This window comes from Nonomuraea sp. NPDC004186 (genome assembly GCF_053603495.1).
Genome location: NZ_JBSGFQ010000111.1, coordinates 1 through 42,149, shown reverse-complemented (window position 1 = coordinate 42,149; position 42,149 = coordinate 1). Strand labels below are relative to the sequence as shown.

Genomic DNA, 42,149 nt, shown 5'->3' with positions numbered 1-42,149 from the left:
CGCGGGGGGGCCTTCGCCGGCGGGCTCGCGGCGGGCGCCGCCGCGGCCGCCCTCCCCGCCCCCGCCCCGGCGCCGCCGGCCGGGCCCCAGCCGTTCTTCGCGGAGGCCACCCTGTGGGACTCCGCCGTGGATCCGCTGGCCAGCTACCACGTGTACGGCCTGGCCGTCCTGCCCGACGACACGATCCTGGCCTGCACGGAAGGCCGGCACAAAGTGTGCGACGCCGGACCGCACGACCTGCTCGTCCGCCGCAGCACCGACGGGGGGAAGACCTGGCACCCGTCGCAGACGGTGGCGGCGTCCGTCGACGGCGAGTCCTGGTCCAACCCCACCTTCGTGGTGGACCGGGTGACCGGCGAGGTGTTCCTCTTCCACGGGCTCTGCGTGCAGTTACCCGAGAACACGAGCTGCTCCGCCGACTCCAGCACGGTGTACGTCATCTCCAGCAAGGACGGCGGCGTCACCTGGAGCGAACCGCGCAGCCTGGCCGGGCTCTTCGACCACTTCCCGTACAACTGGGCGATGCACGGTCCGGGGCCCGGCCACGGCATCCAGCTCGACTCCGGCCGGCTGCTGCTCACCGTGTCCCACCGCACCATCATCACCGGCGTCCCCACCGCCGATCGCCACTACGGCGCCTCCACCGTCTACAGCGACGACCACGGCGCCACGTGGCAGTCCGGCGGCGAGGTGCCGATGGGCGACGGCTACCCCGTCGTGGGCGAGGCCAGGCTGGTGCAGCGTGCGGACGGCACGGTGGTGATGAACAGCCGGCCCGGTTCGGGCAACGACTGGCCACGGGACATCGCGGTCAGCACGGACGGCGGCCTGACCTGGTCGCCGCCCAGGATGGACTTCAGCCCCGCGCTCTTCAACGGCGTCGACACCGGCCTCATCCGCTACACCGGCGGGCCGGGCAGCGAGGACGTCAACCGCGTGCTGTTCAGCCGGCCCGACTCGCCGATGCGCTGGAACATGACGGTCGCGGTGAGCTACGACGAGGGCCACTCCTTCAGGTACAGCCGCTCGGTCAACCCGGGCCGGGGATATTACTCGGACCTGGCGTCCCTGTCCGACGGCACGATCATCCTCCTCTACGGCTGCGACGGCGACCTCGACGGCTCTCCGCGGCGCGTGGCCGCCGCCCGGTTCAACCTGGAGTGGCTGACGCAGGGCCGGGACAGCCTGGTCACCGTTCCGAAGCTGGCCGAGAGGACGTACGACCTGGGCCGTCCGGCGGCGCGGGCCAAGCTTTCGGGCGGGACGGTGACCGTGGTGGAGGAGGCCACCGCGCGCGGCGGCGCCCGCGCCGTCTTCACTCCCGGCGCGATCGGGGACCACATCGAGTACCCCTTGATCGTCGCCCCGGGCGGGCGGCCGGAACTGTGGCTGCGCTACTTCCGCTCCGGCGACGGGGGCCTCGTGACGGTGACCGTGGACGGGAAGGCGCCGCGCACCTCCACGCTGGATCTGACGTCGTTCCGCGGCGACGGCTACGACGTCGCCTACCTGGGCCGGATGGCGTTGCTGCCCGGCCCGCACACCATCCGCTTCACGCTGGCCGGCGCCGGCCGGGGTGGCGGCACGGCCATCTCGCTCGACCAGCTGAGCCTCGTCCGGGGCTCCGCCGCGCCGGACGTCCGCGAGGAGGTCACCGTCGACAACGGCGGGCTCGGATTCGAGACCACCGGCACCTGGCCGAGCAGCAGGGGCGTCAGCGGATACTACGGCTTCAACTACCTGACGCACGCCCGCGGCACCGGCGCCAACACCGCGCGGTGGCGACCGGCGCTCCCGGGCGAGGATCGCTACGAGGTGCTCGTCTCCTACGCGGCCGACCCCAATCGGGCGACCAACGCCCCCTACGTCGTCCACCATGCCGGTGGCACCACTGCGGTGGCCGTCAACCAGCAGGTGCGCGGCGTGCCCGACCCGCGCATGGGCGAATGGACGTCTTTGGGCACCTTCTCCTTCCGGGCCGGCCTCGAGGGATATGTCGAGCTCAGCGACGCGGCCAACGGCGTGGTCATCGCCGACGCCGTCCGGTTCCGCCGGCAGGCGCCCGCATGACGGCCGTACCGAGCCCCGCCGCCGCGGTGGCGCTGCGCCCGCTGCCGCTCTCGGGCAGCCGCGTGGCGGGCGGGTTCTGGGCCCGGCGGCTGGACGCCAACCGGACCGCGATCCCGCTCGGGCACGAACGGCTGGCCGACGCGGGCAGCATCGGCAATCTCCGGATCGCCGCCGGCGAGGCCACCGGTGACGCCCAGGGCGCGAGCTTCCGCGACTCCGACGTCTACAAATGGCTGGAGGCGGTCGCCTGGGAGCACGCCCGCAGCCCCGACGACGCGCTGCTGGACCACCTGCGCACGCTCGGCCGCACGATCGCGACGGCGCAACGCGAGGACGGATACCTCAACTCCGCCATCCAGGTCCGCGGCGAGGAGCGGTACGCGCGGCTGTGGATGAGCCACGAGCACTACTGCGCCGGCCACCTGATGCAGGCGGCCGTGGCCGCGGCCCGGGCGACCGGCGAGACGGAGCTGCTGCGGGTCGCCACCCGGCTGGCCGACCATCTGACCGGCACGTTCGGCCCCGGCCTGCGCGAGGAGCTGGACGGCCACCCCGTGGTGGAGATGGCGCTCGTCGAGCTGTACCGGCAGACGGGCGAACGACGGTACCTGGACCTGGCCCGCCACTTCGTCGAGGCCCGCGGGCACGGTCGTGCCGTCAAACCGGGCTTCGACCCCTCGCACTACGGCGACCCCGCCCACTACTCCGACCGGCTGCCCGTGCGCGAGGCGGAGACGGTGGAGGGGCACGCCGTGCGCGCCGTCTACTTCGCGGCGGGCGCCACCGACGTCGCCATCGAGACCGGCGACACCGAGCTGCTGGCCGTGATGCGCCGGCAGTACGACGCGATGCGCCGCCGCAAGCAGCACGTCACCGGCGCCGTCGGCGCGCGCTGGGACGGGGAGGCGTTCGGCGAGGCGTACGAGCTGCCGCCCGACCGGGCGTACGCGGAGACCTGCGCCGGGATCGGGGCGATGCAGTGGGCGTGGCGGCTGCTGCTGGCCACCGGCGAGTCCGCCTACGCCGACCAGATCGAGCTGCTGCTGTACAACGCCCTGCTGCCTGCGGTGTCGCTGACCGAGGCGGACTACTTCTACGTCAACACGCTGCACCGGCGGACCGGCGCCCGGGGCGACGTGCAGCGGTCACCGGCGCACGGCCGCCGTCCCTGGTTCAACTGCGCCTGCTGCCCGCCCAACGTGATGCGTACGCTGGCCGCCCTGCCGACGTATCTGGCGACCGGCACGGAGGACGGCCTCCAGGTGCACCTGTACGCCCGGAGCTCGCTGGCCTCGGGTGGGCTCGCCGTGGACGTCGGCACCGAGTATCCGTGGGACGGCCTGGTCACGGTGACCGTGCGCGAGGCGCCGCCGCGCGAGATGGAGCTGGCGCTGCGCGTACCGGACTGGGCCGAGGGCTCCACCGTGGACGGCAAGCCGGTGGAGCCCGGCGGCTACGCCCGCGTCCGCCGGGTGTTCCGGCCCGGCGATCGGGTGGTGCTGCGGATGCCCATGCCCGCCCGGTTCATGGTGTCCGACGATCGCATGGACGCCACGCGGGGGTGCGTCGCCGTCACCCGCGGGCCGCTGGTCTACGCGATCGAGCAGCCCGACCAGCCGTCCGGCGTCGTCCTGGAGGACCTCCGCATCGACACCGCCACGCCGCCGCGGCCCGAACACCGGCCGGACCTCCTCGGCGGCGTGACCGTGCTCCGAGCCGGCGGCGCGCTGGCAGGAGGGCCCGCCGAGTCCCCGTACCGGCCCCATGGGCAGCCGGCCCCTGAGGCGCGGCCCACGGAGCTCACGCTGATCCCCTATTACGCCTGGGCCAACCGCGGCCCGCACGCCATGCGGGTGTGGATCCCCCTATGAAGGAAAAAATGCCGCATTACGCCCATGTCCAGGCCTCGCTCGCCCGGGGCTGGAACACCTGGGACACGCGCAGCGTGCTCACCCACGTCCTCCTTCCCGACGCCCTGGGCCTGTCCCTCGGCCTGAAGGAGTACTACCGGGGCACGTCGCTGCGCGCCGCCCAGATCGGCCGCCGCACCGAGGGCGCGGAGACGGTCACCCTGGGCCGGCACGCCTACGACGGCGGCTACACCGAGACGACCGTGACGTGGGCGGGCGTCACGATCCGGGTGCAGACCGCACACGCGGGCGACGACCTGGTCGTGCTGGTGACGCCCACCGCCAACCAGCACAAGAGCGCGCTGCTGACCGCAGGCGTCGCCTACCTGTGGAACCGGCCCGGCTCCGTCTCCCGCGAGGGCGACCGGATCACCGCCCAAGGGCCCGGCGGGACGGTCGCGGTCTTCTGCACGGCCCCGCACGTCGACGACCCCTACACCGACGTCGACGGGCCGTACCTGGCGATGGAGCTGACCGGCGCCGTCGGGATCAGCACCGGCCGCGCCCGCGACCTGCCGGAGATCGCGCGGATCGTCGCCCGCGCCTCGGCCGCGATCGGGGGGGCCGGCACCGACCCCCTGGCGCAGCACCGCGAGATCGTCAGGGACGCCATCTCCTGGAACACCATCTACGAGCCCGCACGCTCCCGCGTGATCACGACCGTCAGCCGGCTCTGGAACGTCGGCAAGCGCGGCGGCTACGCCCTGTTCTGCTGGGACGCGTTCTTCAACGCGCTGCTGGCGGCCGTGTCGAGCAAGGAGCTCGCCTACGTCAACACCGTCGAGATGCTGCGGGCCCTGACGCCGGAGGGCTTCGTGCCCAACGTCGAGCAGGGCACCGGCCGCACGACCCACGACGGGTCCCAGCCGCCGGTGGGCTCGCTGGTGGTCCGGGAGCTCTATCGCAGGTTCCGCGACCGGTGGTTCCTGGAGGAGTGCTTCGAGCCGCTGCTGTCCTGGAACCGCTGGTGGTGGCGGGTGCGCCGGGACGGTGACCTGCTGTGCGCCGGCTCGACGTACTTCGACCCCGAGTTCCCCTCGCCGCAGGACATCCCCCGCATCCACCAGCATTTCGGCGCGACCTGCGAGACCGGCTGGGACAACCACCCGGTCTTCGAGGACGTGCCCTTCGACCAGGCCAAGAGCCTGCTCGCCGCCCACGACGTGGGCCTGAACAGCCTGTACGCGGCCGACTGCGAGGCGCTGGCCGACATCGCCGACGTCCTCGGCGACCGGGAGGCCGCGGCGGAGCTGCGCGAGCGGCACGCGGCCGTCATGGCGGCGATGGAGTCCCTGTGGAACGAGCCGAGCGGCGTCTACCGCAGCAGGCGCACCGACACCGGGCTGCCGACCGAGCGGCTGTCCACGATGAGCTTCTACCCCCTGCTGGCCGGCGTCGGCGCGGGGGAACGGACCCGGCGCATGGTGTCCGGGCTCCTGATGACCGACGACGGCTTCGGCGGCGAATGGCTGCTGCCCACCTCCCCCCGCGGCGAGCCGGTCGACGTCGGCGAGGGCAGCTACTGGGCGGGACGGGCGTGGCCGCCGGTGAACTTCCTCGTCTACCTGGGACTGCTGCGCGCCGGGGAACGGCCCGCGGCCGCGTGGCTCGCCGAAGGCAGCTCCCGGCTCGTGCTGAAGGAATGGAACGAGCACCGCCACGTGCACGAGAACTACTCCAGCGTGCACGGCGGCGCGTGCGACAAGCCCAACAGCGAGCCGTTCCAGACCTGGGGCGCGCTGCTGAGCCTCATCGTCCTCATGGAACGCGGCGAGGTCGACTTCTTCGAGAAAGGTGATGTGATTTGAGCGGCGCCGAGGCGGACGTCCTGGTGGTCGGGGGCGGGATGGGCGGGGTCGCCGCGGCGCTGGCGGCGCTGCGGCGCGGCCGGACCGTCGTGCTCACCGAGGAGACCGACTGGCTGGGCGGGCAGCTCACCAGCCAGGGCGTGCCGCCGGACGAGCATCCGTGGATCGAGCAGTTCGGCGCGACCCGCTCCTACCGCAGGTTACGCACCGCCATCCGCGACCACTACCGCACCTGGTACCCGCTGACCCGCGAGTCCCGGGAGGCGCCCGACCTCAACCCGGGGCGCGGCACGGTCAGCAGGCTCTGCTGCGAGCCCCGGGTGGCCGCCGCGGTGCTGGCCGACATGGTCGGCCCGTACCTCGCCGCCGGGCGGCTGACGATCCGCTACCTGCACCGGCCGGTGGCCGCCGACGTGGAGGGCGACCGGGTGACCGGGGTGACCTTCGCGGGCCCGGACGGCGAGCCGTTCCACGTGCGCGCGGCGTACGTGCTCGACGCCACCGAGCTGGGCGACCTGCTGCCCCTGGCGGGGATCGAGCACGTCACCGGCTTCGAGTCGGCCGCGGAGACCGGCGAGCCCAGCGCACCCGCGCAGGCGCAGCCGGCCAACATGCAGGCGTTCTCCTGGGTCTTCGCCGTCGAGCACCGCGCCGGCGAGGACCACACCGTCGACCGGCCCAAGGACTACTCCTTCTGGCGCGACTACCGGCCGCCGTTCTGGCCGGACCGGCTGCTCAGCCTCGTCGCGCCCGACCCGCGCACGCTGGAGCCGAAGCCGCGCAGGTTCGTGCCGCACGCCTCGTCGGGCCCGGTCGTCGCCGACCAGAGCCGCGACCCGGGAGACACGGATCTGTGGGTGTTCCGGCGCATCCTGTGCCGCGAGGTGTTCGAGCCCGGCTTCGCGGTCAGCGACGTCGTCGTGGTCAACTGGCCGCAGATCGACTACCTCCCCGGGCCGCTGATCGGCGTCACCGAGGACGAGCGGGCCCGGCATCTCCAGGGCGCCAGGGACCAGGCGCTCAGCATGCTCCACTGGCTGCAGACCGAGGCGCCCCGGCCCGACGGCGGCACCGGCTGGCCGGGGCTGCGGCTGCGCCCCGACGTCATGGGCACCACCGACGGCCTGGCCAAGAGCCCCTACATCCGCGAGTCGCGGCGCATCCGCGCCCGCCGCACGGTCGTGGAGCACGACCTGTCGCTGGCGGTGCGCGGCGAGCACGGCGCGGTCGCCTACCACGACACCGTGGGCGTCGGGATGTACCGCATCGACCTGCACCCCTCCACCGGCGGCGACAACTACATCGACGTGGCGAGCTGCCCGTTCCAGATCCCCCTGGGCGCGCTGCTGCCCGTCCGCGTGCGCAACGTGCTGGCCGCCGGGAAGAACCTCGGCACCACCCACATCACCAACGGCTGCTACCGCCTGCATCCGGTGGAGTGGAACGCCGGCGAGGCGGCCGGCGCGCTGGCGGCGCACTGCCTGGGCAACCGGCTCGAACCGGCGCAGGTCCACGAGGATCCCGCGGCGCTCGAACGGTTCCAGGCCGAGCTGGTCGCCGACGGTTTCGAGCTGGCCTGGCCGCAGGTGCGGGGATACTGACCACTTCCGGACTTTTGGCCTTACGTAGGCGTTCATGGCTCAGTTAGTGTGAGCCGGTGTGATCATGAGGTGTTCACTTCCCGCTCGTGGCTCGCCGCCGCGATCATCGGCGCGGTGCTCAGCACGGCCGTCGCCGTCCCGGCAGCCGCAGCCCACTCCCCCGCCAAGGTCACCGATCCGGTACGCCATGTCGATCCGCTGATCGGATCGGCCAACGGCGGCAACACCTATCCCGGCGCCGTCCTGCCGTTCGGGATGATCTCGTGGAGCCCGACCAACACGGCGGGCGACCAGACCAACGCCGCGGGCGCCAACGGCTACTCCTACAACACGCCCCGCGTGCGGGGCTTCGCGCTCACTCATGTCAACGGCGCGGGCTGCCATCCGGGGGCCGCCGGGGACGTCCCGATCATGCCGTTCGCCGGCCAGATCACCTCGTCGCCGACCGCGGACACGACCGACGCGATCTACGCGAGCACGTTCAGCCACGACAAGGAGAGCGCGCGGCCCGGCCGGTACGCGGTCACGCTGGACTCCGGCGTCAGGACCGACCTCGCGGTCACGACCCGCGCGGGCGTGGGCGAGTTCAGCTTCCCGGAGGGCTCGCCGGCCAGCCTGCTGTTCCGGGTGTCCAACTCGCTCAACGGCAGCGAGGACGCCGAGATCACGATCGACCCCGCCACCCGTACGGTCACCGGCTCGGTGCTGACCGGCGCGTTCTGCGGCCGCCGGGCCAACGGCGGCGTCAACAACCGCAAGAGCTACTACCGGCTGCACTTCGCCGCCTCGTTCGACCGCGCCTTCGCCGCCACCGGCACCTGGGTGAACGGCGACCTGCGTCCCGGCACCACGACGGCGAGCGGCGGCGAGGGCTACGCCACGGGCGCCGACCGCGCGGGCCGCGGCTCCGGCGGGTACGTCACCTTCGACGGCGCCGACGTCCGCATGAAGGTCGGCATCTCCTACACCAGCCTGGCGGCGGCCAGGCAGAACCTGGCCGAGGAGATCTCCGGGCGGGACGACGTCGCGTCCGTGGCCGCCCGGGCCACCCGCGCCTGGAACGAGCGGCTGCGCTCGGTCGAGGTGGCCGGCGGCTCGGCGGACCTGCTGACCACGTTCTACACGGCGATGTACCACGCCTACCTGCAGCCCAACGTGACCAGCGACGTCGCGGGCACCTACCTCGGCGGCGACCGGCAGGTGCACCGGCTGGCCCGGGGCCAGGGCGTCCAGTACGGCAACTTCTCCGGCTGGGACCAGTACCGCGCGCACACCCCGCTCCTGGCCCTGCTCGAACCGCGGGTCGCCGGGGACTACGCCCAGTCCCTGTACAACCTGGCGCGGCAGAACGGCGGCGTCTGGGACCGCTGGGTGCACGTCAACGGCCCCACCCACGTGATGACCGGCGACCCGTCGGCCCCCGCGCTCGCCGGCTTCTACGCGCTCGGCGTGCGCAACTTCGACGTGCGCGGGGCCTTCGACTCCCTGCTCGCGCAGGCGACCGTGCCGCACCCGTCCGGCCTGTCGGACAAGGGGTGCCCGGGGCAGTGCGAGGGCCAGCGCCCGAACCTGGCCGAGTACCTGCGGCTCGGCTACGCGCCCCAGGACACCTGCCACTGCTGGGGCGGCGCGGCGGAGACGCTGGAGGACGCGACCGCCGACTTCGCGCTCGCGGACTGGGCGGGCCGGCTCGGCCGCACCGCCGAGCGCGACCTGCTGATGCCGCGGGCGAGCTGGTGGCGCAACACGTTCAACCCGTCGGCCGGGCCGGAGGGCGGCTACCAGCAGGCGCGCAAGGCCGACGGGAGCTGGCTGTGGCCGTTCTCGGCGACCTCCGACGCCGGTTTCGCGCAGGGCACCAGCGCCACCTACACCTGGATGGTCCAGCACGACGTCTCGGGGCTGGCCGCCGCCATGGGCGGCCGGGAGCAGGCGGCCAAGCGGCTCGACACGTTCTTCCACCGCGCCGACGGCTCGTGGGCGACCGGCGGCGACGGCTTCCGCTACGACCCGACGAACGAGCCCGGCATCCACGTCCCGTGGCTCTACAACGCGCTGGGGCAACCGTGGAAGACCCAGGAGACGGTACGCGCGATGGCGTCCCTCGTCTACAAGACCGGCCCCGGCGGCCTGCCCGGCAACGACGACCTAGGCACCATGTCCGCCTGGTACGTCTTCGCCGCGCTCGGCATGTACCCCCAGACGCCGAGCCGGGCCGAGATGCTGCTGTCCAGCCCCATGTTCCCGAAGGCGTGGATCAAGCGCGGCAACGGCCGGACGATCACCGTGAGCGCCCCGCAGGCCGCCCCCGAGGCCGTCTACGTCCAGGACGTGAAGGTCGACGGCAAGGCGTACACCCGCTCCTGGCTGCCCGAGTCCCTGCTCGACAAGGGTGGTGACGTCGTGGTGAACGTCGGCGCCACTCCCGGCGCCTCGTGGGCGACCGCACCCGGGGACCTCCCCGTGGACCGCGTCCCCGCCGCCGAGGCCCCGATCCCGAACCTGCCCGCCGCGTGCGAGCCGTCCGGCTCCTCCTGCGCCCAGAGACTCCAGTACGACGTGGACGGCGTGGCCACCACGGACGCCAAGCCCCAGGGCAACCTGGACGGCAAGGGCTGGAGCTTCCCGGCCGAGCAACTGCCCGAACCGGGCCTGCGTACCGTGTCGGGCGGCGCCTACCTGATCCCGGAGACCAAGGGAACGGCGGGCAACTTCCACAGCCTGCGCGGCCAGCGCACCTACCTCACGCCGGGCCGCTACCAGGCCCTCGACCTGCTGGTCACGGCCGTGAACGGCGACCAGCAGACCGAGCTCACGATCACCTACGCGGACGGCACGACCTCCACGGCCCCGCTGAAGGTGACCGACTGGGCGAGCGCGTCACCGCGCTTCGGCGAGGAGGCGGCGATCACGGCCGACACCCGTTACAACGTCAACAACACTGCCGACGGCCGCAAGGTGAGCATCTGGCGGGTGTCGGTGCCGGTGGACGCGGCCCGCGAGGCGGTCTCGTTCACCAGCCCGGCGATGCCCAACGTCAAGATCTTCGCCCTCACGACCCGCGACTGACCGGCCGGGCACCCACCTCGGTCATGCGCTGAAGGCGGCGCGGTCGGGGTCCGGCAGCCACTGGCGGCGCGGGTCGAACGGCCGGTAGTTGTCCGTGACGTACCGGACGAGCCGGGCCAGCACCGGATGGTGGCTGTGCCGGTGGAAGAGCAGCGAGCACGGGTACACGGGGGCGGGGGCGACGACCGGGATCTGGACGGTACGCGGGTGCCAGGGCATCCGGAGCCCCTCCCCCACGAACCCGATGCGTTGGCCGGAGCCGATCTGCTCCACGAAGTACTCCCAGCCGAAGTCCGGCCCCGCGGTGTCGATCGGGATGTCGAACGCGGCGCTCAGGAGGCGGTAGAACTCGGCCCATTCACTGTCCGGGACGTTGCCGGGCATCCACACGGTCGTCCCGGACAGGCGTTCCACCTCCACCTCCCGCAGGCCGGCGAGTGGATGGTCGCGGCCGACCAGCAGATGCACGGGCTCGATGTAGGCCGGCACGTGCCGCAGGTCCTCCTCCAGCGTCCCACTGACACGGACGAAGGCGGCGTCGAGGGACCCGCGGACGAGCGCGCCGCGGGCCGATCTGAGCCCGTTCGAGGTGATGACCTCGACGTCCACGTCCTCGACGGTCTCGTGGAACTCCCGGATCAGGTCGCTGGAGCGCAGCCGGGTGTCCAGGACGTCGACCCGGAGCGAGCGGCGCCGGCCTTGCAGCACTTCGCGTGCCTGGTCGGCGATGCCGACGAGGGCGCGGGCGTGGTGCAGGAACGTCTTGCCGTCCTCGGTGAGGTCGGCCCCCGTGCGGGTGCGGGAGAACAGCCGTACGCCGAGGTCGGACTCGAGCTTGGCGATCCGCTTGGAGACGGCCTGCTGGCTGATGCCCAGCCTGGCGGCGGCCTCGCTGAAGTAGCGGTCCTCGGTGATGACGACGAAGGCGCGGACGGCGGCGAGGTCCAGGTCGGCCGCCACCTCTTCCACCACTGGTGGTTGTGGCTCTTCGGTGTGTCGATTGTTGGACAACCGGGCCTGCTCTCGGGTCGAATGCTCGGGTTCGCGGGTGAGCCTACAACCAGGAGGCGTGGTCTCGGTGGGATCTTTCGTGCATCTCCACGTGCATACGGAATACAGCATGCTCGACGGCGCGGCCAAGGTCGGGCTGTTGATGGACGAGGTCTCCCGGCAGGGGATGCCCGCGGTGGCGATGAGCGACCACGGGAACGTGCACGGGGCGTACGAGTTCTACCAGGCGGCGCGCAAGACGGGGACCAAACCGATCATCGGCATCGAGAGCTACGTCGCCCCGCTCTCGCGGCACCACCGGCAGCCGGTGTACTACAGCGACAACCTCGCGCTGCGCCGCTCCAACGACGAGACCGGCGAGGGTGGCGACGTCTCCGGGCGCGGCCTGTACACGCACATGACGATGTGGGCGACCGGGGCGCAGGGCCTGCGGAATCTGTTCCGGCTGCAGTCGCGGGCCTGGCTGGAAGGCCACGTCCAGAAATATCCGCGTATGGATGATGAATTGCTCGCCGAGTACGGCCAGGGCATCGTCGCCACGACCGGCTGCCCGTCCGGCGAGGTGCAGACCAGGCTGCGGCTCGGCCAGTACGCCCAGGCCGTCGAGGCGGCGGCCCGCTATCGTGACATCTTCGGCAGGGACAACTATTTCCTGGAGCTGATGGATCACGGCCTGGCCATCGAACGCCGGGTCCGCGAGGAGCTGCTCAAGCTCGGCAAGGAGCTCGGCCTGCCGCCCCTGGCCACCAACGACTCGCACTACGTCACCGAGAACCAGGCCCCGGCGCACGACGCGCTGCTGTGCGTGGGCACCGGCAAGCGGCTGGCCGACGCCGACCGGTTCCGGTTCGGCGGCAGCGGCTACTACGTCAAGTCCGCCGCCGAGATGCGCGCGCTGTGGGACGCCGAAGTGCCGGGGGCCTGCGACAACACGCTGCTGATCGCCGAGCGGGTCGGCGACTACGCCGAGGTGTTCGCCCACCGCGACCTGACGCCGCGCTTCCCCGTGCCCGAGGACGAGAGCGAGGCCAGCTGGCTGCGCAAGGAGACCCTCGAAGGCGCCCGCCACCGCTACGGCCGGCCGTCGCAGGAGGTGCTCGACCGCATCGACTACGAGCTGTCGGTCATCGAGGCCATGGGCTTCCCCGGCTACTTCCTGGTGGTGGCCGACATCTGCCGCCATGCCCGGGAGCGCGGCATCGGCCTGGGACCCGGCCGCGGCTCGGCCACGGGGTCGATCGTCGCGTACTGCACGGGAATCACCCAGCTCGACCCGATCGAGCACAAATTGATCTTCGAACGCTTCCTCAACCCCGAGCGCATCTCCATGCCGGACGTCGACCTCGACTTCGACGACCGGCGGCGCGACGAGATGATCGACTACGTCACCCGCAAATACGGCGACGACCGCGTCTGCCAGATCGTCACCTTCGGCACCATCAAGGCCAAGGCCGCCGTCAAGGACTCCTGCCGCGTGCTGGGCCTGCCGTACGCCTTGGGCGACCGCATCACCAAGGCGTTCCCCGCGGCGGTCGGCGGCAAGGAGATCCCGCTGGCCGCCGTCCACGACAAGGGCCACCCCCGGCACGGCGAGGCGGCCGAGCTGCGCCAGATGTACGAGCAGGACCCCGACGTCAAACGGGTGCTCGACACCGCGGCCGGCATCGAGGGCCTCACCCGCGGCACCGGCATCCACGCCGCGGGCGTGATCCTGTCCAGCGAGCCCCTGATCGACGTGATCCCGCTGGTCAAGCCCAAGGCCGGCGGCCCGATCGTGACCGGCTTCCCCTTCACCCAGGCCGAGGACATGGGCCTGCTGAAGATGGACTTCCTCGGCCTGCGCAACCTCACCGTGATCGGCGACGCGATCGCCAACGTCCGGGCCAACAAGGGCGTCGACATCGACATCCTCGACATCCCCATCGACGACGCCACCACGTACCGGCTGCTGGCGCGCGGCGACACGCTCGGCGTCTTCCAGCTGGACGGCGGCGGCATGCGGGTCCTGCTGAAACTCATGCAGCCCACCACGTTCACCGACATCGCCGCGGTGAACGCGCTGTACCGGCCCGGGCCGATGGAGATGAACGCCCACACCAACTACGCCCTGCGCAAGACCGGCAAGCAGCCGGTCGAGCCGATCCACCCCGAGCTGGAGGAGGCCCTGGAGCCCATCCTGGGCGACACCTACCACCTGGTCGTCTTCCAGGAGCAGGTCATGGCCATCGCCCAGCAGCTGGCGGGCTACTCCCTCGGCGCCGCCGACATGCTGCGCCGGGCCATGGGCAAGAAGAAGAAAGAGGTCCTGGACGCCGAATGGGACCGGTTCTCCACCGGCATGAGCGGCCGCGGCTTCTCCGCCGAGGCGATCAAGGCGGTCTGGGACGTCCTCGTCCCCTTCAGCGGCTACGGCTTCAACAAGTCCCACACCGCCGGGTACGGCCTGGTCTCCTACTGGACCGCCTACCTCAAGGCCAACCACCCCCAGGAGTACCTCGCCGCGCTGCTCACCTCCGTCGGCGACGACAAGGACAAGATGGCCGTCTACCTGTCGGACTGCCGCCGCCTGGGCATCAAGGTGCTGCCCCCGGACGTCAACGCCAGCCGGCTGGACTTCGCCGCCGTCGGGTCCGACATCCGCTTCGGCCTGGGCGCCGTACGCAACGTCGGGGCCGGCGTCGTGGACGCCATCGTCGCCGCCCGGGAAGCCCAGGGGCCCTACATCGACTTCAACGACTTCCTCGGCAAGGTCCCGACGGCCGTCTGCAACAAGCGCGTCATCGAGTCGCTGGCCAAGGCCGGCGCGTTCGACAGTCTCGGGCATCACCGCAAGGCCCTGGTCGCCGTCCACGAACAGGCCGTCGACTCGATCATCGACGTCAAGCGGAACGAGGCCCGCGGCCAGGACTCGCTGTTCGGGGAGCCGAGCCGGAGCGGCGCCTTCTCCATCGCGATCCCCGAGGGCGAGTGGGACGGCGTCACCCTGCTGGCCTTCGAGCGCGAGATGCTCGGCCTGTACGTCTCCAGCCACCCGCTCGACGGCGCCGAACGCGTCCTGGACGCCAACCGCGACACCACCCTCGCCGACCTGCTGTCCTCCGGTCGGCAGGACGGGGCGACCCGGATCAGCGGCATCGTCTCCGGCCTGCAGCGCAAGGTCACCAAGCAGGGCAGCCCGTGGGCGATCGTCACCCTCGAGGACCACGACGCCGCCATGGAGGTGCTCGTCTTCCCCAAGACCTACACCCTGTACGGCGAGGCGCTGGCCCAGGACCGCGTGATCTCCGTGCGGGGCCGGATCAACGTCCGCGACGAGACGATGAGCGTGTACGGCGAGGAGATCACCCTCCTCGACGTCTCCCGGACGGACACCGAGCCTCCCGTGGTGATCTCGATCCAGGAGACCCAGCTGAGCCCGCGGCTCGTCCAGGAGTTCAAGCACATCCTGACCACCCATCCCGGCCGCGCCCCCGTACACGTGCGCCTGCACCGCCCCGGCGCCAGAAGCGTGCTGCTGGACCTCCAGCCGTTCCGGGTCACCGCCGAACCGGCGCTCTACGGCGACGTCAAGGCCCTGCTCGGCGCGGACGCGATCGGCGGGGCATGACCGGCGACCCGCCCTGCCCCCGGTGCCGCACCGACAGCGCCCTCGCCGTGCTGCGCCTGCCGCACACCTGGACGAACGCGTCGGGGAACGAGGTCCGGGGCGTCAGCGAGGTCCTGCTGTGCGCCCGCTGCGACGCCGGCGATCCCGTCGCCGGGCCGATCGTCGCGTACTTCGCGATGCACGGATCCGTGCGGCCGGAGCACACCGCCGAGCTGGCGCGGGCGCTGCGCCACTGGGCCGACCGGGCCCGGCCCTCGCGCCCGGACGAGAACGCGCCGGCGGCCGGGACCGAAGCCTCCTACCGCGGCGACCTGTGAGCCGCCTTATCGGGCGGCCTCACTGGGCGGCCTCACTGGGCAGCCTCACTGGGCAGCCTCACTGGGCAGCCTCACTGGGCGGCGTCGGCGTACTGTGCCACGCCCTCTCCGAACGACCAGTCGAGCAGCGAGTTCTCGCTGACCGTGACGAACACGTTGCGCGGCTCGGTCCCCGCGTACTCCTCGGCGAGCTCGGCGATCCGGCGGTAGAGGGCCCGCTTCTGGTCGGCGGTGCGTCCCGCGCGCATGGTGACGGCCACGAACACGAGGTCGTCGTCCCGGTGGATGCCGAGGTAGCCGTCGTCGTAGCGGAACGTCCCCCGCGTGCCGTCATGGCTGGTGAGCACCTGGAACAGGTCGTCCTGCGGGATGCCGATGGCCTCCACCAGGGCGTCGTGCACGGCCCGGCCCAGGGCCTCCAGCCGCTTCCGGTCCGCACGGAGCGCGTCGATCCGAACAAAGGGCATGGGTTCCTTCTTTCACAGCGATTCGATGAGTGGCTGGTCGCCGGTGAGCAGGTAACTGGCCACGAACGTGGCCGGCTCGGTGGTGGAGAGGTTGTCGAAGCGGCGGACGGTGGCGCCGGCGGGCTCGAAGAAGGCGCTCCCGGCGCGGAGCTCCTGCGCGGAGTGCCCGTCGAGCTCGTACACGATCCGGCCTGCGGTGACGTAACCGGCGACGCCGCCGGGGTGGGTGTGCGGGCCGCTCGCCGCCCCCGGCGGCAGGGTGACCCGGTGCGTCTCCACCCGGTCGATCCGCCCGGGCCGGCCGGCCAGGTCGCCGGTCACCAGGTGCTCGCGGCTGATGGCGCTCATGGGGGTGCTCCCTTCACGCGTTCAATTCACGTGCTCAATTCACGTGCTCAATTCACATGCTCAATTCACTGGGCATGTCCGGCGAGCAGGCCGAGCGCGCCGTCGATGGCCTGCGCGTACACCTCGGCGTCGGCGGCGGCGCGGGCCAGCACGTATCCGCCCTGCAGCACCGCGACCAGCGCGGTGGCGGCGGCCGCCGGGTCGGGCCCGGCGGCAAGCTCGCCGTCGGCCTGCGCTTCCGCGAGGACGGCGGCGAGCCGGGTCCGCAGCCAGGAGAAGGCCTCCTCGACCGGACGGCGCAGCTCGGGATCGGCCATCACGTCCGGATCCTGGGTCAGCCGGCCGACCGGGCAGCCCCGCAGCGCGTCGCGCTCCCGGCTCAGGTAGGCGATGATCCGCTGGAGCGGGGTGCCGGGGCCGGACAGCTCCGCCTCCGCGCGTCCGCGCATGTCGTCGGCGCTCCGGGCGATCGCGGCCAGCGCCAGGTCGGGCTTGCCGCGGAAGTGGTGGTACATGCTGCCCTGGCCCGCCCCGGACCGCTGCTGGATCGCCTTCGGCGAGGTGCCCACGTAGCCGCGCTCCCACAGCAGCTCGCGGGTGCTCTCGATCAACCGCTCCCTCATGTCCACGCCACGAGCGTACATACTAGTAGGTACAGAAGGCAACTAAGTCGTGACGACGATCTTGCCGAACTGGGTGTTGGACTCCATGTGCCGGTGCGCCCCCACGATCTCCTCCAGCGGGAACAGGCGGTCCACCACCGCGCGGAAGGCCCCGGTACGCAGCCCCGAGGCGACGAACGCCGCGGCGCGGCGCATCCGCCGCGGATCCCTGGTGATCTCATGCGCCGTGTACGTGCGCATATTCAGCGCCGGCATGCCCAGGTCGAACCCCGGATAGGGCGTCGGCTGCCCGCTCTGCGCACCCCACAGGAACAGCGTCCCGCCGGCCGCCACGGCTCTGGCCAGCTCCGTCACGCCCGGTCCGGCGACGGCGTCGAAGACGTACTCGGCGCCCCGGCCGCCGGTCAGCGCCAGGATGCGGCCCGCCACGTCCTCCTCGTCCGAGACGATCACCTCGGCCGCGCCCTCCTCGATCAGCCGCCGCCTCTTGGCATCGGTGCGGGTGACGGCGATCGGCGTGGCGCCCAGGCGGTCGGCCGTGCGGATCGCGGCCAGGCCGACGCTGCTGGAGGCCGCGTTCACCACCGCCACGTCGCCCGCCCGCATCCCGCCGACCTCCGCCATCGCGCCGTAGGCCGTCAGGTAGGGCATCCACACCGCCGCGCCGGAGACCGCGTCCACCCCGTCGGGGCGCGGCACGAGCGAGGTCGCCGGCGCGATCGCCCGTTCGGCGTACATGCCGTAGTCGTTGTAGGAGAAGTTCGGCACGACGCTGACCGCCTGGCCCTCCTCGAACCCGGCCACCTCCGGGCCGACCGCCTCGATCACACCCGCGGCCTCGGAGCCGAGCCCGGCCGGGAACCGCTTGACCGGCTCGATGTACCGGCCGCTCCGGAACAGCGCCTCCGCCCGGTTGACCCCGATCGCGTCCACCCGGATCCGGACCTCGCCCGGCCCCGGCTCGCCTGGCTCCAGGTCCTCCAGCCGCATCACCTCGGGCCCGCCGACCTCGTGGAACCGCACAGTCCTCGCCATGACAACGCCCTTCTCTCTCAGCTCGAACGCGGCTCACTGTAGAGAGAAGTACGATCGTCGTCAAACTTCGATGTCTGTCGTACTATTGGCCCATGGGACGTACACCACCGCACCCCGAGGTGTCGCAGTTCGGCCTCCAGCAGGTGCTGGAGGCCCTCGTCGATCCGGTACGCCGGAGCATCGTCACGCAGCTCGACACCTCCGGCGAGGACATCAAGTGCGGCGACTTCGACATACCGGTCAGCAAGTCCACCGCCACCCACCACTTCAACGTGCTGCGCGAGGCGGGCCTGATCCGGCAGTACTACGTCGGGACAGCCCGGATGAACACCCTGCGCCGGGAGGAGATGGACGAAGCGTTCCCCGGCCTCCTCGCCGCCCTCACCACGTCCGAGGCCCGCGCGGCCCAGCCTCTCGCCGGCTGACCCCGGCCTCAGAAGCCGATGCGCTCCGGGGCCTGGGCGACAGGGCCGAGCACGAAGCCCAGGGCGGTGCGCAGTTCGCCGATCGTCTCGGGCGGCAGTTCGAGACGGGCCTCGAACGTGGTCTCGGTCCCCAGGGCGTCGGCGGCCTCGGGCGTCAGCTCCAACCGGAGCGCCGACTCATCCAGGGTGATGGAGCGCACGCCCTCGCTGGTGCCGTGGGTGCCGTGCCGGGCCACCAGGTAGACCTCCTCGTAGCCCATCACGTAGAGGTGCTCGGACTCGTCGTCGGCGGACTCGGCCAGGAAGAGCACGCGCTGGCGACGCTCGTCGCGCCGGCCGAAGTCGCGGCAGGTCATGGCCGCGGCCGGGACGTAGGCGACGTCCCCGTGGGTCGGGGGCGGAGGCGGCGGGCGGCGATCGGAGCGGTCGTCGCCCCATGAGTTGTAGCGGCGGTCGTAGTGTTCGCCGTACGTCGTGGGCATGCCGATCGGCGCGGCGGTCGGCAGCGCGGCCAGCAGCCAGCCGGGCGACTCCGTGCGGGGGAACGTGGTCAGCTCCGCCAGCGCCGCCGGCGCGGGCACGTCCTCGAACGGCGGCGCGGAGGAGTCGACGCGCCCGGTGTAGCCCCGGCTGCCGACCGGGAACGCCAGCTCGCAGGTGAACCAGGTGCCGGAATCGGCCTGGTAGGAGAGCTCGCGCAGGCGCTGGAACGGCTCGTCCAGCCCCTCGGCGGCGATCTCTCGGCCGTCGCGGGTGAGCGTGGTCCGCGCGTACGAGCCGACCTGGGCGCGGCGGACCTCCAGCCGCGTCCAGCCCGGCTCGGCGGCGTCGCGGGCGAGGTCGCCGATCTCCAACCGCAGGGCGTGGCCCTCGTCGTGCCGGGTCCGCCAGTGCTTGTTCTTTCGGGATCGTCTGGCCGCCATGGTCATCCTTCCTGGCCGTTGTCGCCGGTGAGCAGGTCGTGCAGCCGGCGGATCTCGCGCAGCAGGCCGCTGCCGCCCCTGCGGGCGGCCATGGCGCGTATCTCGGGGATCTCGCCGCGCGCCCCGGACCACTCGGCCGCCGCCGCGGCGAGGGTGACGAATCCGGCCAGGCCGTTGCGGGGGCGCTCGCCCGGCGCGGGCAGCAGGGCGGGCAGGGCGGTGGCGGCGATCCGCCACACGTACGCGTGGGCGCCGCGCCGGGCCGCGGCGTCCAGCGCGGCGACCATGTCGATCATCCGCACCTCGCCGCTCGCCACGAGGAGCCCGGCCTGGCGGCCGACCTCCTCCGCCGGCAGTTCGCCACGCGCGGCGGTCTCCAGCAGGACGTCGACCGACTCGGGCACCCGCGGGTCGCCCAGGACCCGGGCGAGGACGACCGCGAACGCCGCCCCGACCGGCCCTTCCGCGCGGGCGAGCTCGCGGGCCTGCTCCGGCCCGACGGTGTCGTGCACCCAGTAGCGCCTGAGCGCGTGCGGCATGAGGTACGCGGCGGCGACCTCGCGGTGGGAGGGCAGCGTCGAGGTCCACCATTCGCGGTGCTCGCCGCCGCCGGAGTCCTCGGGGACGCTGAGCATCAGGTCGACCAGCGGCAGCCCGGTGGGCGCGACGGTGGCCGACGGCACCAGGCGTATGTCGTGGCTGTGGCTCCGATCGTGCCAGTCGTGACCTTCGCCTTCGCCGTTGCACCGCCACTCGACCTCGATCGCGACCTCCGGGCAGGTCCACCCGGCGACGATCCGGCCCGCGCCGGACGTCAGGCGTGCGGCCCGCCGCATGGCCTCGGGATCCGGGGTGCGCGGCAGGCGCAGCAGCGCCTGCTGGAGGTCCGCTGCCAGCGGCTTGGCCCCGGCCGCCTCGATCACCTCCAGCCGCCTGACGAGCTCGGCCGCCGCCACGTGCCCGGTGCTGTGCGTGGGCGTGGCCAGCAGCAGCGGCGGGAGGGTGTCCTCCTCGACGGCCCGCAGGATCTCGGCGGCGCGATGCAGCAGGAGCCGGAGCGGGGCGGCCAGCCGGGTCTTCGGCATGTAGCGCGTCCAGGCCTGCCGGACGGCCGCGGTCCCGGTCAGGGAATGCGTGGCGCCGTCGAACCACAGGCTGACCCACTCCCAAGCCTCCTCGCGGTACGTCCAGCCGGGCCCGCCGATCAGCCGGGGGCGCAGCTCCGCCACCATGCCCGCCCGGTCGCGGCCGACGAGCGTGACGAACCCGGCGAGCCGCCGTTCCCAGGCCTGCCAGGAGCGGGCCTCCTCCGTCATCAGCTCCTCGATGGACTCGATCGGGGCCGGGAAGGTGTGGACGCGTTCGGGCGCCGCGGGCAGCGGCGGCGGCACGAACGCGGGCTCGGCCTCGGCGACGCTGCCGCCCGCGAAGGCGGCGGAGGCCCGCAGGCCGAGGTGGGGCGGGAGCAGCTCGATCGCCTCGCGTACGGTGGCGCGTCCCTCCTCGGTCATACGGCCGGCATGGGCGACGGCCAGCTCGACGGCCTTCTCCTGCAGCTCGGCCGAGTCGGCGGCGAACGCGCTGGCCAACGGCGCGGCGACCAGGCCGGCCAGCTCGGGCGCGCGCCGCACGGAACGGTCGAGCCACGACATCCCGGCGCGCACCAGCTTGTGCTCGGGGCGGAACAGCAGCGACTCCCACGCCTCGACCAGATCGTCGGCGGTGAGCTCGCCGCAGGCGCGCAGGCGCTTCAGGGCCAGCTCGGCGACCGGGCCCGGGGAGGCGGGCAGCAGGCGCAGGTAGTCGCGGGCGCGGGCGGCGGCCTCGGCGGGCGAGGGATCCAGCGCCTCGTGCAGGCGTACGAAGAACCGCAGGTCGATGGGCGTGCCGCCGAGCAGGAAGCGGCGCACGCAGCCGTCGATCAGCGCCTCGCGCCGCACCCGGCCCGACTCGGCCGCCTCCAGCAGCGCCCGCAGCCAGCCCTTCTCCGATGCTTTGTCCCACTGGAGCGCCCGGCCCACGCCCTGGGCCTCGAACAGGCGCGGCAGCAGGTGGTCGAGCAGCGGGTCGTCGGACAGCGACGGCTCACGGCTCACCCAGCCGGCCACCAGCGGCTCGTGCGGCGGCGGCTCGACGCCGGTCTCGCGGAGCAGGGCCAGGGCGAGCCCCATGCCGCGGTCGTCGGGCACGCGCAGGCGCAGCACCAGCCGCTCGGCCAGATCGGCGCGCCAGGCGGTGGGCCGGTCGGCGAGCACCGCGAGGACGAGGCCGACGTCGGCGTCGGGGCCGTCCCACTGCGGCGCGAAGTCGCGCCGGTAGAGCCAGGACGCCACGGCCGCCGCCCCGCCGAAGGTGGCCGCCCCCGCCACCCGCAAGGCGCTCCCGTAGGCGACCAGCCCGTCGTCCCACCGGTCGAACCGGGCCCGCAGCTCCTTCAGCAGCTCCGGCAGCCGGGCGGCGACCTCCTTGCGCCCCTGCTCGTCCAGCGCCTTGACCTGCTCGGCGAGCCGGTCGGCCTGGCGTGCGACGATCAGCTTCTCGATCTCTCCGCAGTGATCCACAGCGGGGACATTAACCACCGCCGCCGACACTTTTGGCCACACTATTAAATCAGTCGCTTGACTTACGTATCCCCACCTGGTTGGCTGGCGGGAAGGGGTCCACTCGGGGAGGTCATGGTGGGTCAAGGATGCGGTGAGAGCCGCGTCTTCGAGCCGCGGGGGCCGTACGGTCCGGCTCGGTGGCGACCATGACGGTGCGGGCCGAGCGGGCCTGCGCGACCCGCGAGCAGATCCTGACGGCGGCCGAGCGGCTGTTCGCCGAGCACGGGGTGTTCGCCGTCTCCAACCGGCAGGTCAGCGAGGCCGCCGGGCAGGGCAACAACGCCGCCGTCGGCTACCACTTCGGCACGAAGACCGACCTGGTACGCGCGATCGTGCGCAAGCACATCGAGCGGATCGAGCGCGTCCGCCGCCGCATGCTGGCCGAGACGGCCGGGTCCGGCGAGGTACGCGACTGGGTGGCGTGCCTGGTGCGCCCGGTCACCGAGTATCTGGCCGAGATGGGCAACCCCACGTGGTTCGCCCGGTTCGGCGCGCAGGTGATGACCGACCCCGTCCTGCGCGACATCATGATCGACGACGCGCTGAGCTCCCCCACGCTCGTCGAGATCCTCGGCGAGCTGAAGCGGTGCCTGCCCGAGCTGCCGCCCGACGTACGGGCCGAGCGCAGGGACATGACGAGCCACCTCATGGCGCACGTGTGCGCCGAGCGCGAACGCGCGCTGGCCGAGGACACGCCCACGCCCCGTGCCGACTGGCACGACACGGCGACCGGGCTGATCGACGCGACCGTCGGGCTGTGGACAGCACCTGTCACAGCACCCATCATGGGGCCCGGCGGCCGGACCACCTCACGCAAAGGAAGCCGGCGATGACCGAGATCCACGAGTTTCCCATGGCCAGAGCGGCGGGCTGCCCGTTCGACCCGCCGCCGCCCCTGCGCGACCTGCAGAAGGAGGGGCCGCTGGCCAAGGTCAGGTTGTGGGACGGCAGCACCCCGTGGCTGGTGACCACGTACGCCGAGCAGCGGGCGCTGCTGGCCGACCCCAGGGTCAGCGCCGACGTCACCCGCCCCGGCTACCCGATCCAGGCGCCCCGCATCGGCGCCGGCGGCACGATCAGCTTCATCATGATGGACGACCCCGAGCACTCCCGGCTGCGGCGGATGGTGCAGGCCCAGTTCACCGTCAGGCGGACGGAGTCCCTGCGCCCGGCCGTGCAGAAGATCGTGGACGACCTGATCGACGACCTGCTGGCCGGCCCGAATCCGGTGGACCTGGTGGAGGCGTTCGCGCTGCCGGTGCCCTCGCTGGTGATCTGCGCGCTGCTCGGCGTCCCGTACGCCGACCACGACTTCTTCCAGGAGAACAGCAAGACCGTCATCAGGCGCAGCACGCCGCCCGAGGAGCGGGCCGCCGCCGGCGCGAGGCTGTTCGAGTACCTGGACTCCCTGATGGGCGAGAAGCTCGCCGACCCAGCGGACGACCTGCTGTCGAAGCTGGCCGAGCGGGTCAAGGCCGGCGAGATGACCCGGCAGGAGGCCGCCCAGATGGGCGTGCTGCTGCTGATCGCCGGGCACGAGACCACCGCCAACATGATCGCCCTGGGCATGCTCGCCCTCCTGCGGCACCCGGGCCAGCTCGCCCTCCTGCGCCACAACGACGACCCGCGGCTGGTCGCCAGCGCGGTGGAGGAGCTGCTGCGCTACCTCAACATCACCCACAGCGGGCGCCGCCGGGTCGCGCTGGCGGACATCGAGATCGGCGGCCAGGTCATCCGCGCGGGCGAGGGGATGATCATGGCCAACGACATCGCCAACCGCGACCCCGCGATCTTCCCCGAGCCCGACGAGCTGGACATCCGCCGCGACGCCCGCCGCCACGTGGCCTTCGGCTTCGGCGTCCACCAGTGCCTGGGCCAGCCGCTGGCGCGGATGGAGCTGCAGGTCGCCTACAGCACGCTCTACCGGCGCATCCCGTCCCTGCGCCTGGCGGCGGACCTGGACCAGATCCCCTTCAAGCACGACGGCCAGGTCTACGGCGTCTACGAGCTTCCCGTCACCTGGTGACCCGCCGGCACCTGCTCAGCGGCAGAAGGGCGCCATGCCCATGACGGACTTCACGCCGCCGAGCAGGTGCCGGACGAAGTACTGGTCGCCGTCGAGCGGCTCGTCGGTCCACGCCTTGACGTCGTGGCCGAGGGTGGTGAGCCAGGCCCTGCCGCCGTCGTAGTACTGGCACCAGCTGACCGGGTGGTCGCCGCCGTGGCCGGGGTGTCCGAGGTTGCCGCGCACGCCGCGGGCCAGCGTGCTCTCGTCCACCTTGGCCAGGACGCGGACGCGCGTGGGGAACGGGACGAGGTTGTACCACTCGTCGGTGAAGGCCCAGCGCTGGGGCAGCCCCTGGGTGGAGGCGTCGCGCCGGTCGGCGGTGACGACGGTGCCCGGCTGGTTGGCGGCGTGGTCGTAGAAGTTGGCGTTGCCGAGCAGCCCTTCGTACCAGGGCCAGTTGTACTCGGTGCCGAAGGCGTTGTGCACGCCGACGAACCCGCCCCCGGCCCGGATGTACTGCCGCAGCGCGGTCTGCGCGGCGTCGTCGAGGGTGTCCCGGGTGGTGCTGAGGAACATCACCGCGTTGTACGGCAGCAGCCGCCCCGCCGAGGACAGCTGAGCGACGTCCTCGGTGTAGTCGACGGCGAAGCCGTTGTCCTGGCCCAGCTTGAGCACGGCCTTGATCGCGACGTTGTCGTCGTTGAGCGGCGGGTTGAGCCCGGGGCCGAGCGGGGTGCCGAGGTGGGCGTGGCGGGGACCGGCGGTGCGGCTGTAGACGAGCAGCCGGTAGCCCTTGGCGGGGTCGAAGTTGCCCCAGTCGTGGTAGCAGCGCGGGTCGGTGCCGCGACAAACGCCGTAGTCGGGGTCGCCGAGGTTCTGTGCCCCCTCGCGCGAGGCGGCGGAGCCGGGAGCGGTGGCGGTGAGCAGGAGTGCCGCCGCGCCGGTGAGGGCGGCGATCGACAGTCTGGTACGCATGGGCACCTCGCGCCTCGATCCACTAGATGGATCGGATGGTCCACTAAGAGGTTCGAGCGTAACCACGGCCCGGCACGAGAACAAGCTCTTGCCTTCACGTTCGGCCGAGGCTTATGGTGCGTCCGTCATATGGATCAATAGGTCCATGTAGCGGACCGCTGAAGGTGTGTGGTACCAGTGGAACGACGTAACTTCCTCATCGGCGCGGCCGCGACGCTGACCACCGCCGCCACGGTCGCGGAACCCGCCACGGCCGCCACGGAACGCCAGCCCGCCTCCCTCGGCGTCGCCGGCAAGGACTTCCCCAAGGTCTGCGGCAACCTGGGCAACCACAACCACTCCCCGCTCAAGCAGATCACCGCCAGGAACCTGAGCCGCCTGGGCGGCGCCTGGCACGTCAACCTCGAGGGCGGCAGCACCGCCGCGCACCAGCAGAGCACCTGCGTCGTCGAGAACGGCGTCCTGTACGTGCAGACCACGCAGCAGAACGTCTTCGCCGTGGACGGCCGGACCGGCGCGATCAAGTGGAAGACCAGCCTCGGCACCAGGCAGACCAACATGCGCGGGGTCGCCCTCGGCGAGGGCCTGGTCTTCTCCACCTCGGGCGCCAACATCGTCTATGCCTTGAAGAAGGACACCGGCCAAGTCGTCTGGCAGCGCCCGCTCATCACCGACGACGAGGGCGGCGGCGACACCGGCGGCTGCGACCCGCAGAACGGCCAGTGCGGCGGCCTGACCGGCACCCTGGCCGGCGCCGTCGTCTACCACGACGGCCTGATCTACGTCGGCATGCAGGGCAGCACCGGCGGCGCGCGCGGCCGGGCGTACGCGCTCACGGCCGCCACCGGCGAGGTCGCCTGGACCTTCTGGGCGTGCCCCGGCGAGGGCCAGTTCGGCAACGACACCTGGGAGGGCGAGTCCTGGAAGACCGGCGGCGCGGTGCCGTGGATCCACCCGGCCGTCGACCCGGAGCTGGGCCTGGTCTACTGGACGTTCGGCGGCTCCTACCCGCGCCTGGACGGCTCCGGCCGGGGCGGCGACAACCTGTTCGCCAACTCGATCGTGGCCATCGAGGCCAAGACCGGCAAGCGCAGGTGGCACTTCCAGTCGGTGCACCACGACATCTGGGACCTGGACAACGTCATGGCGCCCGTGCTCGTGGACATCAAGGTCAAGGGCAGACTGCGCAGGGCCGTCGTCTACGGCAGCAAGGCCGGCATGTTCTACATCCTCGACCGGGAGAGCGGCGAGCCGCTGCACGGCGTGGAGGAACGCCCCGTGCCGCAGGACCCCCGGCAGAAGACCGCGCCGACGCAGCCCTTCCCCGGCGGCGAGCCGTTCATCACGCAGGCGCCCGAGTTCGGCAAGGCGACCAGGCCGGTGCCGTTCTACGCCTGGGGCGGCCTCTACACGCCGCACTGGGACCGGGCCACGATCATCTTCCCGGGCGCGGGCGGCGGCGCGGACTGGGCGCACCTGTCGTACAACCCGCACACGGGCTGGATCTACGTCGGGTACGGGCTGATCAACTCCGGCTTCTCCAACACCCACGACGGCCGGGTCAACACCTCGCGCCCGCTGGGCGAGTACTTCGCGGGCGGCATCGCGGCCGTGGACCCGCGCACCAACGAGCCGGTGTGGACCCTCGAGCGCGAGTGGTCCCTGGCGCACGGCAACGGCATCCTGACCACCGGCGGCCGGGTGATGTTCCAGGGCGGGCCGGACGGGCTGCTGCACGCCATGGACGACACCGACGGCCGGATCCTGTGGAGCTTCCAGTGCGGCGCCGGCGTGCACACCAGCCCGATCAGCTACGAGATCGACGGCGAGCAGTACCTCGCGGTCCTGGCCGGCGGCAACGGGCTGCCTTATCCGGACATCCCCCGCGGGGACCACCTTTGGGCGTTCAAGCTGGGCGGCAAGGTGGCCCCGGCGGTCACGCCCACGCCGCCCAGGAAACGCAACGACATCAGGGCGGCGGCCGTCGCCGGCACCACCGTCACGCTCGGCCGGATCTGGGACGCCGCGAACCAGCGGCCCGGCGCGACCGAGAACACCGTCGCCCAGAACGCCATGTCACCCCAGCACCTGCGGGTGCCGAAGGGCACGACGGTCACCTTCGCCAACCCGGCCGACAACAAGTCCGCGCACGCCGCCGTGTCGTTCTTCGAGTACGAGTTCGACAGCGGCGTGCTGATGCCCGGCCAGTCCTTCACCCACACGTTCGACACGGCGGGCGAGTACTTCTACAACGACGCGATCTTCCCGCAGAACACCGGCAAGATCGTCGTCTACTGACGGCGCTCAGGCGAGGGGGTGGTCGAAGCCGCGTTCGGACATGCGCTTGGCCACCTCCCGCAGGTCCGCGGCGAACTCCGCGACGCGGTCGTCGCCGAAGCGCACCGTCGGGCCGCTGAGCGTCAGCGCCGCCACGGTCGCCCCCGAGCCGCTCGTCACGGGCACGGCGACCGCCGACAGGCCGGGCTCGCGCTCGCCGTGGCTGACCGCGTAGCCGTCGCGCGCCGCCTGGTCGATCCACTCCCGCAGGGTGGCCGTGTGGGACTCGCCGTACGGGGAGGAGCGGGCGACCCGGGACAGCAGCCGCTCGGGGGCGTCCTTGAGCAGGATCTTCGAGGAGGCCCCCGCCCACAGCGGCAGCTCGTCGCCGACCCGTACGACGTGGCGCAGCGGCTGCGGGCTCTCCTGCTGGGCGATGCAGACGCGGTGGACGTCGCGCAGCACGTACAGGTTGACGGTCTCCCGCTGCCGCGCGCCGAGCTCGCGCATGAGCTGGACGGTCTCCGGCGGCAGCTCCCACACCGTGCGGGCCAGGTGCGCCCACCGCCACAGGGCGGGGCCGGCCGCGTAGCCCTTCGGCGTGCTCCACAGCAGCCCCATGTGCTCCAGGGTCTGCAGCAGCCGCAGCGCCGTCGTCTTGGCCAGCCCCGTCTCCTCGACGACCTCGCGGATGGTCAGCGTCCGCCGCTCCTCGGTGAGCAGCGACAGGATGTCGAACGCCCGCTGGACGCTGCGCACGCCGCCGCTCTCACCGGACTCTGCGGGAAGGTTCGAAGGCACGGGTCCTCACTTGTGGGTAGAAGGTGAACCTGCTGCCCACCTTCTCATGCGGTCCGCAGGCTAACATCCGGTCCGCTTGATGGTCCATATGATCCGCTATGTGGATCAGGGTCTTGCCAGAACCCGTACCGTCCTCATACCGTGAGGCCATCCACAGTGCGGTTCATGAGAACCGCTTAGCGGATCCATGGAGCCGCCATGAACGCAATCCACGACACCGGCTGCCTGGTCGCCGGCCAGTGGCTCACCGAAGGACCGCGGGCCGAGCGCGTCGGCCCCTACGTCCGCCAGGTCGTCAGCCGGGCCAGAACGGCGCAGGCCGACGACGTCACCACAGCTCTCGGCTACGCCCAGCGGTCGGCCAGGACGATCGCGCGGCTGGCCCCGGCCACCCGCGCGGACATCCTGGAGCGCGCCGCCGCCGCGATCAGCGAGCGCGGCGAGGAGTTCGCTCGCCTCCTGGCGCTCGAACTGGGCAAACCGCTCAAGGACGGGCGCGGCGAGGTGCTGCGGGTGGCCGACACGCTGTCCGTCGCGGCGGCCGAGGCCAGGCGGATCGGCGGCGAGGTGCTGCCGGTGGCGGGCTGGGCGCGCGGGGTCGGCAACACCGCCCTCACCCAGCGCGCCCCGGCGGGCCCGGTGCTGGCGATCACGCCGTTCAACGCGCCCGCGAACCTGCTGGCCCACAAGCTCGCCGCCTCCTTCGCTGCCGGCAACACCACCATCGTCAAGCCGCCGCCGCAGGCCCCGGCCGTCTCCACGGCGCTGGTCGAGCTGCTGCTCGACGCCGGCATGCCGGTCGAGGCCGTACAGGTCCTGCACGGCGGCGGCGAGGTGGGCGCGCGGCTGTGCGCGGCGCCGGAGATCGCCGTGGTGAGCTTCACCGGCGGCGTCGCGGCCGGGCACGCCGTCGCCCACGCCGCCGGGCCGAAGCGGGTGCTGCTCGAACTCGGCGGCAACGCCGCGACCATCGTGTGCGAGGACGCCGACGTCGCCGAGGCGGCCCGGGTCTGCGCCCGCACCGGCTACAGCAACTCCGGCCAGAGCTGCATCTCGGTGCAGCGCGTCTACGTCCAGCGCTCCCGCTTCGAGGACTTCGCCGACTCCCTGACCGGCGAGGTGAAGGCCCTGGCCGTGGGCGACCCCCTCGACCCGGCGACGGACGTGGGCTCGATGGTGGACGACGCCGCGGCCGAGCGCGTGGTCCGCTGGAGCGCCGAAGCCGCCGGGGCGGGCGCCCGCATCACCGCGGGCGGCAGCCGCGACGGGGCGGTGATGGCGCCCACCGTCGTGGTCGCGCCGCCCCGCGACGCGCGGGTGGTCAGGGAGGAGGTGTTCGGCGCGCTGGTGGCCGTGCTCCCGTACGACGGCTTCGACGAGGTGATCGAGGAGTGCAACCGCAGCTCGTACGGCCTTCAGGCCGGGATCTTCACCCACGACGTGCGCCGCATCCTCACCGCCTGGCGGGAGCTGGAGGTCGGCGGCCTGATCGTCAACGGCTCCTCCAACTTCCGCCTCGACCACGTCCCGTTCGGCGGCGTGAAGGACTCCGGCATCGGCCGCGAGTCGCCCCGCTGGATGATCGAGGACTTCACCGTGACCAAGACCCTCATGCTCAAGGGGCTGACGATCTGGGGAGATCAATGACCACCGCCGCCCACGCGCTCGTCGCGCAACTGGAGGAGCTGGGCGTCGAGTACGTCTTCGGCACCTGCGGGCACACCAACATCGCGGTGCTCGACGCGCTGGCCGACAGTCCCATCCGCTTCGTCATCGCCCGCCACGAGCAGGCCGCCGCGCACGCCGCCGACGGCTACGCCCGCGCCGGCGGCAAGCCCGGCGTGCTGCTCGTGCACGTGGGGCCCGGCCTGACCAACGCCGCCACCGGCGTCATGACCGCCGCGCTCGACTCCGTGCCCCTCATCGTGATCTCCGGCGACATCCCCTCCTACTACCGGGGCCGCCACCCGCACCAGGAGATCAACCTGCACGCCGACGGCGACCAGGCGTCGGTCTTCCGCCCCTTCGTCAAGCGGGCCTGGAACGTGCACCGCGCCCAGGACCTGGGCCGGGCCGTGGAGCGGGCCTTCTGGACGGCGTTGTCGGGACGGCCGGGCGCCACGCTCGTCAACGTGCCGATGGACGTCTTCTCCCGGCCCGCGGCGCCGTACCCGCCGATCAGCCACGCGGCGCCGCCCGACCTGCCCGAGGCCGGCGCCGAGCTGATCGCCGCGACCCTGGCGGCGGCCGAGCGACCGCTCGTCTACGTCGGCGGCGGCCTGCGTGAGGATGCCGACGCGCTGATCGCGCTGGCCGAGCATCTGGACCTCCCCATCGCGCACTCGCTCATGGCCAAGGGCACCGTGCCCGACGCCCACCCGCTCGTGCTGGGCATGCCCGGATTCTGGGGGCTGGAGCTGACGAACGCGTACGCCAGGGAGGCCGACGTCGTGCTCGCCCTGGCCACCCGCTTCGCCGAGACCGACGCCAGCTCCTGGGACCCCCGCTTCACCTGGGACTTCTCCGCCGGCAGCACGCTGATCCAGATCGACATCGACCCGGCCGAGCTCGGCCGCAACTACCCGGTGGCGATCGGCGCGGTCGCCGACGTGGGGCTCGCGGTCAGGGCGCTGGCCGAGGCCGCCAAGGCCCATCCCCCGGCCGACAGGCCGGAGCTGAGGGAGCAGATCCGCGAGGCCAGGTCCGGGCTGTTCACCGCGAGCAGGGAGCGCGGCCGGAGCGAGGACTTCCCGCTGCGGCCCGAGCGCATCCTGGCGGACCTGCGCGAGGCGATCCCCGCCGACGCCGTGCTGGTCACCGACGTGGGCTGGAACAAGAACGGCGTCGCCCAGTGCTACGAGCTGCCGCCGCAGGGGCGGTTCATCACCCCCGGCGGCGCCTCCACCATGGGGTTCGGCCCGGCCGCGGCCGTGGGCGTGCAGCTGGCCCGGCCGGAGCGGACGGTGGTCGCGCTCATCGGCGACGGCGGCATGAGCGCGCAGCTGCCCGCCGTGCCGCTCGCGGTCGAGCAGGGCGCCCCCGTGATCTTCGTGGTGATGAACAACAGGTCGCACGGGACCATCTCGGACCTGCAGGCGGCCCACTTCGGCCGCAGCCACGGCTGCGACTTCACCGACCCGGCCGGGCGGCCCTACAGCCCGGACTTCGCCGCGCTCGCCGTCGCGTGCGGCGCCGACGGCCACACCGTCACCACGCCCGCCGAGCTTGGCGCGGCCCTGCGCGCGGCCGTCGCGAACCGGCGTCCCGCGGTCATCGACGTCCCGATGGTGAACGAACCGGTGCCGACACCCGGCCACTGGAACATCAAGGACATCTATCAGGGGATGTTCTCCGACTGAAACCGTTGCGCGTTCGATATTTCCTCCGCTTCCGTGCGGCGCTATAACGAACGTACTAGTCCGTGAATTAACTCTCTCACCTACCCCCAGAGGTGAATCGTGAGATTTCCGATCGTCGCGGCCGCGTTCATCCTGCTCGCCGCCTGTGCCCCGCCCGGACAGTCGAACCAGTCAGGCGCCGGCGCCACCGGACCCATCAAGATCGCGAACGTCGACGCCCAGAGCGGGCAGCTCAGCTCGCTCGGCCAGTGGGAGCACAAAGGCGTGAAGCTGGCCATCGACGAGGCCAACAAGGCCGGCGGCGTCGACGGGCGGCAGATCCAGCTCGACCTGTTCGACAGCCAGGGCGACCCGACCGTGGGCACCAACCTGGCCAGGAAGATCGCCGGCGAGGGCTACGTCGCCATGCTCGGCACCGCCGAGAGCGCGGTCACCCTGGCCATGGCGCCCATCCTCAAAGACGCCAAGATCCCGAACATCACCTCGGGCCAGTCGCCCAAGCTCGCCGAGCTGAAGAGCCCGTTCCTCTTTCTCAACGCGCCGACCAGCGTCACCTTCGACGAGACGCTCGCCAAGTACCTGGTCGACGAGAAGGGGCAGAAGAAGATCGCGCTGATCAGCAACAACGGCGCCTACGGCAGCGGCGAGCACGACGCCTTCCTCAACGCCCTCAAGACCAGGAGCGTCACCCCGCTGGCCGACGAGGTCGTCACCCCCGACCAGAAGGACTTCAACGCCAACCTCGCCAAGATCCGCGAGAAGGACCCGGAGGTGCTGTTCATCGGCGCCGAGGAGGTCCAGTCGGGGCTGATCGCCAAGCAGGCCCGCGAGCTGGGGCTCAAGGCCGTCTTCGCCGGCGGCGCCCCGATGGGCACCGACGTGTACGCCACCACGGCCGGGCTGAAGAACGCCGAGGGCTCGATCGTCAGCTCGCCCTACCTGAGCAACGACGCCAGCGACGCCATCAAGGCGTTCGCCGCCAAGTACAAGGCCGCCTACAACGAGGAGGCCCGCATGCACGTCGCCAAGGCGTACGACGGCGCGTCGATCCTCATCGAGGCGCTCAAGCAGACCAAGGGCGAAGGCGGGCAGAAGCTGGCCGACGCCATCCGCGGCGTCAAGCGCGCCGGGTTGCTGGGCGACTACGACTACGACGCCAACGGCGTCGGCATCCACACCACCAAGATCGGCCTGGTCAAGGACGGCAAGGTCGTGCCCGAGGCCGCGAGCTGACGTGCAGGTATTCCTCCAGACCCTGATCGGCGGGGTCACGTTCGGAGCGGTGTACGCGCTGGTGGCGATGGGGTTCTCGATCGTCTACCGCACCATGGGGCTGGTCAACTTCGCCCACGGCAGCGTCGTCATGATCGGCGCGTACGCCGCCTCCACGTTCTACCTGGCCAGCCGGCTCCCCTTCGCCGTCGCGATCGTCGTGGCCATCGCGGTCACCGGCCTCATCGGCCTGGTGATCGAGCGCTTCCTGCGCCCCCTGGAGAACAAGGACTTCACGCTGATGCTGATCGGCACGATCGGCTTCGGCGCCGTCCTGGAGGCGGGGGCGGTCCTCGTCTGGGGGGCCACCGGCCACGCGGTGCCCTCCCCCGTCGCCACCGAGCCGATCGACCTGGCCGGCGTCCGCATCCCCACGTACAACGTGCTCGTGATCGCGGTCGCGGCGGCGGCGACCGGGCTGCTGGCGCTGTTCCTGCAGCGCACCAAGCGCGGCGCGGCCATGCAGGCGGTCGCCATGGACCACCAGGCCGCCACCGCGGTCGGCATCCACGTCGGGCGCAGCAACGCCATGGCCTTCGCCATCGGCGCGGGCCTGGCGGCGCTGGCGGGCAGCCTGGTCGGGCCCATGCTGTACGTCAACCCGACCATGGGCGGCACCCTGGGCATCAAGGGCTTCGCGGCCGCCATGCTGGGCGGCTTCGGCAGCATGCCGGGGGCGATCGTCGGCGGGCTGGCCTTCGGGCTGCTCGACGCGTTCGCCGCGGGCAACTTCCAGGAGTACTCGGAGCTGGTGACGTTCCTGGTGTTCGCCGCCGTGGTCATGATCCGCCCGACCGGCATCTTCGGAGAGGCCACGGTGAACCGCGCATGAGACGTCTGGCCTGGCTCGTCCCCGTCGCCGTGGCCGCGTGGCTGCTCCCCTACGGCCTGGGCGGCTACTCGATGCACGTCGCCGACGTGGCGATCATCTTCGCGATCCTGGCCGTCGGCCTCGGCCTGACCATGGGCGTGGCCGGGCAGATCAACCTGGCCCAGGTCGCCTTCTTCGGCGTCGGCGCCTACACCGTGGCCATCCTCACCACGCAGGCCGGCTTCGGCTTCTGGACCGCCGCGGTCCTGGCGGTGGTGGCCGCCGTGGTCTTCGGCGCGCTCGTGGGGGTGCCCGCGCTGCGCATGCAGTCGCACTACCTGGGCATCGTGACGCTCGGCCTGGCCCTGGCCTTCACCAACTGGATCACCAACGCCACCGTCGCGGGCCGCGCCGAGGGCATCAGCGATGTGCCGGTGCCGCCGATGTTCGGCCTCGACCTGTCCAGCGGCTACCTCTTCTACTACGTCGAGCTGATCGTCTTCGCGCTCGTCCTGGCCTTCGCCCTGCTGGTCGCCCACTCCCCGCTGGGCCGCAGACTCCGCGCCATGCGCGACGACGACCTCGCGGCGGGCGCGCTGGGCGCGGAGATCCCGCTGCTGCGCATGACCGCCTTCGTGCTGTCCGGCCTGTACGGCGGCGTCGCGGGCGTCCTGTACGCCGGGCTCATCCGTTTCGTCGCTCCCGAGTCGTTCAACATCGCCAACATGTTCCTCCTGCTCGCCATGGTGATCATCGGCGGCCGGAGCAGCGTCCTGGGCTGCGTCGTCGGCGCCGTCGCGCTCTCCCTGGTCAGGGAGGCGCTGCTGGACGCCTCCGCCTACGCCCAGCTCGGTTACGGCCTCGTGGTCGTGCTCGTGGTGGTGTTCGCGCCCAAGGGCCTGGCCGGGCTGCCCCGCCAGCTCCTGCGGCGCCGCCGCGACGGCTCGCGTGCCCAGCTCGGCCCCTTCCGGCCGTACGAGGCCGCCGCGCCCGCCCCTCCGGACGGCGACGTGCTGGAGGTCCGGGACGTGACCAAGCGGTTCAAGGGGCTGGTCGCGCTCGACGGGGTGTCGCTCACCGTGCCCGCCGGGCAGATCCGCGGCATCGTGGGGCCCAACGGCTCGGGCAAGACCACGCTGTTCAACGTCATCAGCGGCTTCTACACGCCCACCCAGGGGTCGGTGCGGCTGCGCGGGCGCGACGTGACGGGGGCGGCGCCGTACCGGCTGTCGCACCGCGGCGTGGCCAGGACCTTCCAGAACCTGCGCCTGTTCGAGGACCTCAGCGTGCGCGAGAACCTGCTCGTCGGCCTGGACCGCACTCCCACCACGTGGATCTGGCGCTACCCGAGCCTGCCCTGGAAGGTGCTGGGCTACGAGCGGGAGCTGCGCGCGCGGGCCGGGGACCTCATCGAGCGGTTCGGGCTGGGCGAGGTCGCCGACGCCGAGCCGCGCTCGCTGCCATACGGGATCCAGCGGCGCATCGAGCTGGCCCGCGCCATGGCCATGCGGCCCGGCCTGCTCCTGCTGGACGAGCCCGCCGCCGGGATGAATGGTGAGGAGGTGCGCCGGCTCGGCGAGATCGTCCGCTCCATCAGGGACTCCGGCGTGACCGTCGTGATCATCGAGCACAACATGGGCCTGGTCATGTCGCTGTGCGAGCAGGTCACCGTGCTGTCGGGCGGCCGCGTCATCGCGGACGGCCCGCCGGCCGAGGTGGCCGTGCACCCCGACGTCGTGGCCGCCTACCTCGGCGACTCGATGACCGCCCCCACCGCCGAGGAGGCCACCCGTTGAGCACGCTCACCGTCGAGAACCTCTCCGTCCACTACGGCGGCGTACGGGCCGCCCACGACGTCTCCTTCACCGTCGAACCCGGCCAGTCGCTGGGGATCATCGGCGCCAACGGCGCGGGCAAGACCTCCACGCTCAAGGCCGTCATGGGCCTGGCGCCCCGGCAGGCCGGCGCGATCCGCTTCGGCGGGCACGACCTGCTGCGCACGCCCGCGCACACCCTGGTGCGGCACGGCATCGGCTACGTCCCCGAGGGCCGGCACGTCTTCCCCGGCCTGAGCGTCGAGAAGAACCTCCTGCTCGGGGCCTACACGCAGAGTTGGAAGCGCACGCCCATCGACGAGGTGTACGAGGTCTTCCCGGTGCTGCGCGAGATGCGCCACCGCCTGGCGGGGGCCCTGTCCGGGGGCCAGCAGCAGATGCTGGCCGTCGGACGGGCGCTGATGTGCCGCCCCAAGGTGATGCTGCTGGACGAGCCCTCGATGGGGCTGTCGCCGATCCTCGTCGCCGAGATCGCCGCCGTGCTCAAGCGGCTCAACGCCGACGGCCTGGCCATCCTGCTCGTCGAGCAGAACGCCAAGCTCACCTTCGACGTCACCACGACCTGCCTGGTGATGGAGAACGGCGAGATCGCCGCCACCGGCACCTCGGCCGAGCTCCGCGACGACCCCCAGGTCCGGCGCATATACCTCGGCCTGTGACCCCCCGGCGGCACCCTGCGGCCGGGGGGCGGGTCAGCCGGCGATCTCCGCGATGTCCGGCTCCAGCAGGGGGAAGCGCTTGAGCACCTCCGGGTCGTGGCCGGCGACCACCAGGTGGGGCCCGTCGGCCAGCTCGTTGATCCGGTCGAAGGCGCCGTACATGCCGGTCATGCTGTGCAGGATCGGGAACGGCCGGTCGCCCTCGATGTTCTCGTAGAAGTGGCTCGCGTCGGAGGCCAGCACGACGTGCCCGCGGGCGGTGCGCACGCGCACCACCTGCATGCCCGCCGTGTGGCCGCCGACCAGGTGCGCGCTCAGCCCGGGCACCACGGTCGCGTCGCCGTCGAGCAGGGACACGCGGCCGTCCCGGCGGGCGGCCTGGAGGTGGGCGAGGTCGTCGTCGTTCAGCAGCCAGCGCTCCCCCGTGACGCGCTCGGCCCAGGGTCCCGTCCAGTAGTCCAGTTCGGCTTGCTGCAGGACGTAGCGGGCGGAGGTGAACTCGGCGGCGGTGCCGGTGTGGTCGTAGTGCAGGTGGGTCAGCACCACGTGATCGACGGCGTCCGCCGCCACGCCCAGCCGGGCCAGCGCCTCCACCGGCGAGGCCAGGTAGCGCAGCCCCGCGGCCCGTTCGGCGCGCGCCCGGCCGATGCCGGTGTCGATGACGACCGTGTGCTCGTCGTTGACGGCCAGCCAGACGTAGTACGCGGTGGGGTGCGGCTCGGCTCCCCGGGTGTCGTAGCCGTGGAAGTGCTCGCCACGCCGGGCGTCGCGCTCGGCGTAGCGCAGGGCGTACACGCGGAAACCGGTCACACCCGCACCGGTTCCTTGAGCCCGAGCTGCTCGGTGGGGACGCGGTAGGTCTCCCGGGCGGTGGCCACGGCGGCCACGTTGACCAGGCACACGACGGCGGTGATGACCGACACGCCCAGCCAGCTGCCCTGGCCGGTGCCCGCCAGCGCCGTGGCCACGGTCGGCGCGAAGCCGGCGATCGCGAAGCCGATCTGGGTGCCGATCGCCATGCCCGACAGGCGGACCCGGGTGGTGAACATCTCACCGTAGAACGACGGCCAGACGCCGCTGGTGGCGCTGTGCACGATGCCGAACATCAGGATGCCCACGACGAAGATCAGGGGGTAGCTGCCGATGGAGATCGACCACAGGTAGGCGAACATCAGCGCCGCGCAGCCCAGCGAGCCGCCGATGAAGACCGGCTTGCGGCCGATCCGGTCCGACAGCCGTCCCCACAGCGGGATCGTGATCACCGCGGCGACGTTGGCCAGCACGCCGACCCACAGCATGGGGCCGCGTTCCAGGTGCATGGTGTTGACGGCGTACGACAGCGCGTGGACGGTGAAGATCGTGCTCACCGAGGCGATGACCGCGGCCACGACCACGCGCAGCACGTCCCCCCGCTGCTCGCGGAAGAGCACGGCCAGCGGCATCCTGGCCACGTTGTTGGTGGCGACCTCCTGCTCGAAGGCGGGCGTCTCCTCCAGCGTGCGGCGGATGACCAGCCCGACGGCGGCCACCCCGATGCTCAGCCAGAACGGCACCCGCCAGCCCCAGCTCAGCAGCTGGTCCTCGGGCAGCGCGGCGATCGGCAGGAAGATCGCGGTGGCGATGATCTGCCCGGCCTGGGTGCCGTTGAGCGTGAAGCTGGTGTAGTAGGCCCGGCGGTTGTCGGGGGCGTGTTCGAGCGTCATCGAGTTGGCGCCGGCCTGCTCGCCGGAGACGGAGAAGCCCTGCAGCAGGCGCAGGACCACGAGCAGGACCGGGGCGAGCACGCCGACCTGGTCGTAGGTGGGCAGGCAGCCCACCAGGAACGTCGAGGCGCCCATCATGACCAGCGTGGTGACCAGGACCTTCTTGCGGCCGAACTTGTCGCCCACGTGCCCGAGCACGAACGCGCCGACCGGCCTGGCCAGATAGCCGACGCCGAAGGTGGCCAGGGCCAGGAGCGTACCCGTGGCGGGCGAGCTGGACGGAAAGAAGATCTTGCTGAAGACGAGCGCGGCCGCGGTGCCGTAGATGAAGAAATCGTAGTACTCCAAGGCACTACCGATCCATGCAGCTATAGCCGCTTTGCGAGGTTTGCCCTGCACCGTCACGATTATGCTCCTCACGGGGGGAATGGCATAGCGCAGTGGCAGGAAACTAACTCACCGGTTCGTACATTACAAGGGTGTTGCCAATCGGTTACCTGACAGGCCCTGTAATCAGGCCCAGTGATCAGGCCCAGTGATCAGGCCCAGTGATCAGGCCCAGTGATCAGGCAGGGCCGCGGAGGTAGGCGACGACCATCTCGCCCACCATCCGGCGCAGCCGGTCGCGGTGCTCCGGCGCCGTCATGTCGCGCCCGAACAGCGCGCCGAACGTGTGCTGGTTGGCCACCCGGAAGAAGCAGAACGAGCTGATCATCATGTGCACGTCGATCGCGTCGGCGTCGGTCACGAACTCGCCCGAGGCCTGCCCCGCGTCCAGGATGCGCGAGATGACGTCGAGCACGGGCGTGCCGAGGTTGGCCAGCACCTCGGACTTGCGGATGTGCTCGGCCTGGTGGACGTTCTCGATGGCGACGAGCTTGATGAAGTCGCGGTGCAGGTCGTGGTGGTCGAAGGTCAGCTCCGCCAGGGTGCGGATCGCCTCCACCGGGGCCAGGTGCTCGACGTCGATCGTCCGCTCCATCGCCCGGACCTCGGTGTAGGCCTTCTCCAGGACCGCGATGTAGAGGCGCTCCTTGCTGCCGAAGTAGTAGTAGATCATGCGCTTGGTCGTGCGCATGCGCTCGGCGATCTCGTCCACGCGCGCGCCCGCGTACCCGTGCCGGGCGAACTCCTGCTGGGCGACCTTGAGGATCTCCGCCTTGGTGCGCTCGGCGTCCCGCTGGCGTTCGGAGGCGACGGGTTGCGTGGTCATCTGGTACCTCCGAGGAGACCCCCGCCTTCAGGCGGGGAATGAATCGGACTCCTGCGGAGCAGGGCAGGAGCAGGCGATTCGCCGCCGGGCGGACCGCCGTCATCTACTGCAACCGAGCAGCAGTCAACTGATCATTCTGTCAGAATATGAGGTGTGGCGCAGTTGGTGAAGCGGGCCTACAAGTACCGCTTCTACCCGACCCCTGAGCAGGCCGGCGAGCTTGCCCGGACGTTCGGCTGTGTGCGTCTGGTCTACAACAAGGCTCTGGAAGAGCGGACCCGTGCCTACATCCTGGAAGGCAGGCGGGTCTCCTATGTGGAGTCCTCCGCGGCGCTGACGGCGTGGAAGAAGACGCCCGAGCTGGCGTTCCTGGGTGAGGTGTCGTCGGTGCCGTTGCAGCAGGCGCTGCGCCACCTCCAAGCCGGGTTCGCGAACTTCTTCGCGCGCAGGGCCAAGTACCCGACGTTCAAGAGCAGGAAGAAGGCACGCGCGAGCGCGGAGTACACCCGCTCGGCCTTCCGCTGGCGGGATGACCGGCTCGTCACGGTCTCCCGGGATGCGGCCGGGCGATGGTTCGTGTCCATCCTGGTCGAGGAGAAGATCTCGCCGCTGGCGCCGGTCGAGGCGTCGGTGGGCGTGGACGCGGGCATCACGGCGCTGGCCACGCTGTCGACCGGCGAGAAGATCGTCAACCCGCGTCACGAGCGTGCCGACCGGCGCAGGCTGGCCCGGGCTCAGCGATCGCTGGCCCGTAAGGAGAAGGGATCGAACAACCGGGCCAAGGCCCGGCTGCGCGTGGGCAAGGTGTACGCCCGGATCGCCGACCGGCGCCGGGACCATCTGCACAAGGTCACCACACGGCTTGTTCGCGAGAATCAAGTGATCGCCGTGGAGGACCTGACGGTTCGCAACATGGTCAAGAACCGCTCGCTGGCCCGCGCCATCTCGGATGCGGCCTGGCGCGACCTGCGGATGATGCTGGAGTACAAGGCCGCCTGGTACGGGCGCACGCTGGTGGCGGTGGACCGCTGGTTCCCCTCCTCCAAGCTGTGCTCGGCCTGCGGGGCCCTGCAAGAGGCGCTGCCGTTGAACGTCCGGGAATGGACCTGCGGTTGCGGCGCGGTCCACGACCGGGACGTCAACGGTGCGAAGAATGTGCTCGCCGCCGGGCTGGCGGAGAGCTGAAACGCCTGTGGAGCTGGTGTAAGACCTCAACGAGAGTCCTCTCGGGCGGGCGACCGGCAGTGAAGCAGGAAGACCGACCGGCGACGGTTGGACCACCCTCGTTTACAAGGGGGAGGAGGTCAACTTAGTGAGGTCCGGCGTGCTGCACGGAGAGCCGGATCGGGGCGTTCCCGGCGCCGTACCCCTGGTAGCCGCCCGTGCGCTGGACGAGCTCGAAGAAGACGCGGCCCACGGTGACGGTGTACAGGTGCAGGAACTCGCCGTGGGCGTCCCGGTCGTACAGCACGCCCAGCTCCCTGAGCTCGGGGTCGACGTTGTCGTGGCGGGCCTCCAGGTCGTCGTAGTAGTTGGCGGGGATGGGCAGCAGCAGCTCCGGATGCTCGGCCCGCAGGCGGCGGGCGACGGCCACGACGTCGTCGCAGGCGAGCGCGACGTGCTGCCACGGCAGGTCCCTGGCGCCGACCTGGGTGAGGTTGATGACCATCCGGACCGCGCCCTCGGCGGCCGACATCGCCTTGCTGCGCAGCAGCCCGTACGGGTCGGGCAGCTCCAGGCTCTCCTGGGGCCGCAGGCCGAGCACGGTGCGGTAGAACAGCTCGGCCTCGTCGAAATAGTGGAACGGCTGGGTGAGGGCCACGTGGTCGATGCGGGTGATCTCCCCGGCGACCGGCCCAGAGAGCGGCCTCGCGGGGGCGAAGTCGTCGAGCCAGGCCGTGTCGCAGAAGAAGATCTCGGTGCCGTCGGGGGCGGCGACGGCGTCCAGGCGCGCCTCCCTGGGCGCGCGCTCGCGCGGCAGGACCGGCGACAGCAGCGACTCGGCGTGCTTGACCGCCGCGCCGGGGTCGGGGCTGTCCAGCCCGATGGCGACCAGCGCGGGGTCCCCGCCTGCGGCGTTCAGCAGCAGCCGCGCGCCGCCCTGCTCCCACAGCTCGACGGGTTTGGTGGGATGCGTCCCGGTACGTTGGAAGCCGAGCGCGCTCAGCACTCCGCCGAGCGCTTCAGGGGCGGCCAGCTCCGCGAAGGCGAACCCGGTGGGGACGGCCGGATGGGCGGCCCCGTACAGGGTGTCCTCCAGGGCGATGAGCGAGCGCATGCCGTCGCGGGCCGTGCGGGCGGTGCCGGCCTGGCGGAAGTGGTCGTTGAAGACCTCCAGCGAGAGCGGGCCGGTGTATCCGGCGTCGAGGACGTGCCGCACCAGCCCCGCCACGTCGAAGTTGCCCTGGCCGGGGAAGCAACGGTGGTGGCGGCTCCACTGCAGCACGTCCATGGCCAGCAGCGGCGCGTCGGCGAGCTGGAGGAAGAAGATCTTCTCGCCGGGGATCGCCTCGATGCCGATCGGGTCGGAGCCGCGCGACAGGATGTGGAAGCTGTCCAGGCAGGTGCCCAGATTCGGGTGGTCGGCCATGCGCACCAGGCGCCAGGCGTGCAGGTACTCGTTGACGTGCCGGCCCCAGGCCAGCGCCTCGTAGGCGATGCGGATCCCGTGCTCGGCCGCCCGTTCGGCGAGCAGCCGCAGCTGGGAGGCGGCCAGCTCGTCGTCGCCGATCGCCTCGGGCGAGACGTTGGAGCAGACCAGCAGCAGGTCGGCGCCCAGCCGCTCCATGGTCCGGAACTTGTGCTCGGCGCGGCGCAGGTTGCGGGCCAGCAGGTCGGCGGGCACGGCCTCGAAGTCGCGGAAGGGCTGGTAGAGGTCGATGGAGAGCCCCAGGTCCGCGGCGCGGGCCCGGATCTCCTCGGGCGGCAGCGGGCAGACCAGCAGGTCGTTCTCGAAGATCTCCACGCCGTCGAACCCGGCGGCGGCGATGGCGTCCAGCTTCTCGGTCAGCGTGCCGCTCACCGACACGGTGGCGATGGACTTGCGCATGACTTCTCCTCAGACGGTCACCAGGTCGGTCAGGTGGGCGAGCATGCGCTCGGTGTCGGGTTCGCGGCCGGTGAACAGGCGGAAGGCGTGCGCGGCCTGGAAGACGACCATGCCGCCGCCGTCCAGCGTCCGGCAGCCCGCCGCGCGGGCCTGCTTGAGCAGCTCCGTCTCCAGCGGCCGGTACACGATGTCGGCCACCCACAGGCCGGGGCGCAGCAGCGCCGCGGGCAGCGGCAGCCCCGGGTGGTGGGCCATGCCGGTGGGTGTGGCGTGCGCCAGCCCGTCCGCCTCGGCGAGCAGTCCGGGCAGCTCGTCCTGGGTGGCGGCGCCGGCCCGGCCGGCGCCGAACCGGGAGCTCAGCTCCGCCGCC

30 protein-coding genes and 2 pseudogenes are annotated in these 42,149 nt (G+C 71.9%); 18 read left to right on the top strand and 14 right to left on the bottom strand.

The window, feature by feature from the left end; all coding sequences use genetic code 11:
- From ACWEPL_RS52205 to ACWEPL_RS52185, 5 genes are all read left to right on the top strand, one after another.
- The coding region (locus ACWEPL_RS52205; RefSeq protein WP_452440823.1) for a golvesin C-terminal-like domain-containing protein at positions 1-2,070 on the top strand (2,070 nt) is incomplete at its 5' end.
- Positions 2,067-3,941 (top strand): glycoside hydrolase family 127 protein, encoded by a 1,875-nt coding sequence (locus ACWEPL_RS52200; protein WP_452440821.1) that lies wholly within the window; start codon positions 2,067-2,069, stop codon positions 3,939-3,941. The genes ACWEPL_RS52205 and ACWEPL_RS52200, both read left to right, overlap by 4 nt.
- Before the next feature lie 8 nt (positions 3,942-3,949).
- Positions 3,950-5,788, top strand: coding sequence for an MGH1-like glycoside hydrolase domain-containing protein (locus ACWEPL_RS52195; RefSeq protein ID WP_452440820.1), 1,839 nt, complete (start codon positions 3,950-3,952; stop codon positions 5,786-5,788).
- Positions 5,785-7,389: an FAD-dependent oxidoreductase gene (locus ACWEPL_RS52190; RefSeq protein ID WP_452440819.1), complete on the top strand. Its 1,605-nt coding sequence runs from the start codon at positions 5,785-5,787 to the stop codon at positions 7,387-7,389. Before ACWEPL_RS52195 ends, ACWEPL_RS52190 begins: the two co-directional genes overlap by 4 nt.
- Before the next feature lie 69 nt (positions 7,390-7,458).
- Positions 7,459-10,458 carry a GH92 family glycosyl hydrolase gene (locus ACWEPL_RS52185; RefSeq protein WP_452440818.1) on the top strand — a complete coding sequence of 1,000 codons (3,000 nt, stop codon included), beginning with the start codon at positions 7,459-7,461 and terminating at the stop codon, positions 10,456-10,458.
- Between the two features lie 21 nt (positions 10,459-10,479).
- Here ACWEPL_RS52185 and ACWEPL_RS52180 read toward each other — a convergent pair whose 3' ends face one another.
- On the bottom strand, positions 10,480-11,427 hold the full coding sequence (locus ACWEPL_RS52180; protein ID WP_452440817.1) for a LysR family transcriptional regulator: 948 nt from the start codon (positions 11,425-11,427) through the stop codon (positions 10,480-10,482).
- 121 nt (positions 11,428-11,548) lie between these two features.
- Here ACWEPL_RS52180 and dnaE point away from each other — a divergent pair, with 121 nt between their 5' ends.
- Both dnaE and ACWEPL_RS52170 read left to right on the top strand, forming a co-directional pair.
- Complete coding sequence (gene dnaE / locus ACWEPL_RS52175; RefSeq protein ID WP_452440816.1) at positions 11,549-15,076, top strand: DNA polymerase III subunit alpha; 3,528 nt, start codon at positions 11,549-11,551, stop codon at positions 15,074-15,076.
- Positions 15,073-15,393, top strand: a complete 321-nt coding sequence (locus ACWEPL_RS52170) for a DUF6300 family protein (RefSeq protein ID WP_452440815.1) — start codon at positions 15,073-15,075, stop codon at positions 15,391-15,393. Before dnaE ends, ACWEPL_RS52170 begins: the two co-directional genes overlap by 4 nt.
- Positions 15,394-15,464: 71 nt before the next feature.
- Here ACWEPL_RS52170 and ACWEPL_RS52165 read toward each other — a convergent pair whose 3' ends face one another.
- The 4 genes from ACWEPL_RS52165 to ACWEPL_RS52150 all read right to left on the bottom strand — a co-directional run bounded on the left by ACWEPL_RS52165 (position 15,465) and on the right by ACWEPL_RS52150 (position 17,866).
- Positions 15,465-15,860, bottom strand: a complete 396-nt coding sequence (locus tag ACWEPL_RS52165; RefSeq protein ID WP_452440813.1) for a tautomerase family protein — start codon at positions 15,858-15,860, stop codon at positions 15,465-15,467.
- A 12-nt stretch (positions 15,861-15,872) separates the two neighbouring features.
- A complete protein-coding gene (locus tag ACWEPL_RS52160) occupies positions 15,873-16,208 on the bottom strand; it encodes a cupin domain-containing protein (RefSeq protein ID WP_452440812.1) in 336 nt (111 codons plus the stop codon).
- 65 nt (positions 16,209-16,273) lie between these two features.
- Positions 16,274-16,831: a TetR/AcrR family transcriptional regulator gene (locus ACWEPL_RS52155; protein WP_452440826.1), complete on the bottom strand. Its 558-nt coding sequence runs from the start codon at positions 16,829-16,831 to the stop codon at positions 16,274-16,276.
- Positions 16,832-16,873: 42 nt separating this feature from the next.
- Positions 16,874-17,866, bottom strand: a complete 993-nt coding sequence (locus tag ACWEPL_RS52150) for a zinc-dependent alcohol dehydrogenase family protein (protein ID WP_452440811.1) — start codon at positions 17,864-17,866, stop codon at positions 16,874-16,876.
- A 92-nt stretch (positions 17,867-17,958) separates the two neighbouring features.
- On the opposite strand from ACWEPL_RS52150, the gene ACWEPL_RS52145 reads away from it, so the two are divergent.
- A complete protein-coding gene (locus ACWEPL_RS52145) occupies positions 17,959-18,291 on the top strand; it encodes an ArsR/SmtB family transcription factor (protein WP_452440810.1) in 333 nt (110 codons plus the stop codon).
- Positions 18,292-18,299: 8 nt separating this feature from the next.
- Here ACWEPL_RS52145 and ACWEPL_RS52140 read toward each other — a convergent pair whose 3' ends face one another.
- Positions 18,300-19,214, bottom strand: coding sequence for a hypothetical protein (locus tag ACWEPL_RS52140; RefSeq protein WP_452440809.1), 915 nt, complete (start codon positions 19,212-19,214; stop codon positions 18,300-18,302).
- Positions 19,215-19,216: 2 nt separating this feature from the next.
- Entirely contained in the window at positions 19,217-21,775 is a 2,559-nt protein-coding gene (locus tag ACWEPL_RS52135; RefSeq protein ID WP_452440807.1) for a DUF7824 domain-containing protein, read from the bottom strand.
- A 188-nt stretch (positions 21,776-21,963) separates the two neighbouring features.
- On the opposite strand from ACWEPL_RS52135, the gene ACWEPL_RS52130 reads away from it, so the two are divergent.
- Together ACWEPL_RS52130 and ACWEPL_RS52125 are read left to right on the top strand one after the other, a co-directional pair.
- Positions 21,964-22,650, top strand: coding sequence for a TetR/AcrR family transcriptional regulator (locus tag ACWEPL_RS52130; RefSeq protein WP_363969036.1), 687 nt, complete (start codon positions 21,964-21,966; stop codon positions 22,648-22,650).
- The gene (locus ACWEPL_RS52125; protein WP_452440805.1) at positions 22,647-23,843 is read left to right on the top strand and encodes a cytochrome P450; all 1,197 of its coding nucleotides are present in this window, start codon (positions 22,647-22,649) and stop codon (positions 23,841-23,843) included. Before ACWEPL_RS52130 ends, ACWEPL_RS52125 begins: the two co-directional genes overlap by 4 nt.
- 15 nt (positions 23,844-23,858) lie before the next feature.
- Here ACWEPL_RS52125 and ACWEPL_RS52120 read toward each other — a convergent pair whose 3' ends face one another.
- Positions 23,859-24,800, bottom strand: a complete 942-nt coding sequence (locus ACWEPL_RS52120) for a ThuA domain-containing protein (protein WP_452440804.1) — start codon at positions 24,798-24,800, stop codon at positions 23,859-23,861.
- 177 nt (positions 24,801-24,977) lie between these two features.
- Here ACWEPL_RS52120 and ACWEPL_RS52115 point away from each other — a divergent pair, with 177 nt between their 5' ends.
- Positions 24,978-27,098, top strand: coding sequence for an outer membrane protein assembly factor BamB family protein (locus ACWEPL_RS52115; RefSeq protein WP_452440803.1), 2,121 nt, complete (start codon positions 24,978-24,980; stop codon positions 27,096-27,098).
- Between the two features lie 6 nt (positions 27,099-27,104).
- Here the strand turns inward: ACWEPL_RS52115 and ACWEPL_RS52110 are convergent, their stop codons facing one another.
- Entirely contained in the window at positions 27,105-27,878 is a 774-nt protein-coding gene (locus ACWEPL_RS52110; protein ID WP_452440802.1) for an IclR family transcriptional regulator, read from the bottom strand.
- 198 nt (positions 27,879-28,076) lie between these two features.
- Between ACWEPL_RS52110 and ACWEPL_RS52105 the strand changes: the two genes are divergently transcribed.
- The 6 genes from ACWEPL_RS52105 (at position 28,077) to ACWEPL_RS52080 (ending at position 35,814) form a co-directional block, all read left to right on the top strand.
- Positions 28,077-29,525 (top strand): aldehyde dehydrogenase family protein, encoded by a 1,449-nt coding sequence (locus ACWEPL_RS52105; RefSeq protein ID WP_452440801.1) that lies wholly within the window; start codon positions 28,077-28,079, stop codon positions 29,523-29,525.
- Complete coding sequence (locus tag ACWEPL_RS52100; RefSeq protein ID WP_452440800.1) at positions 29,522-31,237, top strand: thiamine pyrophosphate-binding protein; 1,716 nt, start codon at positions 29,522-29,524, stop codon at positions 31,235-31,237. Before ACWEPL_RS52105 ends, ACWEPL_RS52100 begins: the two co-directional genes overlap by 4 nt.
- A 99-nt stretch (positions 31,238-31,336) precedes the next feature.
- Positions 31,337-32,470, top strand: coding sequence for an ABC transporter substrate-binding protein (locus ACWEPL_RS52095; RefSeq protein ID WP_363968520.1), 1,134 nt, complete (start codon positions 31,337-31,339; stop codon positions 32,468-32,470).
- Between the two features lies 1 nt (position 32,471).
- Positions 32,472-33,341 carry a branched-chain amino acid ABC transporter permease gene (locus tag ACWEPL_RS52090; RefSeq protein WP_350734399.1) on the top strand — a complete coding sequence of 290 codons (870 nt, stop codon included), beginning with the start codon at positions 32,472-32,474 and terminating at the stop codon, positions 33,339-33,341.
- Positions 33,338-35,116, top strand: a complete 1,779-nt coding sequence (locus ACWEPL_RS52085) for a branched-chain amino acid ABC transporter ATP-binding protein/permease (protein WP_452440799.1) — start codon at positions 33,338-33,340, stop codon at positions 35,114-35,116. Before ACWEPL_RS52090 ends, ACWEPL_RS52085 begins: the two co-directional genes overlap by 4 nt.
- A complete protein-coding gene (locus tag ACWEPL_RS52080; protein ID WP_363968524.1) occupies positions 35,113-35,814 on the top strand; it encodes an ABC transporter ATP-binding protein in 702 nt (233 codons plus the stop codon). Before ACWEPL_RS52085 ends, ACWEPL_RS52080 begins: the two co-directional genes overlap by 4 nt.
- 33 nt (positions 35,815-35,847) lie before the next feature.
- On the opposite strand, the gene ACWEPL_RS52075 is transcribed toward ACWEPL_RS52080, so the two are convergent.
- The 3 genes from ACWEPL_RS52075 to ACWEPL_RS52065 form a co-directional block, all read right to left on the bottom strand.
- Positions 35,848-36,624: an N-acyl homoserine lactonase family protein gene (locus ACWEPL_RS52075; RefSeq protein ID WP_363968526.1), complete on the bottom strand. Its 777-nt coding sequence runs from the start codon at positions 36,622-36,624 to the stop codon at positions 35,848-35,850.
- A complete protein-coding gene (locus tag ACWEPL_RS52070; RefSeq protein WP_452440825.1) occupies positions 36,621-37,916 on the bottom strand; it encodes an MFS transporter in 1,296 nt (431 codons plus the stop codon). The genes ACWEPL_RS52075 and ACWEPL_RS52070 overlap by 4 nt, the downstream gene beginning before the upstream one ends.
- A gap of 166 nt (positions 37,917-38,082) precedes the next feature.
- Positions 38,083-38,730: a TetR/AcrR family transcriptional regulator gene (locus ACWEPL_RS52065; RefSeq protein ID WP_363968530.1), complete on the bottom strand. Its 648-nt coding sequence runs from the start codon at positions 38,728-38,730 to the stop codon at positions 38,083-38,085.
- 153 nt (positions 38,731-38,883) lie between these two features.
- On the opposite strand from ACWEPL_RS52065, the pseudogene ACWEPL_RS52060 reads away from it, so the two are divergent.
- Positions 38,884-40,043, top strand: a pseudogene (locus ACWEPL_RS52060) (RNA-guided endonuclease InsQ/TnpB family protein).
- Here the strand turns inward: ACWEPL_RS52060 and ACWEPL_RS52055 are convergent.
- On the bottom strand, positions 40,040-41,779 hold the full coding sequence (locus tag ACWEPL_RS52055; protein WP_452440797.1) for a bifunctional sugar phosphate isomerase/epimerase/4-hydroxyphenylpyruvate dioxygenase family protein: 1,740 nt from the start codon (positions 41,777-41,779) through the stop codon (positions 40,040-40,042). The pseudogene ACWEPL_RS52060 and the gene ACWEPL_RS52055 overlap by 4 nt on opposite strands.
- 9 nt (positions 41,780-41,788) lie before the next feature.
- Positions 41,789-42,149, bottom strand: a pseudogene (locus tag ACWEPL_RS52050) (shikimate dehydrogenase); the annotation flags it as partial.

Coding starts and splice junctions, on each gene's coding strand:
- ACWEPL_RS52200 (WP_452440821.1), top strand. CDS start 2,067: ATGACGGCCGTACCGAGCCCCGCCGCCGCGGTGGCGCTGCGCCCGCTG.
- ACWEPL_RS52195 (WP_452440820.1), top strand. CDS start 3,950: ATGCCGCATTACGCCCATGTCCAGGCCTCGCTCGCCCGGGGCTGGAAC.
- ACWEPL_RS52170 (WP_452440815.1), top strand. CDS start 15,073: ATGACCGGCGACCCGCCCTGCCCCCGGTGCCGCACCGACAGCGCCCTC.
- ACWEPL_RS52165 (WP_452440813.1), bottom strand. CDS start 15,860: ATGCCCTTTGTTCGGATCGACGCGCTCCGTGCGGACCGGAAGCGGCTG.
- ACWEPL_RS52160 (WP_452440812.1), bottom strand. CDS start 16,208: ATGAGCGCCATCAGCCGCGAGCACCTGGTGACCGGCGACCTGGCCGGC.
- ACWEPL_RS52155 (WP_452440826.1), bottom strand. CDS start 16,831: ATGAGGGAGCGGTTGATCGAGAGCACCCGCGAGCTGCTGTGGGAGCGC.
- ACWEPL_RS52150 (WP_452440811.1), bottom strand. CDS start 17,866: ATGGCGAGGACTGTGCGGTTCCACGAGGTCGGCGGGCCCGAGGTGATG.
- ACWEPL_RS52145 (WP_452440810.1), top strand. CDS start 17,959: ATGGGACGTACACCACCGCACCCCGAGGTGTCGCAGTTCGGCCTCCAG.
- ACWEPL_RS52140 (WP_452440809.1), bottom strand. CDS start 19,214: ATGGCGGCCAGACGATCCCGAAAGAACAAGCACTGGCGGACCCGGCAC.
- ACWEPL_RS52130 (WP_363969036.1), top strand. CDS start 21,964: ATGACGGTGCGGGCCGAGCGGGCCTGCGCGACCCGCGAGCAGATCCTG.
- ACWEPL_RS52125 (WP_452440805.1), top strand. CDS start 22,647: ATGACCGAGATCCACGAGTTTCCCATGGCCAGAGCGGCGGGCTGCCCG.
- ACWEPL_RS52120 (WP_452440804.1), bottom strand. CDS start 24,800: ATGCGTACCAGACTGTCGATCGCCGCCCTCACCGGCGCGGCGGCACTC.
- ACWEPL_RS52105 (WP_452440801.1), top strand. CDS start 28,077: ATGAACGCAATCCACGACACCGGCTGCCTGGTCGCCGGCCAGTGGCTC.
- ACWEPL_RS52100 (WP_452440800.1), top strand. CDS start 29,522: ATGACCACCGCCGCCCACGCGCTCGTCGCGCAACTGGAGGAGCTGGGC.
- ACWEPL_RS52085 (WP_452440799.1), top strand. CDS start 33,338: ATGAGACGTCTGGCCTGGCTCGTCCCCGTCGCCGTGGCCGCGTGGCTG.
- ACWEPL_RS52065 (WP_363968530.1), bottom strand. CDS start 38,730: ATGACCACGCAACCCGTCGCCTCCGAACGCCAGCGGGACGCCGAGCGC.
- ACWEPL_RS52055 (WP_452440797.1), bottom strand. CDS start 41,779: ATGCGCAAGTCCATCGCCACCGTGTCGGTGAGCGGCACGCTGACCGAG.